Genomic DNA, 56,381 nt, shown 5'->3' on the forward strand with positions numbered 1-56,381 from the left:
CGGCTACCTGCATCCGCTCGATCGCGGTCGCCCGCGAGCCATTCAAATCAATGGCCCGGCACGCATCCAGCACTACAAAGGTGTTAAACCCCGCCGCCCGTGCATCCAGCGCAGAGAACATCACGCAGAAATCCAGCGCCAGGCCGACCATGTACACCGTGTCGATGCCGCGCTCCTTCAGATAACCGGCCAGACCCGTGGTCGTTACGCGATCCGCTTCCAGAAACGCCGAATAGCTGTCGATGTCCGGGTTGCAACCCTTGCGGATGATCAACTGCGCGTGGGGCAGGTCGAGTCCCGAATGAAACTCGGCACCGCGTGAGCCCTGAATGCAGTGATCCGGCCACAGCGTCTGCTCGCCATACGGCAGTTGAATCAGGTCATAGGGTTGGCGGCCGGGATGACTGGAGGCAAACGAAGCATGTCCGGCCGGGTGCCAGTCCTGGGAAATGACCACTTGCTTGAACTGCCCGGCCAGCCGGTTGATCAGCGGCACGATCAAATCACCTTCGGGCACGGCCAACTGGCCACCGGGAATGAAGTCGTTCTGCACGTCGATGACCAGCAGGGCTGTGCGTGGCGAAATCGGCATAAATCCATCCTTCTTGGAAACTCACCCGGGCAGCATAGTGAAAAAAATCTTTAACCGTTGAGCCGGGTCTTAAACATTTTCGCCATGTCTTCCAGTTCGGAAGCCGGGTGATGGCCGATCAGCATCCAGGCGTGTTCGCGTTCGGTCCAGTACACCACGTTCATTGCGTGCCGACGTTCATGGGCCAGCGGCTGGCTGCCGCTGTTGGTGCGCGTGACGCACAGCGCCAGCGGGCCGTGGGTGGCGTCGAGCCAGGTCATCTGGGCGATGGGCACGCCGTCGTATTCAAGGAGCTGCGCGCGTTTGAACTGCGCGCCGGGCAGTTTCAGTTTCGCCGGCGACAGGCTTACGCCCAGCCGCGCATCGACGGTTCGCAACTGTGCCAGTTGCGAGGCTTCATCAGTGGGCAGATGTTCGAGGGTCTGCGGCACATACAGCGCCATGTAATCACCCACCAGCTCGCGCCAGTTGTGCGATTGCTGTGTCTGCCAGGCCAGAAACAAGCGGTCCGCCGCGATACCTGCGAGCGCTACGCCCGCTGCCGCTGCGCCGATGAACCAGCGGCGGCTGAAACCGGGTTTTTGCGGTGACGGCGCGGCGTCGAGTCGGGCCTGCAAGCGATCAAGCGGCGCCTGTTGCGCCAGTTCGTCGTAGGCAGCCTTGAATGGCAGGCTGCTGCGGCTCAGCCATTGCACCCGCAAACTCAGCAACGGATCGTCGGCAATGAGGCTGTCGAGGTGGCTGCGCTGTTCTCGGTCCAGTTCATCGTCCAGATACGCCACCAGTTGCTCGTCGGAAGGCGTATTCATTGCCGGTCTCCTGCGGGGCTGTTCGGTACCGCTTGCAACGGCGGGTATTCGGCCAGTTTCAGGCGCGCGGTGGCCAGGCGACTCATGACCGTGCCGATCGGCACTTGCAGGATCTCGGCGACTTCGCGGTAGGACAGGCCTTCAACGTAGGCCAGATATACCGTTTCGCGCTGGGTTTCCGGCAGCGCATCGACCCGGCGGATTATCTGCGCTGCCATGACGTGGGTCTGCGCGGCGTATTCGCCGTCGAATGCCAGCTGGCTGTCGGCGTCCACTACGCCCTGACCCTGGCGCACCCGGCGGGCGCGCACTTCGTTAAGCCAGATCGAATGCAGAATGCTTAGCAGCCAGCGGTCCATGCGCGTGCCGGCTACGTACTGGCCCGAACGCTCGAGCGCCCGCACGCAGGTGGCTTGCACCAGATCCTCGGCCACGTGCCGGTTGCGCGACAGCAGCAAGCCGTAACGCCACAGGCGTGCCAAGTGTTGCCCGAGTTCGGCTCTGAAGGCCTGATCGCTGAAAATGTTCGCCTCCGCGTGTCGTGTCAGGTTTTCGATGAGTCGTTGATGGCTTCGGCCAGGTCCCGGTATTCCTCGCAGCTCGTGCCGCAAATCTTCCGGATGTGCTGCAACTGCTCCTGCGCCAGATCGACGCGGCCCTTGATCACATAGGCTTCGCCCAGGTACTCGCGGACTTGCGCGTACTGCGGATCAAGCTTGACCGATTGCAGGTAATAACCGATGCCTTCGTCGGTGCGCCCCAGTTTTCGCGTGGCATAACCGCGATAGTTGAGGGCCTTGGCGGTATTCGGTTGTTCCAGCGTGTCGAGCAGGGCCAGGGCTTCTTCATAACGTCCGGCCTTGGCCAGACGGTAGGCGTAATCGGTCCGGTCGGCGTCGGGCACCAGACGGCTGGTCTGCATCACGCACTTCTGGGTTTTGGTATCGAACACTTGGCCTTTGGGGCAGTTGGGTTTCTGCACCGGCGCCTCTTCATCGCCATTGGCGAAGGCGAGGGGGCTCGCGAAAACGGCGGCCACCAGCAACGGGGCGGCGAACATAACGGAACGGATAGTCATGGGCAAGGCTCCACAGAGAGGCATGTTTTACTTTGAACACCGCAAGGTGAAAATTTATTCATTGCTTTGTCAGGCTTTGTTAAAGGAAAGCCCTTTTTCCGGCGTTACGCTCGTCAGCATTCGTTGTCGATCTGCAGTTCTACCATGGGAGTTTGGCCATGAAAGATCAGGTTCACCACTCGGCCGCCAGCGGCTACAAAACCGCCGCCGACACCTACGTCAAAGGCCGGCCCGACTATCCGCCGGCCGTCAGTGAATGGCTGATGGGCACACTGGGCCTTGATGGCCACAAGACCGTTATCGACCTCGGCGCCGGCACCGGCAAATTCACCGGACGGCTGGTGGCGACCGGTGCCCAGGTAATCGCCGTCGAACCGGTGGCGCAGATGCTGGAAAAACTGTCACTGGCGTGGCCGCAGGTGCTGGCTGTCAGCGGTACGGCAACGGATTTGCCGCTGCCCGATGCCTCGGTGGATGCGGTGGTCTGCGCGCAGGCCTTTCACTGGTTTGCCAGTACCGAGGCGCTGGATGAAATCGCCCGGGTCCTCAAACCGGGCGGCAAACTGGGTTTGATCTGGAACCTGCGCGACATCCGGGTCGACTGGGTGCCCAAGCTGGACGCCATCGTCAATGCGCTGGAGGGCGACACGCCGCGCTTTTACACCGGCGAATGGCGCAAGGCCTTTCCCCATACGGCGTTCGGGCCCTTGCAAGCCCAGCACTTTCAGCATGGCCATACCGGCTCGCCGGAAGATGTGATTTTCAACCGGGTGCGTTCCACCAGTTTCATTGCCGCACTGAGCGACCAGCAGCGCGCGAGGATTGACGAGCAGATTGCAGAGCTGATTGCCGGCGAGCCGCTGCTGCGGGGCAGGGACGTGGTAACAGTGCCCTATGAGACGGCGGCCTTCGTTGCAGTGAAGAACGGCTAGAGTCCCGCATTTGGCCGAACCGCCGTGCTGATGCCTTGTTATAGTTCGGGCCTCATTTCCAGCCCGGTAAAGGATTTCTGCCATGACTCAATACACCGCCTTCAGCGTCGAACTGGCCGACAACATCGCCCATGTGCAGATCAATCGTCCGGAAAAGATCAACTCGATGAACGCCGCGTTCTGGAGCGAAATCGTCGAAGTGTTCCAGTGGATCGACGACACCGACGAAGTGCGGGTGGTGGTGCTCAGCGGCGCCGGCAAACACTTTTCCTCGGGCATCGACCTGATGATGCTGGCCGGCGTGGCCAATGAGCTGGGCAAGGATGTCGGGCGCAATGCACGCCTGTTGCGCAAGAAGATCCTGACCCTGCAGGCATCCTTCAATGCGGTCGACAATTGCCGCAAACCGGTGCTCGCGGCGATCCAGGGTTACTGCCTGGGCGGCGCCATCGACCTGATCGCCGCCTGCGACATGCGCTACGCCGCCGAGGACGCGCAATTCTCGATCAAGGAAATCGACATCGGCATGGCCGCGGACGTCGGCACCCTGCAACGGTTGCCACGGATCATTGGTGACGGCATGCTGCGTGAGCTGGCTTACACCGGTCGCACGTTTGGCGCCGAAGAAGCGCGCAGCATCGGTCTGGTCAATCGCGTCTACAGCGACAAGGACGGTCTGATCGAAGGCGTGATGGACATTGCCCGGGACATCGCCGGCAAGTCGCCGATCGCGGTCACCGGCACCAAGGAAATGATCAGCTACATGCGCGACCATCGCATCGACGACGGTCTCGAGTACGTTGCCACCTGGAACGCTGCCATGCTGCAATCCAACGATTTGCGCGTGGCCATGGCCGCCCATATGAGCAAACAGAAACCCGAATTTCTGGATTGAGAAACCATGACATCTCGCTGGACCACTGCAGTACTGGACACCGATCAACCCGGCGGCTGGGCCGTGGCGCGCAGCCCCGAGGGTTTCCTGTTCGACGACAACGGCGCGCTGTTCCCTCGGGAATGGCTCAAGCGTCAGGAATTGTCGATCCTGGCCGAGCACGGTATCGGTCATCTCGATGGCGAACCGGTGTATCTGCTGGAACTGCGCAGCACCAGCGAGGTGCCGGGTTGCAACTGGAAAGGCCTGCGGGCGTTCATGCTCGACGGCGATCACACGATCTACAAGGTGCTGGGCTACGCCGCGCAAATCGGGACATGGGCGCGCGAACACCGTTTCTGCGGCAATTGCGGTCAGGCCATGATCCAGGTGCCACGGGAGCGGGCGATGTATTGCCAACCGTGCGATCTGCGCAGCTATCCGCGAATTTCGCCGAGCATGATCGTGCTGGTGACCCGTGGCGATGAAGTGCTGCTGGCGCGTTCACCGCGTTTCGTCACCGGGGTCTACAGCACGCTGGCGGGGTTTGCCGAGCCTGGGGAATCGGCTGAGGATTGCCTGATCCGCGAGGTGCGCGAAGAAGTCAGCATCGAAGTGAAGAACATCCAGTACATGGGCAGCCAGTGCTGGCCGTTTCCGCATTCGATGATGCTCGGCTTCCATGCCGAATACGCCGGTGGCGAGATTGTCTGCCAGGAAGACGAGATCGAGGACGCCCAGTGGTTCAACGTGCACGATCTGCCGCCGTTGCCGGCGTCCAAATCGATTGCACGTTACCTGATCGACGTCTATGTGGCGCGGCGCTTAGGCCACGCTGAACCAGTGCTGCCAGGCTAGACGCACGGTCAACCCCAGCACCACGGTGATGAACACCGGACGAATGAACTTGGCGCCGCCGCTGATCGCGGTGCGCGCCCCGAAGAATGCGCCGACCATCACCGACAGGCCCATGCTCAGGCCGATGATCCAGTCCACCTGCCCGGAAAACATGAACACCGACAGCGCCGCAATGTTGCTGACGAAGTTCATGCTGCGCGCCACGCCGCTGGCCTTGACCAGATCGATCGGGTACAGCAGCAGACTGCTGACGGTCCAGAACGCGCCCGTGCCGGGGCCGGCCACGCCGTCGTAGAAACCGAGGCTGAAGCCTTGGGTCGATTGCCATTTCTTCTTGATCGGTGCGTCGCTGTCCAGCGGCGCTTTCGGCGTACCGCCAAACAACAGGTACAGGCCGCAGGCGAAGACGATCACCGGCAGCATCTTGTTCAACCATTCGGCGGGCAGGTAATGGGCGACGATGGCGCCGGTCAGCGCACCGACCAGCGTGCCGACAATCGCGTGCATCCATTGTTTGGGGTGGAACAGCTTGCGGCGGTAGAAGGTGAAACTGGCGGTGGCCGAACCGAAGGTCGAACTCAGCTTGTTGGTACCCAGCACCAGATGCGGCGGCAAACCGGCGGTAAGCAACGCGGGCGTGGTCAACAGACCGCCGCCGCCAGCGATGGCATCGATGAATCCGGCAATGAAAGCGACAAGGGCCAGAATGGCCAGAGTGGTGAGGTCAACGCTGAGTTCGAAAGGCATGGAATCGGCTTATTCGGCAGGGCAGGGACGGGCGGTCATCATAGCTGTAACACTGGTTCATCGCGAATGGGATCCTCAATCATCCAGCGGCGCCTGAAGGGAGTTGTTACACCACCGAGAGCCAGACATTGCCGATGAAGAACGGCCCTTTGTTGCCAAAGGGATTGCTGGGAATGGCGAAGACAATGTCCAACCATTCGAAGCCCGGTCGAATCATGCCATTGAGCGTAATCGTTCTTGTTTTTGGATCGACATATTCCGACCCTGACCAGATTTCTGCTTCACCAGTGCTGCGGTTGGTCGCCCAAAGCGTGTAGACGATAAATGCGTGAACCAGTGGATTGGAAGCTTTGCCGCTATCGGTGATGTGAAACCGTCGATCCTTGGTGTTTTGCAGCGGGACAGCCTCGGGCGCCTGAACATTGAATGTTAAAGCGAATGCACCGGGCTGAATGGGGAAGGGCCGGTTGCCAGATTCTGCCCCTGGTTTCTACCGCCGACCAAACGTGCGACATAGTTACCGTTGTGGTGTACGACAGACATAGGCGTGTCGTAATTTCGTGGAATCCAGTGACTAAAGTCACCGGTGCCGAAATCACCGTTTGGGATCAGATTATTTTGCGTCATATCAGTTGCTCATTGTCATGGGTAGAAGAGAGGGCGGTCGTCCAACCGGCCACGTTCGTTGCATGACAATGATTTGATGAATTTGCAGTTGTCACTACTGTCATTACTGACAGTCCACAAGTACCTTTTGCGATAAAAACAACGGGCTTTTGTTGTTTTGGGGAAAGCACGAAATGGAAGCATCCTTGCTTCCATCTTGAGTGGCGGGCTCCGTGATTACAGACCCAGTTCAGACAACCCCGGATGATCATCCGGACGCCGGCCCAGTGGCCAGTGGAACTTGCGTTCGCTTTCCTTGATCGGCATGTCGTTGATGCAGGCGTAACGCTGGAACATCAGGCCGTGCTCGTCGAATTCCCAGTTTTCGTTGCCATAGGAGCGGAACCAGTTGCCCGAGTCGTCGCGCCACTCGTAGGCGTAGCGCACGGCGATGCGGGTGTCGGAGTAAGCCCAGAGTTCCTTGATCAGGCGGTAATCCAGTTCCTTGGCCCATTTGCGGGTCAGAAATGCCTTGGCTTCTTCGCGGTTGTTGGCGAATTCGGCGCGGTTGCGCCATTTGGTGTCCAGGGTATAGGCCAGCGACACGCGATGCGGGTCGCGGGAGTTCCAGCCATCCTCGGCCAGACGAACTTTTTCAATGGCCGATTCACGATTGAAGGGTGGCAATGGCGGACGAACTTCGGCTGCAGTAGACATGTTTGTCTCCGGATCTATTAAAAGTTAAACAACGTGTCAGGCTTATTAAGGCGTTACAGCTCCAATAACTTTCGCGCCATGCATTGCGCATTATCGGCGGCACTGTGATCACCCATCACAAGCGCTACGGTAATGGCGCCATCAATCAGGATCAGCAACTGCTTGGCCAACAGTTGCGGTTCCTCGGCACCATGTTCGGTACACAGCTCGCACAGGTAGTCGAGCAGCTTTTGTTTGTGGTCCTTGGCGACCAGGCGGACCGGATCCTCGGGATCGCCCGTCTCTCCGCTGGTGTTGATGAAGGCACAGCCTCGAAAGCCTTCCGAGGCGAACCAGGCCTTGAGCACGGTAAACAGGTTGAGCAGGCGATCCGCCGGGGTTTCAGCCTGATCGACGGCGCTTCTGTACCAGTGCATCCAGCGCACATCGCGGCGCTGCAGGGCGGCGACGGTCAACTCCTCCTTGTTGGCGAAGTAGCGGTAGATACTCTTTCTGGAAACACCGGCGGTTTTCACCAGTAGATCCATGCCGGTGGCGGCGATGCCACTTTTGTAGATCAACTTTTCGGTGACATCCAGAATGATGTCTCGGGTCGTGTTGTTGCTTGTGATTTCGTTCATGTGGTGGACAGTAGAACGATTGTTCTCCTTGGTCAAGCAGTTATTTCTATTGTTCTTGCTTTGATCGTTCCCACGCTCCGCGTGGGAATGCAGCCCGGGACGCTCCGCGTCCCTTCCAGAGCTGGAACGCGGAGCGTCCTTGAGGCATTCCCACGCAGAGCGTGGGAACGATCAACGATCAGTCAAGTCATTACAGACACTCACAAGACCCGAAGGAGTTGATGGTGTAAGCTCTCGGGTTCTTCGGATTCGACCCATTGCGAGCCCTATGCCGTTGCTTTTCAAACGCTCTCTGCTGCCCAAACTGCGCAGCTTTCCGCTGACCGCCGAGGCCGTGACGATCCTGCCCGGCGCCGCCGATTTCCGCCGTTGCCTGCTGGAGAAAATCGCCCAGGCGACCCAGCGCATCTACCTCGTCGCGCTCTATCTGCAAAACGACGAAGCCGGCCAGGAAATCCTTGATGCCTTGCACGCCGCCAAACTCAAGCGCCCAGAGCTCGAGATCGCGGTGGTCGTCGACTGGCTGCGGGCCCAACGCGGCTTGATCGGCGCCGGCAAACAGCCGGGCAACTCGGCGTGGTATCAGGAAATGACCCGCACCCACCAGAGCGAGGTGCCGATCTATGGCGTGCCGGTGCAGACCCGCGAGCTGTTCGGCGTGCTGCACCTCAAAGGCTTCGTGATCGACGATTGCGTGGTCTACAGCGGTGCGAGCCTGAACAACGTTTACCTGCACAAATTCGACAAGTACCGGTTCGACCGTTATCACGTGCTGCAAAGCCGCGAACTGGCGGACTCGATGCACCATCTGGTCAAGCATGGCCTGATCGAATCGAAAGCGGTGCACCGCCTCGACCTGCCGAACCTGCCGACCACTCGCAGCTTGCGCAACGACATCGGCGATCTGCGCAGCCGTCTCAAATATGCGGCGTACGACACCAGTGCCGGCAGCACGGCGCATACCGGCCTGTCGGTCAGCCCGTTGCTGGGTGTGGGCAAGAACAACCCGCTGAACCGGGTGATTCTGGAGCTGATCGCCAGCGCGCAGAAGCAACTGACCATCTGCACGCCGTACTTCAACCTGCCGCTGGGGGTGATCCGCGAGATCAACCGGGCGCTGGCGCGCGGCGTGAAGATCGACATCGTGGTCGGCGACAAGACCGCCAACGACTTCTACATCCCGCCGAGCGAGCCGTTCAAGGTGATTGCCGCGCTGCCGTATTTGTACGAGATCAGCCTGCGCCGTTTCGCCAAGCGGCATCAGCGCAACATCGACAGCGGCCAGTTGAACCTGCACCTGTGGCGTGAAGGCGACAACAGCTATCACCTCAAGGGCATGTGGATCGACCAGCGCTACACATTGCTGACCGGCAATAACCTCAACCCGCGGGCGTTCCGTCTCGATCTGGAAAACGCCTTGCTGATCGATGACCCGAAAGGCGAGTGGTTGGAACCGCGCCGGCTGGAGCTGGAAAACATCTTCGAACACACCACGCGGATCGCACGTTTTCAGGACTTGGAAGCCTTGCCGGATTACCCGGCCGGGGTCGCCAAGTTCCTCAAGCGCGTGAGCCGGGTGCGGGTGGAGCGGTTGCTCTATCGCATTCTGTAAGGCACAGAATTTTCAGCGCCGCTAGAAATGCCTTCGCGAGCAAGCTCGCTCCCACATTGGATCTTCGCTGAGCACAATTTCTGTGTTCAACAAAGACTTGGTGTGGGAGCGAGCTTGCTCGCGAAAGGGGTAGAACAGGCGCTACAAGTCTCAGTTCAGACCGAGCTTGCCACGCAAGGTCGACAGGTCTTCGGCCAGGGTATTGACCGGGCCCACCAGCGCCTTGCGATCGTTGTCCTTCACTTTGTCATAGGTCTCGAAACCACCGTCCCTGGTCCTGTACTTGGCCAGGATCTTGTCCACGGTGGCGAAGTTCTTGTCGACTTTGGCGACGAAGGCCTTGTCCTGCTTCTCGATCTGCGGACGGAACAGGTCGACGATTTTCTTCGCGCCGTCGATGTTGCCCTGGAAGTCGTACAAGTCGGTGTGGCTGTAACGGTCTTCTTCACCGGAAATCTTGGTCGCAGCGACTTCTTCGAGCAGCGCAGCGGCGCCACCGACGACTTTTTCCGGCGGGAAGGTCAGACTGGCGACGCGGGTTTGCAGGTCCTTCACGTCCTTGTTCAGGCCATCGGCCAGAGCGTCCAGATCCTTGGTGCTCTTTTCCGAGAACAACGAGTATTCGATGCGGTGGAAACCGGTGAAGTCTTCGGCTTTCACGCCTTTCTCGTGGTCGTCGACGCGGGAGTCGATGGAGGCGTCGAGGTCACTGAACAACTCGGCAATCGGCTCGATCGACTCGTAGTAGACGCGGGTTGGCGCGTAGAGCTTTTGCGCGGTGGTCAGGTCGCCTTTCTTCACGGCGTCGGTGAACTGCTGGGTGTGGCTGGCCAGTTCATCCAGTTGTTCGGTGACATAGATTTTGTAGTCCGACACCGGCCCCACCAGGTCCAGTGGCGCGGTCGCGGCGAACGCCGACAGCGGGATGTTGAGCAAACCAAGGGTCAGCAATAACGCGAGTGGTGTCTTTTTCATGGGGCGGCTCCTGTTGAATGCTATGCAGTTGTTTTTGGTTGAGTAGCGTTGAGCAGCGAGCGACCGATGAAGTCCTTGTCGCCCGTGACACCCGGCAGAGTGAAGAAGTAACCGCCTCCGGCAGGCTTGAGGTATTCCTCCAGCGGCTCGCCATTGAGGCGGGTCTGCACGGTGATGAAGCCTTTTTCCAGGTCGGCCTGGTAACAGATGAACAGCAGGCCCATGTCGAGCTGGCCGTTCTTGTTCACGCCGTTGGAGTAGTTGAACGGCCGGCGCAGGATCAGGTTGGCCTGGCTCGCGGCGGTGCGCGGGTTGGCCAGGCGGATGTGCGCGTCTAGCTTGGTCAGCTTGCCTTGCGGGTCCTTGCTGTAATCCGGCACTTCGGTTTCATGGCTGGCGCCCATCGGCGCGCCGGTGGTTTTCACTCGGCCGATGATGCTTTCCTGTTCCTGCAACGGCGTGCGGTCCCAGCGTTCGACGAAGTTGCGGATGATCCGCACCGCCTGATAACTGCCGTGGGCCGCCCAGGCTGGTTCGTCACTGCCCGGTTGCACCCAGACGATGCGGTCCATGGCTTTGCCGTCGTTGGAATCCGGGTTGGCCGAACCGTCGCGGAAACCGAGGAAGTTACGCGCCGATTGCGCCGGCACACCGGGCTTGGCCGGTGCTTGCGGCGGCACGCTGCCTTCCTGTTTCCAGCGCACCAGCAGCAGATCCGGCAGGTTCTTCACGATGTCGCGCAGGGCGTGGATATTGGTGTCGGCGGTGTTGGAACAGAACTGCAGGCTCAGGTCGCCGTGGCAGCAATCGGCTTCCAGCGCGTCGTTGGGGAAACCGACCATGCGCACCAGGCGCTTGGGTTTGGCGGACGCAAGACCAAAGCGCTCATCGAACAATGATTCGCCGACAGACACGGTGATGGTCAGGTTGTCCGGCGTCACCACCGGGCCGAGGATGCCGGAATCCGGCGGTGGCAACTTCGGATCGATCTGCGCCACCGGGCCGCCCTTCATCAGGAACGATGCGCTCGTTGAGGGTACGGAACAGCCGCTCCAGGTCTTCACGGTCGCTGGCCAGCACATCGAACGACACCAGCATGCCGGACGCCGGGCGCGGGGTGACGATGCCGCTCTGGTGTACGCCATGAAAGTCGTGGTGATCCTGGGTCTTGTCGCTGCTCGGCGCTTCGGTGACTTGCGCAGGCGCGGCGGCCATTGCCGGGCAGCTCAACGCCGTGCCGGCCAGTGCGACACCGGCGGCGCCCATCCCCATCAATACGCGGCGACGTTGCAGGTTGAAATGTTCGGAGTCGTTCATCGGTATTCGTCTTCTGCTTACAGGCCGGAGAGGCCGAGGGCGGGATCAATGGCGTCGAGGGCGTCGGCCAGGGCCTTGGCCTTGTCGGCGATCTGCTTGCGTTGCTCACCGTTGACGGTGTCGTAACTGGCGTAGCCGTCCTTGACCTTGAAACCGTTCAGCGTGGTATCGAAATCAGCCATCGCGCTGTCGATTTTCGGCAGCAGGTCAGCGGCGGATTTGCTCAGCAGCGGGCGCAACAGTTCGACGACTTTGTGCGCGGTTTCCTGATTGGCCGTGAAGCCGTTGAGATCGCTGTGGCTGTAGCGTTCCTCTTCGCCGCTGGCGGCGCGCACGTCGGCGAGGGTGTTGAGGTTGCGCACGACGATTTCCACCAGTTGCTCCGGCGGCAGCGACTGGGCCAGCAGCTGTTGTTTCAACGTGGTGACGTTGTCGAGCAGGCCTTGGGCAATGGGCGTCAGGCCGTCGAGTTTGCGTTGCTGGAACAGCGCGTATTCAAGGCGATGGAAACCGACGAAGGCTGGATCCTGCTCGCGTTTCTCGAAGTAATCGGCGCGGGCGTTGATGCTGTTGTCCAGTTCGGCCAGGCGTTTAGCGGCGGGGGCCAGACGCTGATAGGCGACGCGGGCCGGCAAATACAGCGCCTGAGCCTGGGCCAGATCGCCGCTGTCGATGGCTTGATTCAGCGCCGTCACCGCTTTGATCAACGCGCTGCCCTGGCTAGCCAGGTACACGCGGAACTCCGACAACGGCCCGACGAAGGCAACCATCGGCGGCTTGGCCTTGGCGGCGGCATCCGACGCGGCGGTCGGTGTCACGTGCAGGGTGCCGCGCGGGTTGCTCAACAGACCGCAAGTGATGGCGTAGTCGCCGGGTTGCAGGTTGGCGTTGATCACCTGGCTCAGGCCCGGCGCAATGTTCTCGCGCTCTTCGATCACCAGCACGCCGTCGAGGATTTCCCATTCCACCGCCCGGTCGGAGCGGTTGACGATGCGGAAACTGGCGCGGCCGGCCGGCACCGTCAGGGCGTTCGGTTCGCAACTGTGGGGATGAATATTGACCACCACCTCGTCACGGTTGTGCTGACGTTTGGCGGCGGCCATTTTCGAGGCGTAGTAGAACAGGCCACCGGCGGCGATCATCACGACCACCGAACCGGCCACCGCCCAGCGCAAGGCGCGGGGAGGCGAGTTCTGAGGAATATCAGGCTTTGACATGAAGGCCCTTATTGGCTGGAAACGGAAGACGATTGGGCGGCAGGCTTGGGCGCCGGCATGAAAAACATCACCAGCGCCACCACCAGGTAAATCAGGTATGCGCCGAGGGTGCTGACGGTCGGCGCATCCTGATAACCGAACATGCCGGCCAGCACCGAGCCCAGCGGGCCGTCCATCGGCAGCGTCGCGCTGAAGTCGAAAAGCACGGTTTGCAGGTGATTCCAGACCCCGGCTTCATGCAGCGCCTGCACCGAGTTGGCGAGAATCCCGGCGGCGACCACGAGGATGAACAGCCCGGTCCAGCGGAAGAATGCCGAGAGGTTCAGGCGCATGCTGCCGCTGTAGATCAGGAAGCCGACAATGATTGCGAGGATCAGGCCGAGCAGGGCACCGATCGGCGCGGCCGGTCCTTCGCTTTGCTGGAACACGGCCAGCAGGAAGAACACGGTTTCCAGACCTTCCCGGGCCACGGCAAAGAACACCATGGCGATCAGGGCGATGACCTGATGTTTCGAAGCAGTCAGTGCGTGATCGAGAGAGGCTTGCAGCGAATGCTTGATCGAACGCGCCACCTTGCGCATCCAGAACACCATCGAACTGAGAATGCCCACGGCCACCAGCCCGACCACGCCTTCGAACAGTTCCTGCTGTTTTTGCGGGAATTCGGCACTGACCAGTTCCAGGCCGCCACCGACCAGCAACGCTAGTGCAGCAGCGAGAAACACCCCGATCCACACCGCCGGCATCCACTGTCCACGGCCGGTCTGTTGCAGGTAGCTGGCGATGATGCCAACGATCAGCGCGGCTTCGATGCCTTCGCGCAACATGATCAAAAAGGGAACGAGCATTCGACGATCACTGTGTAACGAAATGAGGTTACAAGTTGTAACATAATGAAAGTCATTCTCACATGGCATTCATTGACATTTACCTGAACCTCAGCTGAACGAGTCTGAACATCCACGACGTCCGGCCAGCTGCGCTAAGATGCCCGCCACTCGAACAACAACCAGGATTCAGCGCGTTCCATGTCGGAAAAAGACACCATCGCCATTCAACTGGTGCGCGAAGCACTGCTGCAAAGTTGTGCCCCGGGCGTGGCCACGGAAGAAGTCTTGAACAAGGTCGGGATCGATCCGGCGCTGCTGCCCACCGACGCGCGTGTGCCGGCCAGCCAGTACGCGCGGTTATGGCGCCTGTTGGCGCGGCGCGGCGATGATGAGTTTTTTGGCATGGACCCGCGCAAGCTGAAATCCGGCAGCCTGGAATTTCTTTGCCGCAGCGCCATGGCCCAGCCGAATCTGGCCGCAGGGCTTGGCGCGGGTTTGAATTTCCTGTCGCTGATGCTCGAACGCATGCCGGCGCAACTGGTGCGCCAGCAGAGCCTGGCGGAAATCGTGCTGCTGGAAGACGACCCACAACCGCGCCGCGCCTTCACCTATTTCACTTACTGGATGATCGTCCACGGCGTGGCGTGCTGGCTGGCGGGGCGGCGGATTCCGATCCTGGCTATCGAACTGCGCTGCCCGGCGCCGGATTTCTGCGATGACTATCGGGTGATGTTCTCGGAAAACCTGCGCTTCGACCGGCCACGCACGCGGATGATCTTCGCCGCCGAGGTGCTGGATCTGCCGATCAAGCGCAGTCCTGAGGAGTTGAAGCGCTTCCTGGCCCACGCCCCGGCCAACATTCTGGTCAAGTACCGCGACCCGGAAAGCCTTGCGAGCCGGATCAAGCAGGATCTGCGGCAGCTGGCCGCCGAACACTGGCCGGAAACCGATGCGCTCGCCCAGCAACTGTGCATGTCGGCCTCGACCCTGCGCCGGCGATTGGCGGAAGAAGGGCAGACCTATCAGGGCCTCAAGGACAGCGTGCGCAAGGAGCTGGCGATCACCTGGCTGGCGGAGCCTTCGATCAGTTTTGCCGAGATCGCCACGCGGTTGGGGTTTGCCGATGCCAGTTCGTTCTACAAGGCGTTTCGCAAGTGGTCGGGGACCAATCCTGGGCACTATCGCAGCTTGATTCTCAACGAGGCGGTCTGACCCACACCTCCCACCGTTGATTCTCGTTCCCACGCTCTGCGTGGGAATGCCTCAAGGGACGCTCCGCGTTCCAGCTCTGGAGGGGACGCGGAGCGTCCTGGGCTGCATTCCCACGCAGAGCGTGGGAACGATCAGTTGCAACCGGATTCTTGGCCAAACCAGTCATCCACTTTGAGGGCTTTGACCATTGCCGCAGCCGGCGTGCGGCGCGAGTATTCCTCTGTTGTTTACGGTTCCCCAACCTAATAAGAACAGAGGGATTCTGGCAATGCGCGATTACTTGTCTGCCACCGCACAGTTTGATTATCAGCACACCGTGGACGCCGCGCTCAGCGGCACGCTCGAGGCGCTCAACGCCTGCGTCGAATGTTGTGACCGGCACGCACTGCCGGGGCGCATCGCGCTGTTCTGGGAAGGCCGCGATGGCGCCAGTGCAACGTACACGTTCAGCGATCTGCAGGACAAAGCCGCGCGGTTCGCCAATTTCCTTCTGGCTCAGGGCGTGCAGAAGGGTGACAAGGTCGCCGGCCTGCTGCCGCGCAATATCGAATTGCTGATCACCGTGTTCGCCACCTGGCGCATCGGCGCGGTGTATCAACCGCTGTTCACTGCGTTCGGCCCTAAAGCCCTTGAGCATCGCCTGAACAGTTCCGGTGCCAAAGTCGTGGTCACCGATGCGGTCAACCGGCCGAAACTCGCCGAAGTCGCCGACTGCCCGACGCTGGTCACCGTCGGCGGTCCGAAAGGCCAGGGCATCGTCCGTGGCGATTTCAGTTTCTGGGCCGAGCTGGCCAACCATTCCAATATCTGCGAACCGGTCATGCTGACCGGCGAAGACCCGTTCCTGCTGATGTTCACCTCGGGCACCACTGGCCCGTCGAAAGCGCTGTCGGTGCCGCTCAAGGCGATCGTCGCGTTCCAGAGCTACACCCGCGATGCCGTGGATCTGCGCCCGGAAGATGCGTTCTGGAACGTCGCCGATCCGGGTTGGGCCTACGGCATCTATTTCGGCGTCACCGGCCCGTTGTCGATGGGCCATCCGATCACGTTCTACGATGGCCCGTTCACCCTCGAAAGCACTTGCCGGGTGATCAACAAGTACGGCATCACCAACCTCACCGGTTCGCCCACCGCGTATCGTCTGCTGATTGCCGGCGGCGACGAGTTCGCCAAATCGATCAAGGGCAAGCTGCGCATCGTCAGCAGCGCCGGCGAGCCGCTGAACCCGGAAGTGATTCGCTGGTTCGCCGACAATCTCGGCGTGGTCATTCACGATCACTACGGCCAGACCGAGCTGGGCATGGTGCTGTGCAACCACCACGGCCTCGAACACCCGATCCACCTTGGCGCCGCCGGTTTCGCCTCGCCGGGCCATCGCATCGTGGTGCTCGACGAACAGAACAACGAACTCGGCGTCGGCCAGCCCGGCATTCTCGCCATCGACCGCACACAGTCGCCGATGTGCTGGTTCGCCGGTTACGAAGGCGTACCGACCAAGGCCTTCGTCGGCGATTACTACCTGAGCGGCGACACCGTCGAGTGGAACCCGGACGGCAGCATCAGCTTCGTCGGTCGCAGCGATGATGTGATTACCACGTCCGGCTACCGGGTCGGCCCGTTCGACGTGGAAAGCGCACTGATCGAACACCCGGCCGTGGTGGAAGCCGCAGTGGTCGGCAAACCCGATCCGGAGCGCACTGAGCTGGTCAAAGCCTTTGTCGTGCTCAACCCGCAATATCGGGCCGAACCGGCGTTGGCCGAAGAACTGCGCCAACACGTGCGCAAACGTCTGGCCGCGCATTCGTACCCCCGTGAAATCGAATTTGTCAGCGAGTTGCCGAAAACCCCGAGCGGCAAATTGCAGCGCTTTATCTTGCGCAATCAGGAAATCGCCAAGGCTCAAGAGGCTGCGGCGCACAACGTTTCAGCTTGAATCCAAGGAAACTGTCATGCAGATCGAGAACAAGGTTTTTATCGTCACCGGCGGCGCATCCGGCCTGGGTGCCGCCACCGCTGAATTGCTGGTCAACGCCGGCGCCAAAGTGATGCTGGTGGACATGAACGCCGACGCCGTTGCCGCCCAGGCCCAGCGCCTCGGCGCGCAAAGCGTGGTGGCAGACATCAGCAACGAAGCTGCCGCCGAAGCCGCCGTGCAGGCGACCGTTAAAGCCTTCGGCAGCCTGCACGGTCTGGTGAACTGCGCCGGCATCGTTCGTGGCGAAAAGATCCTCGGCAAGAACGGCCCGCATGCCTTGTCCAGCTTCGCTCAGGTGATCAACGTCAACCTGATCGGCAGCTTCAATATGCTGCGCCTGGCGGCGGCAGCGATTGCCGAAAGCGAAGCCAACGCCGATGGTGAGCGCGGTGTGATCATCAACACCGCCTCCGTTGCGGCGTTCGATGGCCAGATCGGTCAGGCCGCGTATTCCGCGTCCAAAGGCGCCATCGCCAGCCTGACCCTGCCTGCCGCCCGCGAGCTGGCGCGCTTCGGTATCCGCGTGATGACCATCGCTCCGGGCATTTTCGAGACCCCGATGATGGCCGGCATGACCCCGGAAGTGCGCGACTCGCTGGCCGCCGGCGTGCCGTTCCCGCCGCGCTTGGGCAAACCTGCCGAGTACGCTGCGCTGGTGCGGCATATCATTGAAAACAGCATGCTCAACGGCGAGGTGATCCGTCTCGACGGTGCCTTGCGCATGGCCGCCAAGTAAGGAGGATTTTCCATGACCATTTCCAACGATCCGATTGTCATCGTCAGCGCTGTCCGCACCCCGATGGGCGGTTTCCAGGGCGAACTGAAAAGCCTGACCGCGCCGCAACTGGGCGCCGCTGCAATCAAGGCTGCGGTTGAGCGCGCGGGTATTGCCGCCGACGCGGTCGATGAAGTGCTGTTCGGCTGCGTACTGCCGGCCGGTCTCGGTCAGGCGCCTGCGCGTCAGGCTGCACTGGGCGCCGGGCTGGATAAATCCACCCGTTGCACCACCGTCAACAAAATGTGCGGCTCGGGCATGGAAACCGCCATTCTGGCCCACGACATGCTGCTGGCCGGCAGCGCCGATGTGGTGATCGCCGGCGGCATGGAAAGCATGTCCAACGCGCCATACCTGCTGGACCGGGCCCGTGCCGGTTACCGCATGGGTCACGGCCGGGTGCTCGATTCGATGTTCCTCGACGGCCTCGAAGACGCCTACGACAAGGGCCGCCTGATGGGCACCTTCGCCGAGGACTGCGCCGAAACCAACGACTTCAGCCGTGAGGCTCAGGACGCCTTCGCCATCGCCTCGACCACCCGCGCCCAGCAAGCGATCAAGGACGGCAGCTTCAAGGCCGAGATCGTCCCGCTGACTGTCACCGTCGGCAAGGAACAAGTGGTGATCAGCAATGACGAGCAGCCACCGAAAGCCAAACTGGACAAGATTGCCTCGCTGAAACCGGCGTTCCGTGAGGGCGGCACCGTGACCGCGGCCAACTCCAGCTCGATCTCTGACGGCGCCGCCGCACTGGTGCTGATGCGTCAGTCGCAAGCGCAGAAACAGGGGCTGAAACCGCTGGCGGTGATTCACGGCCACGCAGCTTTCGCTGACACCCCGGGCCTGTTCCCGGTGGCACCGATTGGCGCGATCAAGAAGCTGATGAAGAAAACCGGCTGGTCGCTGGATCAGGTCGATCTGTTCGAAGTCAACGAAGCCTTCGCCGTGGTCGGCATGGCGGCGATGACCCATCTGGAAATCCCCCACGACAAACTCAACATCCACGGCGGCGCCTGCGCCCTGGGCCATCCGATCGGTGCCTCCGGCGCGCGGATTCTGGTGACCTTGCTCTCGGCCCTGCGCCAGAAAGGCCTGAAACGCGGCGTCGCGGCGATCTGCATCGGCGGCGGCGAAGCCACGGCGATGGCCGTCGAGTGCGTCTGAACCCGAGTTAAGGATTTGCCATGATTCCCAACGATGACCAACAACAAATCCGCGACATGGCCCGGCAGTTTGCCGAGGAACGGCTGAAACCGTTTGCTGCCGAGTGGGACCGCGAGCATCGCTTCCCGAAAGAAGCCATCGGCGAAATGGCCGAACTGGGCTTCTTCGGCATGCTGGTGCCGGAGCAGTGGGGCGGTTGCGACACCGGTTACCTGGCCTACGCCATGGCCCTGGAAGAAATCGCCGCCGGCGACGGTGCCTGCTCGACCATCATGAGCGTGCACAACTCGGTGGGTTGCGTGCCGATCCTAAAGTTCGGCAACGACGACCAGCGCGAGCGCTTCCTCAAACCGCTGGCCAGCGGCGAGATGCTCGGTGCTTTCGCGTTGACCGAACCCCAGGCCGGTTCCGATGCCAGCAGCCTGAAAACCCGGGCACGCCTTGAAGGCGATCACTACGTGCTCAACGGTTGCAAACAGTTCATTACCTCCGGGCAGAACGCCGGGGTCGTGATCGTGTTTGCGGTCACCGACCCGAGTGCCGGCAAGCGCGGGATCAGCGCCTTCATCGTTCCGACCGACTCGCCGGGCTACAAAGTCGCCCGGGTTGAAGACAAGCTCGGCCAGCATGCCTCGGACACCTGCCAGATCCTGTTCGAAGACGTGAAAGTGCCGGTGGCCAACCGTTTGGGCGAGGAGGGCGAGGGCTACAAGATCGCCCTGGCCAACCTCGAAGGCGGCCGCGTCGGCATCGCTTCGCAAGCGGTGGGCATGGCCCGCGCCGCGTTCGAAGCTGCCCGTGATTACGCCCGCGAGCGCGATAGCTTCGGCAAGCCGATCATCGAGCATCAGGCTGTGGCGTTCCGCCTGGCGGACATGGCGACCCAGGTCGCCGTGGCGCGGCAGATGGTGCTCTACGCCGCCGCCCTGCGTGACAGCGGTCAGCCGGCGCTGGTCGAAGCATCGATGGCCAAACTGTTCGCCTCGGAAATGGCCGAGAAGGTCTGCTCCATGGCCTTGCAAACCCTCGGCGGTTACGGTTACCTCAACGACTTCCCGCTGGAGCGCATCTACCGCGACGTGCGGGTCTGCCAGATCTACGAAGGCACCAGCGACATTCAGCGCATGGTCATTTCGCGCAATCTTTGAGAAGGAATCTGCACATGAGTTACGAAACGATCTTGCTGGAAACCCATGGCCGCGTCGGCCTGATCACCCTCAATCGCCCGCAGGCGCTGAATGCCCTCAACGCGCAACTGGTCAGCGAAGTGAACCGCGCGCTCGATGGTTTCGAAGCTGACGCAAACATTGGTTGCATCGTCATCACCGGCTCGACCAAAGCCTTTGCCGCCGGCGCCGACATCAAGGAAATGGCTGATCTGACCTACCCACAGATCTACATGGACGACCTGTTCAGCGACAGCGACCGCGTGGCTAATCGCCGCAAACCAATCATCGCTGCGGTCAACGGTTTTGCTCTCGGCGGCGGCTGTGAACTGGCGCTGATGTGCGACTTCATCCTGGCTGGCGACAACGCCAGGTTTGGCCAGCCGGAAATCAACCTCGGCGTGCTGCCGGGCATGGGCGGCACCCAGCGCCTGACCCGCGCTGTAGGCAAGGCCAAAGCGATGGAGATGTGCCTGAGCGGACGTTTGATCGACGCGGTGGAAGCCGAGCGTTGCGGCATCGTCGCGCGCATCGTGCCGAGTGCCGAGTTGCTGGATGAAGCGCTGAAAGTCGCAGCGGTGATCGCCAGCAAATCGTTGCCGATTGCGATGATGGTCAAGGAAAGCGTCAACCGCGCGTTCGAAGTGAACCTGACTGAAGGCGTGCGTTTCGAGCGTCGGGTGTTCCATGCGGCATTTGCGACGCAGGATCAGAAGGAAGGCATGGCGGCGTTTGTGGCCAAGCGGTCGCCGGAGTTCCAGGGCAAGTAACGCGGCGTATTCACTGACGCCATCGCTGGCAAGCCAGCTCCCACATTGGATCTGAGGTTTACACCAATCCCTGTGGGAGCAGAGCTTGCTCGCGAAGCTTTTAGAGCTGGTAGTTCTTCAACTCTCGCGCAATCACCATCCGCTGTATTTCGCTGGACCCTTCATAAATCTGGGTAATCCGCGCATCCCGGTAATACTTCTCCACCGGGTAATCCTCCAGATACCCGTACCCGCCATGAATCTGAATCGCTGACGAGCACACCTTCTCAGCCATTTCCGAAGCAAACAGCTTGGCCTGCGAAGCCTCCGACAGACACGGCTTACCCGCTGTTCTCAGTCGCGCGGCGTGCAGAATCATCAAGCGTGCCGCGTTGATCTGCATCTGCATGTCCGCCAGCAGATTGGCGATGCTCTGATGTTCGACAATGGCCTTGCCGAACTGCACCCGATCACGGGCGTAACCCAGCGCCGCTTCGAATGCCGCACGGGCGATGCCCAATGCTTGCGCGGCAATGCCGATGCGTCCGCCTTCCAGGTTGGAGAGGGCAATCGCCAAACCTTTACCGCGTTCACCCAACAGATTTGCTTCAGGAATGCTGCAATTGTTCAGCGTCACCGCGCAGGTGTCGGAGGCGCGGATACCCATCTTGTGTTCGGTGCGGTCGACGATGAAACCCGGCGTATCGGTCGGCACCAGAAACGCCGAGATGCCGCGCTTGCCGAGATCCGGATCGGTCACCGCAAACACGATTGCCAGTTTCGCCCGCTTGCCGTTGCTGACAAATTGCTTGGCGCCGTTGATCACCCATTGCCCGTCGCGCAGTTCGGCGCGGGTGCGCAAGTTGTGCGCTTCGGAGCCGGCCTGGGGTTCGGTCAGGCAGAAGCAGCCGATCACTGCGCCGCTGGCCAAATCGGCCAGCCAGGTCTGTTTCTGTTCTTCGCTGCCGTAATTGAGCACCGGCCCACAACCCACCGAGTTGTGAATGCTCATGAACGCGCCGGTCGCGCCGTCACCGGCGGAAATTTCTTCCACCGCCAGCGCATAAGCCACGTAGTCGACGTAAGTGCCGCCCCATTCTTCCGGCACTACCATGCCCAGCAGGCCGAGTTCACCCATCTTCGCCACCAGACCGTCATCGATCCAGCCGGCCTTTTCCCAGGCTTGCGCGTGTGGCGCGATTTCGCCACGGGCAAAGTCCCGGGCCATGTCGCGGATCATTACCTGGTCTTCAGTCAATTCGAGATCGTGCATGGCTCAGCTCCCGCTCTCTTCAAAACCGTGGAAGAAACTCGCGATGTGCTCGGCGTGCAGCGCAGCAAGCGTCGGCGGGTTCCAGCGCGGTGACTTGTCTTTGTCGATCAGCAAGGCACGCACGCCTTCGATCAGGTCGCCGCGCTCGAACCACTGGCGATCCAGATGCAGTTCGAGGGCGAAGCAGTGTTCCAGGCTCAGGTGCCGGCCGCGACGGAGCATTTCCAGGGTCACGCCCATCGCCAGCGGCGAACGGGTTTCCATCAGGTCGGCGGTGGTGGTCGCCCATTCGTGGCTGTCGGCGACGGTCACGGCGCGCAGTTGCTCAACGATGCTCGGCACGTCAGGCAAGGCAAAGAAGTGATCGATGGCCGGGCGCAAGGCTTCAAGCGGCGCATCCGGCAAGGTTTGCACCGCGTGGCGGGCCAGCAGGTTTTGCAGGTCTTTCAGCGGCGTGTCGTGCCACTGCAACTGGTCGAGCTGTTCGTCGAGGGTGCCGAGTTTGCTGCTGTCCAGATACCAGTCGGCGAGGCCGCAATACAGCGCATCCGCCGCCCGGATCTGCACGCCGCTGACACCCAGGTAAATCCCCAGCTCACCGGGAATGCGCGGCAGGAAATGACTGCCACCGACATCCGGGAAATACCCGATCGCCACTTCCGGCATCGCCAGACGGCTTTTCTCGGTGACTACCCGCAGATCAGCGCCTTGCACCAGACCCATGCCGCCGCCGAGAACGAAACCGTCCATCAGCGCCAGCACCGGTTTGCGGTAGTGGTGGATCGTCAGGTCGAGGGCGTATTCCTCGACGAAGAAATCTTCGTGCAGCGTGTCGCCGCTTTTATGGCTGTCGTACAGGGAGCGAATGTCGCCCCCGGCACAGAAGGCTTTCTCGCCGGCACCGCGCAGCGTGACCGCGTGGATATCGGCATCAGCGGCCCAGGCGTCCAGGTGTTGCTGGAGCTGGCGCACCATGTCGAGGGTCAGGGCATTGAGACCGGCGGGGCGGTTGAGGGTCAGATGACCGATGTGATTGCGAACCTCGGCCAACACTTCGTGTGGCGTGGCATCCATGGACGAAGTCCGCGGGGATGAAGCCTGAGCAGTCATCACTAACTCCCTGCTTTTATTGTCTTTATTCGAGAAGCTCGCGCGCGAGCGTTACCGGATCGTAACAGTGCAAATTTGCCGTGTACAACGGGGATATGTGCATGGGCTGTCTGCATTTTTGCCTTAGCCAAAATGCACGGGATCGCCGCTTCTTTTCAATCGACAACGCTGACAGGCGCGGGCTCCTGGTTCAGCTGAACACCTGGCCAATGCTCCGCCGCCTGGCATGCAACTCACTGGCATGAATCAGCTGCTCCAGATCCTCCGGTGTGACATCGATGAACGCCTCCATGTCCGCCAGCGCCCGTTTCAGATCCTCGGCCGTGATGGACTGAATATCCACCGGCGCTACGGCTGGCGCCGGTTCGGCGGGGCGTTTCGGGTAGCGGATGCGGGTGAGGTTGTTGTAGGCCAGTGCGGCCAGCAGCAGGCATGCGGCGCTGAGCATCACCGGTTCCAGGGCTTTCCAGTCCATGGCGATGGTCATCGGGTCGGCCAGCACCATGGTCAACGCGACGGCGCCGGCCGGTGGATGCAGGCAGCGCAGCCAGCACATCAGGATCAGCGCCACGCCCGCCGCGAGGCAGGCGCTGCCCAGGGTTCGGCCGAGGACGTGGGCCACCAGCAACGCGACGACACCCGCGCACAGGTAGCCACCGATGATCGACCAAGGCTGGGCGAGTGCGCCGGACGATACCGCGAACAGCAGCACCGCCGAAGCGCCCAGCGGGCCGATCAGGTGGTAGGCCACTTCAATGCCGAACACCTGACTGCATGCCCACACGCTGAACAACGTGCCCAGCGCCATACCGATGGCGGCGCGGCTCCATTCGGTGGGGCGGGTGTTGATGGCGGCGGGCAACCAGCGAGCGAGCATGCAGATTCGATCCTTTGTGAAATTCAGGGCAAAAAAAAGGACTGTCCGTAAACGCGGAAAGTCCTTCGAAGAGTTCCAACTATTGGGGGAGGAACGCGCACAGTGTGCCAAGCAATCACGATGCTGACAAATTCATATAAATGCAGTTTCAGTGCATTATTTATGCAGTAAAGCCACGCGCCGCCCGCTCATGAAACACAGAAAACCACCCAGCGCGGTCAGTGCGCTGAGGGCGTAGAACATCGTCGGCGCCGGCGTATGCATCAGCAGGAAACCGCAAATCACCGGGCTCAATGCGCCGCCCAGCGCCGCCAGATTCTGCGCGCCGTAATAGCTGCCGCGCAGTTCCTCCGGGGCCAGGGTGTCGACGAACAGGAATTCCGACGGGTAAATGATCATCTCGCCAAGGGTGAAGATGAACATGGCGATGCACCAGGTCACCAGGCTGTCGGCCAGGCTGAAGCCGATCAGACCGAGGATGAACAGGCTGGTGCCGGCGGCGATCCAGTAGCGCAGTTTTTCCCGGTTGAGAAAGCGGCCGATCTGGTACTGCAACAGGATCACCGCGATGGCGTTGCAGGCGAGCAGGGCGGCCATGGTTTGCAGGGCTCGCTGCGAGTCTTCGACCACCAGCAGGTATTGCGACAGGTACAACGTGAAACGCCCGTGAACCACGGTGCTGAGCAGGCAACCGCAAGTGAACATGATGAGCGTGCGGTCGTTTTTCAGGGTAATCAGGGTTTTCAGGAAGCTCTGCGGCTGGCCGATGGCGGCGACCGGACTGGCGTCTTTCGGGATGCCGATCATCAGGAAGATGCTGCCGAAAGCGATGCCGGTAGCAATCAGGAACGGCGCAATCGGATACACCCCGGCGATCACCACACCGAGCATCGGGCCGGTGGCGTAGCCGATGTTGGTCAGGGTGTAGCGCAGCGAGAACGCCTTGGCCCGCTGGCCCATGGGCAGGTTTTCACTGAGGATCGCCTTGGAGCCGATCAGGAACAGCGCCGAGGCGGTTTCAGTAATGACCAGCGTCAGGGTGGTCAGGTACAGATCTTTGGCGAAGGTCAGCAGCACGAAGCCGATGGCACTGGAGAGCATCGCCAGAATCAGCAACCGACGCTTCTCGAGCCGGTCGATGATGTAACCGCCGTACAGCGCAAGCAGGGTGGCGATAAACACCGCGATGCCCAGCAACAATCCGACGTCCTGTTGGTTGAGGCCGAGCTTGTTGCTCAAGAACAGTGTGAGCAACGGACTGGTGATGGCGCGGCTGACGACGATGGTCAGCGAGACGATCATCAGGCGGCGGATAACGAGCGAGTAGGTGGCCACGGAAAAATCAAATGTCCTTATTCGGTTAACAGGTGCTCGAGATCGCGCACGGAGTCCAGCGTTTGCAGTTGCCGCAGCTGCGCCAGTAACGGCTCGGCCTTGACCGGTGAAATCACCCGCAACGCCAGACTGAAAAACTTTTCCTCCAGCGCCGCCTCACTCAGCGGATTACCCGGCGCGCCCAGCGGCACCTCGACACACAGGCTTGCTTCGCGCCCGTCGCGGGTTCGAACGACGACTACCGGCTCGCCATCCTCCGACAGTCGCTCATCCACTTCAAGGCGAATGCGCGTCAGCCAGTGGGCAATGCGCGGATCGTTGCGTGGCTGTTCGTCATAAGCCTCCAATCGGCAATGACCGTGTACCAGTCGCGCGGCGAGGGCGTAGGGCAGGCTCATCTGCGCAGCGGCCAGACTTCGGGTGTCGCGACCGCCGCACATGTCGAGCAGAAACCCGCACAAACTCACCTGGACGTCTTCCACCTGATCCGCGCCGACCTGTAATTGCTCCAGCAACAAACCGAGCGCATCGATGGCCGAATGAGTGCCACGACACGCGGCATAGGGTTTGATCGAACAGCGCGCGAGTTTCCAGACCCGTCGCAAATCAGCATTCAGCGCATCCGGCTGCGCACTGCCCGGCGCGAGGGTTTTAAGAAAACCACCCCAGACATCCTCGAACAACATCGACGGCCCACTGACACCTTCGCGAGCAAAACGCGCCGCGAGCAAACCGCCCTCGGCCGCACGGCCGCTGTGCAGTTTTTTGCTTTGCGAACCGTCATGGATGAACGCCCACAACCCACCGCTGAAACTGCCGGCGATGCCGAGCGCCGACACGGTTTGCCCGACATCTAGCGCAAAGATCCGCGCACAGGCCGCCGCCGCGCCGAACACGCCGCAGGTGGCGGTGGAATGCCAGCCGGCGCCGTTGTGCGCCGAATAACTGCCGCAGGCTTCCAGCACCCGCCGGCCGATTTCGTAGCCGATCACCACGGCGGTGATGAACTCGCGACCGTCTACCGGCCGATCCACCAGCGATAGCGCCGCCATCACTGCCGGCAACACCACCGCGCCGGAGTGGTCGCAACCGCCGGTGTCGTCCAGTTCCAGCGCGTGGGCAGCGATGCCATTGAGCAACGCCGCATGCCCCGCGCCGACGCGCAGTGACGAACCCCAGACCCGTGCGGTGCCCGGCTCTGCAGCGAACACCTGCCGTGCCTGAAGCGCTACCGCGTTGTCGGCCCCGGCCAGTGCTGCGCCGAAGGTGTCGAGAATGTGCCGCTTGGCCTGTTCCACCAACGCCGGCGGCAGGTCTTCAAACCGGGTCTCGACGCAAAACTGCGCCAGCCGCTGCATGCGTTCCGTCATACGAGGTAGTCCCGATAATGGCGTTCATACACCGACGCCGGATGATCCTGCGCGACCGGCGCCGCCGTTTGTGCCCACCACTGCGCGACTTCGGCGCCGGTGGCGATCCACACGTCATCATGCTGCTGAATGCCTTGCAGCAATTCGCGCAGCACGCCGATGCGCCCTGGCGTGGCAATGATTTCCGGATGCAGGCGCAGCACGTAGCACAGGCCGAAGCGGTGAAATCCGGCGAAGTCCATTTGCAGGTTGCCCAGGGTGTGGCTGTAGGAGGCGATCCGCGATTGCGCCGGCGGCACGGCCGGGCTCAGGTTGAAGGCGAAATAGGGTTCGTCTTCCAGTTCGTAATGCAACGGCAACTCGACGACTTCAGGCGCGGTTGGATGAAGGAACGGCAGGTCATCGCCGCGCCATGATGACGACCAGTGAATGCCGTGATCTTTCAAGGCTTCGATGAAGCCCGGCGCGCCGTTGCCCGCAGGGATCCGGAAACCGCTGGGATGCACGCCGGTCAAGGCTTCCAGCGCAGCACAACCCTTGGCGACCTCTGCGCTTTGTGTCGCCAGATCCAGCGTGTCGTAATCCTGATGGCGGTAGCCGGCGCAGGCGACTTCATGGCCGTCAGCCTGGATCGCGGCGATGTGCTGCGGATTTTCCTCGGCGACGATGCCGGGCACGAACCAGCTGCTGCGCACCCCGAGTTCCCTGAACAGGCCGAGCAAACGCTCGACGCCGCGTTGGGTGCCGTAGCGCCACACCGACAGCGTCTTGTCGCGCCCGGCGACTTCCGGGGCCTGGGTGAGAATGCCGTGGATGTCGTTGTAATCGACGGTCAGCACCACCGCGCAGCGTTTACCGGCAGGCCAGAGATTATTTGCGTCAGCCATGGTGATGCTCCTTCAGCCACCAGCGTGCGACGTCGCGGCAGGTGGCGAACCACACGTCATCGCGTTGGCGCATGTGTTCGAAGAGTTTCTCCAGCAACAGGATGCGTCCCGGTTTGCCAGTGATTTTCGGGTGGAACAGGGTGGTCAGGCACAGGCCTTCGTCCATCGCGCCGTCGTACTCGCGCTGCCAGTTGTCGAGGGTCAGCTCGTAGCTGGCGGTGCGGTCGAGCCCGGACGGAAAGTTCGGTGCGCGGGTGTAGGCGAGGGAGGCGTAGTCGTCCATTTCCCAGCGGCCGGGGATTTCCACCAGCGGCGTGTCGTGGCCGGGGACGTTGACCAGATACGGGCGATCGTCGCCGCGCATGCTGCTGGAATAGATCACGCCGTTGTCGGCCAGCATCGCCGGGGTTTCGGCGCGCCAGTCGCCGGACGGCGTGCGAAAGCCCTCGGCGCGGATGTGCAGGTATTGCCAGAAGACTTCGCGGGATTTGTTCATCACGGCCTGCTGCTGATCCAGCGTCAGGGCGTAGAAGGATTCGTGCTTGTAGCCGTGGTAGGCGACTTCATGGCCGCGTTCGACGATGGCCTGGCATTGTTTCGGCCAGTTTTCCACGACCCACGCGGGGACGAAGAAGGTGGTCGGGATCTTGAAGGTGTCGAGCAGATCCAGCAGGCGCGGCAGGGCGCGGTAAGGGCCGTAGCCGCCGAAGCCGAAATACTCGGGTTTGTGCCAGATCGAGTTGTCGAGCATGGCATCGCCGGTCGGGCCGTCGAGGTCGAAGGCCAGGGCCAGGCAGGCTTTGTGCTGGGCGGGCCAGGCGGGTTGGGGTGAACTGAGCATTGGGCGCTCCACACATGTAGGGACGTACGCTGTACCTGTGGGAGCGAGCTTGCTCGCGATGAGGCCATGTCAGTCGACATCTCTGGTGAATGACACACTGACTTCGTCGGAATGCCGCCCAGAGCAAGCTCGCTCCCACAATGGAAAGGTGGCGCTGACCGGATTACTTGCCCGCGTTAATGGTCACTTCCTTGATCGCACCCAATTCCAGATCCCACTTCTTCAGAATCGCGCCATAGCTGCCGTCATCCACCATGCTCTGCAGCGCCACTTTCACGGCTTCACTCAGCTCAGGCTTCTTCTTGCTCACACCCAGCCCGGTGAACTGCACGGAGATCGGTTGGCCGACCGTTTTGTACATGTCCTTTTCCTGGGTCTTGAGGTACGACAGGGTTTCGCTGCCCTGCATCGCCGCATCAATGCGGCTCTGGCGCAGTTGGGCGCGGGCGTCGGCCGAGCCTTCGGTGCCGACCACGTTGATCGCAGGCTTGCCGGCCGCTTCACAGTTGGCCTTGCTCCACTCGGCAATTTCCGACGGGAAGGTGGTGCGGCGGCTGGTGCCGACTTTCTTGCCGCACAGGTCGATGATCTCGTTGGTCGCGGTGTTTTTCTGCAAGGTGTAGAACTGCGGGCCGCTGGTGAAGTAGTCGACGAAGGTCACGCTGGCCTGACGCTCGGCGGTGTCGGTCATGCCCGACAGGACCATGTCCACGCGTTCGGTGGTCAGGGCGTTGATCATTTGCTCGAAGCCGGTCTCCTGCCACTTGATCTTGACCCCGAGGCGTTCGGCCAGGGCGTTGCCCAGGTCGTAGTCAAGGCCGGTGAGCTTGTTGGTGGCCGGATCCTTGAAATCCATCGGCGGATAGTTGGGCATGATCGCGACGACGATCTCGCCTTTCTCCTTGATGCTGGCCGGCAAGTCGGCGGCCACGGCGAAACCGCAAGACATGAGGGAGGTGAGTACTGCTGGAATGACGAAGTTCTTCATGGACGTTCTCTTATGAGTGTTGTGAAGGCCAAAGGGGCCTCAGGTTCGAACGGCAGAAATGAAGCTTTGGGTGCGCGGGTTTTGCGGACTTATTAGTATTTCTTCGGGGCTTCCAGCCTCCACGATCTGCCCGCCGTCCATGAACACCATGCGGTTGGAAACCTCCCGGGCGAAGCCCAGTTCATGGGTGACGACGATCATGGTCATGCCGGTCTGCGCCAGATCGCGCATTACCGACAGCACCTCACCGACCAGTTCCGGGTCGAGTGCCGAAGTGGGTTCATCGAACAGCATCAGCTTGGGTCGCATGGCCAGGGCGCGGGCAATCGCCACCCGTTGCTGCTGACCGCCCGAGAGTTCAATCGGGTAGCTGTTGCGTTTGTCGGCCAGGCCGACCCGGGCCAGCAGTTCCAGGGCTTCTTCGTGCGCCTCCTTGGGCGAACGCTTGAGCACCTGACACGGGCCTTCGATGATGTTTTGCAGCACAGTCATGTGCGGAAACAGATTGAAGCGCTGGAACACCATGCCGGTGGCCAGGCGCTGGCGAGCGATCTGCGACTCGTTGAGTTCGTGCAGCTTGTGCCCGACGACGCGGTAGCCGACCAGTTCGCCGTCGACCCAGAGGCCGCCCTTGTCGATCTTTTCCAGCTGATTGACGCAGCGCAGCAGGGTGCTCTTGCCCGAGCCGGACGGGCCGATGATGCACAGCACTTCGCCTTGCTCGACCTCGATGTTGATGTCCTTGAGCGCGTGGTACTGGTCGTAATATTTGTTCAGGCTCACGGCCTTGACGATGCTTCTCATGACGGATTCCTCAAGAACGCTTGCCGGCGCCGCGAGCGAAACGACGCTCCAGACGGCTTTGACCAAAGGACAGGACGGTGACGGTGGCCAGGTACCAGATACCGGCGACGATCAGCAGCTCCATGACCCGGGCGTTGGCGTAGTAGATGTTCTGGGCGTTGTAGAGCAGTTCCGAGTACTGGATCACGCTCGCCAGCGAGGTCATTTTCACCATGCCGATAAATTCGTTGCCGACCGGCGGAATGATGATTCGCATGGCCTGGGGCAGGATGATCCGGCGCAGCGCTTGCAGGCGTGGCATGCCGATCGACTTGGCCGCTTCGTACTGGCCGGTGTCCACCGACAGCAGGCCGGCGCGTACCACTTCAGCGGTGTAGGCGCCCTGGTTGATGCTCAAGCCGAGCAGGGCGGCCACGAACGGCGTCATCAGGCTCACGGTGTCGAGCTGGAACAGGCCGGGAATGCCGATGGTGGGGAAGATCAGCGCCAGGTTGAACCACAACAGCAGTTGCAGAATCAGCGGCGTACCGCGAAACAGCCAGGTGTAGGTCACTGCCACGTAGCGCAGGATCGGGTTGGCCGACATGCGCATGATGGCGGTGATGACCCCGAACACGATGCCCAGCGCCATGGCCAGCACGGCCATGATGATCGTGTTGAACAGGCCCCACATGATCGCTTCGGAAGTGAGGAACTGGCCGATGTACGACCATTCGATCTTGCCTTCGGCGAAGGCCCGCACCAGACCGATGATCGCGATGACGATCACGGTGGCGAAGAAGATCCGCCCGTAATAACGCCGTGGCACGTGTTGGTACTGGGTAATGTCGAACTGGTTTTCCGCCAGTTTGCGCTCCGCCTGGAGTCGTTCTGCCTGAGTCTGGCTCATGGTGTTTCTCCGTACACTGTACTTTTCGATCAACCCCCTCCCGGTGGGAGGGGGACCCGGCTCAGAGGCGGAAGCCCTGGTAGTTTTCGGTCCACTGTTGCTGCGCGGCGAGGGCGGTTTTCAAGCGGCCGATCTGCTCGCGCACCTGTTGTGGCGCGGTGCCGCCCAAACCGCTGCGGGCAGCGATGGCGGCTTCCAGGGTCAGGCTGTCACGCACGTCTGCCGTGAGACGCGGGTCGATCTCGGCCAGCAATGCCGGCGAGGCTTCCCACAATTCGAGGTCGTGTTTTTCGCAGGCTTGCACCAGCGCTCCGGTGATTTCGTGGGCTTCCTTGAACGGCACACCGCGCACCGCCAGCCAGTCGGCGACTTCGGTGGCGAGGGTGAAACCCAGCGGCGCCTGACGCCGCAGTTCCTCGACGTTGACGGTCATGGTCGCAACCATTCCGGCCATGGCCGGCAGCACCAGCAGCAAGGTGTCGACACTGTCGAGCACGCCGTTCTTGTCTTCGCTCAGGTCGCGGTTGTACGACAGCGGCAGGGATTTGAGCGTCGAGAGCAGGCCGGTCAGGTTGCCGATCAGGCGACCAGCCTTGCCCCGGGCCAGTTCGGCGATGTCGGGGTTTTTCTTCTGCGGCATGATCGAGCTGCCGGTGGCGTAGGCGTCATCCAGATCGACCCAGCGGAACTGGCGCGACGACCACAGGCAGAACTCTTCGGCCAGACGCGAGATATTGATCCCGAGCATGCTGGCGATGAACAGGAATTCGGCGACGTGATCGCGGCTGGCCACGGCGTCGATGGAGTTTTCGCAAACCCCGGCGTAGCCCATTTCCTTGGCCGATTGCTGCGGCTGGCGAGCGATGGCGGAACCGGCCATGGCCGCAGCACCGAGGGGCGACAGCGAAGTGCGCGCGTCCCAGTCCACCAGGCGCTGCACGTCACGCAACATCGATTGGGCGTGGGCCAGCAGGTGATGGGCGAACACGATCGGTTGCGCTTGCTGCAAGTGGGTGAAACCGGGGCAGATGCTTTCGACGTGCTGCTCGGCCTGATCCACCAGCGCCGTTTGCAGGGCCAGCACTTCCACGGCCAGGGTGCGCACGTGATCGCGCAGGAACAGGCGCAGATCGTTGGCGGTCTGGTCGTTGCGCGAGCGGCCGGCGCGCAGCTTGCCGCCCAGCGCGCCGAGGCGCTCGGTCAGCAGGCGTTCGATGAAGGTGTGAACGTCTTCGTCGTCCAGCGTCGGGGCGATGCACCCGGCAGCGAAATCGGCACCGATGCCGTCCAGGGCTTCAATCATCGTGCGGGTTTCCTGCTCGTCCAGCAGGCCGGCACGTTGCAGTTCCCCGGCGTGGGCCTTGGAGCCGGCCAGATCGTACGGCGTCAGGCGGAAATAGCGCTCGGGGCAACGGGACAGGGCCGCCAGGGCTGCGGACGGGCCGCTTTTGAAACGGGCGCCCCAGAGACGGTCGGTGGTTTGAGACATTTGTTGTTTTCCTCGTCGGTAAAGCGAACTGAAATCGGTGTGCATGGCCCTGAAAGTCGCGCTGGCTATTTAGCGAACAGCCGCGGACGGAATCAGGCCAAAGCAGTTTTCAAGAGGGCAGTTGCAAAGAGACAAGAGCTGATCGAAGTGTCAGCTTTTTATGTTTGTCGATCAGTGAGTTGGCACTGATGTTCGGGATTTTTTGGCGGTTGCCAAGGCTTGTTTTCTGTGGTCATTATTATTAGCCGGCGATGTTTTTGTTGTTGGACACAGATTGTTGAACATTGCGCCAGAGGTAAATCAGCATTATGGAAACCCCACTTTCCAATTCCGGAAACCCACCGGTCAAAACCGCTCACCGGGCACCTTTGGCCCTCAGCGGACTGGATTTCAAACTGCTCAAGGTGTTCAAGGCAGTAGTCGAGGCCGGCGGCTTCAGCGCGGCGCAAAACGAGCTGAACGTGGGCCTGGCCGCGATCAGCAAGCAGATCTCCGACCTGGAAATCCGCATCGGCATGCGCCTGTGTACCCGGGGTCGCGAAGGGTTTCACCTGACCGAAGAGGGGCGTCTGGTGTATCAGGCGTCGATTGACTTGTTTGCCTCGGTCGACAACTTTCGTGACCGTCTTAGTTCGGCGCAGAATGAACTTATCGGTGATCTGGGAGTGGGGGTGATCGACAATACGATCAGCGACGATAATTCGCCGTTAGTTGCCGCGCTTAGAAAAATAAATGAGCACTCGCCGAAAGTAAGGTTTCAACTTCAGGCGACCCAGTTGGATGAAGTTGAAAGAGGCGTAGTGGAAGGTCGCTTAGTGGCCGGAATCGTTCCGGTTTATCAAAAGCGCGAAGAATTCGATTATTACCCGCTCTATGAAGAACGCTCGCAGGCTTACTGCGCCGTCGGCCACCCGTTGTTCGACCTGCCGGCAGACCAGATAGGCGGCAACGTGCTGCAGGATTACGAGTGCATCAACCACCGCTATGCGATCCATCGCGACAAGCTCAACTTTGCCCGCTACGACAGTTATTCCGCCTCGGCGACCCAGGTCGAAGCGGTGGCGTTGTTGATCAAGACCGGGCGTTTCGTGGGCTTTCTGCCCCAGCATTACGCCGCCACGCTGGTGGCCGCCGGGCAGTTTCGCGCGGTGTGCCCGGAGCTGATCCACTTCGACACGCCGTTCAATCTGATCCTGCGACACAACACCGTGCGCAGCCCGTTGGTCAAGGCGTTTGCCCAGGCGTTGGGGGTTGATCTCAAGGCGACGGCGTGAGCACCAGGCGCATGGCGCAACGTCGCTCGCCGGGCAATCCGTGAGCGATTTCATTGCGCAATACTTGGTTCAGGCGCGCGTCGCAGTCTTCGGCGTTCAATAGCGCAAAACCCATGCGCTGATAGAACGGCGCATTCCATGCAAGGTCGCGAAACGTCGTCAGCGTCACCGCCCGAAGTTGCCACAGACGCGCTTGTTCAATCGCCGACAACAGCAACTTGCGACCGACGCCCCGACCTTGAAAGTGTTGGCTGACGGACAGTTCCTCAATGTGCAACTGTTGATCGACAGTCACCGCCCTTAAAAAACCTGCAAGTTGCCCGTCGTTGTTTTCCGCCACCCACAGTTCGTCCCGTTCAATGGCCGCTAAATGCGCCGAGGCCTGCGGCACAGCGGCATCTGCCAGCCAGGCCAGTGACGGGTCGAGGCGAAACAGCGCGGCGGCCGAACGCTCGATGGCGGGGAGGGCGATGGCATCGGCTGCCAGGGCCAGTCGCACGGTAAAGGTCATCAGTCAGCGGTCCCTGTCGAAATCAAGGCGCGCAGGTTAAGGCGTCAGCCATAGCAACACATAATCGTTTTTGTCGAATCGCCCGCTCAGCACCGGCTGCAACGCCCCGATCGGCGTGCCTTGCAGGGCCAGGTAGTCACTGCGATCCATCATCAGCCACGCCGGCCCCTTGAGTGCTTCGAGTGCCTGCGTGGTTTCGGTGAACAGCGGTTGCAGGTCCTGCTCGACGTTGACCATGAACTTGATCGCCTTGGCGTCCTTGCCCATGCCGTGCAGCACCAGCGGCGCGGGTTGCTCGTGGATCCGCTTTATTACCGCCTGACTGAAGGTTCGCGTGTCATAGAGCTGGCGCTCGACCGGTTCGAACACCAGCGCATAGGCCGACCAGACCGCCAGCACGGCACTGAACGCGAGGACTTCGGTTCGCCAGCGCGGCAGTCGCAACCGCGACATTGCGGCCAGCTGCAGCAATCCCAGCACGATCATTACCGGTGTCAGGTCGGTCAACGACTCGGGAAACCGTCGCTTCGCCACCCACAACAGGACGATCAACAATCCAGGAATCAATAACCACAATCCCTGCAGGCCGACACGCAGCCAGGCAAACACCCGGCCATGCAACACCTGAAACGGATACGCCGCAATGATCGCCGCCATGGGTAGCATCGGCAGCAGGTAGCGGGCTTTTTTCGCCTGCGGAATTGACAGCCCGACCATCACGATCAACCCCGCCGCCGCGCAATACTGCACCAGTCGCAAGGCCGGGCCGCGCTGCCGAGGTTGGCTCAGCCACGCGGCCGCCAGCGCCAGCAAGGCCAGCGGATACGCCAGCGCGTAGTTGCCCAGCGAGCTGGTGAAGTAATACAGCGAACCGCTGACGCCTTCGCTGCCGTCCATGCGCCCCATGAACTGCATGCGGATCACGTCCTGACGAAACGCCGACCCGCCGCTGAGATCCGCCAGCCACAACAACAGCCCGACGCACGCTGCCAGCAGCAGCGACGCCAGCACACCGAAGGTCAACAGACGCGACCATTGGCGACCCAGCAGGTAGTAACTGCACAGCATGCCGGTCGGCACCACCAGCCCGATCGGCCCGCGAATACCGAACCCCAGCAGCAATAGAAGGAACACCAGCGGCCAGCGTCGAGCGGCAGCGAAATGATCGTGGGCATAGCCGAGGTAGAACACCGAAAACGCCACGGCGGCGAGCATCAGATCCTGCGATACCGCGCGGGTCTCGGTGATGAAGGTGCCGGTGAGCATCAGCAGCGCGATGCTGACCACCGCCCAGCGCACGGATGAAGGCGCGAGCAAGCGATACATCAACGTCACGATCACCGCACCGGCAACCGCGCTCGGCAGCCACGCCGTCAGGCTGTTGACCGTGCCGAACGGTAACGACAACAGCCAGATGAACAGCGTCGACAGCGCCGAATAATCCGCGTACGGCTCACCATAAGTGGTGGGAAACACGCTGGGTCCGTGTCGCAGCATTTCCTGGGCAAACAGCACGAAGCGTGAGTCGAAACCGATCGGCGCTTGCCCGTACACGCCGGCAATGAACAACACGAACGCCAGCAGCCCTGCGATCAGGGACTGCCGGCGCAGGGTGGGGGATAACCCCATCAGGCCACGTCCGAAGCGTGCGGCCACTGCTGCAAGGGAATCGGCAGGGCGCGCGATTCGCCACGGCCCATCGGGAAGTAATGGAAGCCGTTGCGGGCCAGGCGTTCGGCGTCGTACAGGTTGCGGCCGTCGAAGATCACCGGGGCCTTGAGGCGTTGTTGTATCAGGTCGAAATCCGGCGCCTTGAACTGCTGCCATTCGGTGCAGATGATCAGCGCGTCGGAACCGGCGAGCACGGATTCCGGAGTGCCCATCAGCATCAGTTTCGATTCGTCCGGGTACAGATGCTGGGTTTCCTGCATCGCTTCCGGGTCGAACGCCCGCACATTGGCGCCAGCGGCCCACAATGACTCCAGCAGCACCCGGCTCGGCGCGTCGCGCATGTCGTCGGTGTTCGGCTTGAAGGCCAGGCCCCACAGGGCGAAAGTCTTGCCGCGCAGTTCGCCCTTGTAGAACGCGTTGATGCGTTCGAACAACTTGTGTTTCTGCCGCTGGTTGATCGCTTCCACCGCTTGCAGCAAATCACTGGAGCAGTGTGCCTCTTCGGCGCTGTGGATCAGTGCGCGCATGTCTTTTGGGAAGCACGAGCCGCCGTAACCGCAACCGGGGTAGATGAAGTGGTAGCCAATACGGCTGTCGGCGCCGATGCCCTGGCGCACCGATTCGATGTCCGCACCCAGGTGTTCGGCCAGCTCGGCGATCTGGTTGATGAAACTGATCTTGGTCGCCAGCATGCAGTTGGCGGCGTACTTGGTCAGTTCGGCGCTGCGCAGGTCCATGAACATGATGCGGTCATGATTGCGGTTGAACGGCGAGTACAGATCGCGCATCACGTCGCGCACTTCTTCGCGTTCGCAGCCGATGACGATCCGGTCCGGCCGACGGCAATCGGCGACCGCCGAGCCTTCCTTGAGAAATTCCGGGTTGGAGACGATATCGAACTGCAACAGGCGTCCGGCCTTGAGTAGCGCTTTGTCCAGATGGGTGCGCAAGGTGTCGCCGGTGCCGACGGGTACGGTGGATTTCTCCACCAGAATCAGCGGCTGTTCACGGTGGCGAGCCACGGCGTCGCCTACCGAGAGCACGTAACGCAGGTCGGCCGAACCGTCTTCTTTCGATGGGGTGCCGACGGCAATGAACGCGACCTTGCCATGCTGCACCGCGAGTTTTTCATCGCAGGTGAATTGCAGGCGCCCGGCGTCCAGGCCTTCGCGGACCAGGCTGGCCAGCCCCGGCTCGAAGATGCTGACGTGGCCCTGACGCAACAGTTCGACTTTTTTCTCGTCGATGTCCATGCACACCACGTCATGGCCGACTTCGGCCAGCACGGCGGCCTGCACCAGGCCGACATAACCGCTACCAAACACTGTGATTTTCATGGCGAACTCCTCAATTCGGGCGCACGGGCCGGACGAGTATTGATGGTGATGACCCCGAGCATGACCAGCGCCACGCCCAGTGATTTGGAGAAACTGAAGGATTCGTTGAACCACGGCAGGCTGGCCGCCAGCAGATACACCAGCGCATAGCTGATGCTCAGCAGCGAATAGGCCCGGCCCAGCGGCAGATCGCGCAGGGCGGCGAGCCAGCAGAGCATCGACAGCGCATAGGCGAAGATCGCCGCGAGCACCACGGCCAGCGCGACTGAATCGACACCGGGCACGGTCAGCCACTGATCCGGTCGGGGCAGGCGCGTCATGCTCCAGCGCATGCTCAGTTGCGCCACGCTCACCAGCAGCACGCTGGCCAGGGCGAAGAAAATTCCATGGCGCCGGTTCATGACTGTTGCCCCAACAGCACCACGCCGCCGATCACCAGCAACACGCCGAACCAGTGCTGAATGTCGACGGGCTCCTTGAACGCGAAACGGGCGATCAGGGTGATGATCACGAAATTCAGGCTGAGCATCGGGTAGGCGATGCCGACCGGCAGGCGCTGCAACACCAGCAACCACACCAGCAATCCGCCGCCGAGGGCAAACAGGGCCAGCCACAGCCACGGCGAGCGCACTTTTCGCGACCACGGCAGGCTCGCGACGCGCCAGCTCTCGACGGCGAATTTCTGCGCGACCTGGCCCAGGCAGGTCAGCAGGCAGGCGAGCAACAGCAACCACAGGCTCATGACGCCTCCTGCGGAAGCATCATGATCACCAGATTGCCTTGCTCATAACGAACGCCGTCCTTGGGCAGTCTGTCGAGTTCGTCCAGTTCGTCTTGCCCCTTGACCCGCATCACCACGCCGACCGAACCGGTCTTGCGGGCTTCGCGCATCCACTGTTGCACCTGATCGGGATCGACCCGTTGTTGAATGCCGTCAGGATAGGCAAGCCCATATTTCAATTCGCCTATCGTGTTGTATAGCGCGACCTGCGGACGTTTCAGGCGCCAGGACAGGGCCGACGCGGCGCCCAGGTCGTTGCTCAGCAGGTGCGTGGCGCTCGCCAGTTCCGTTTGATGGGCGAGGATGAACTGGTCTGGCATCTTGTTCGCCACCACCGATTTGGGCAGTGATGCCGGCAGCAATGCGATCAGCAGCAAACTGCCCACCGCCGGCGCCGCCCAGCATTGCAACGGACGAAACGCTTGCAGCAGGTTGCTGATGATCCAGCCGGTCAGGGCGATGAACACCAGCACCAGACTGTGCAATTCGTGGTCGTACAGCGGGCGCTTGAGCTGCACGTAAACCAGCCCGATCAGCGTGACGATGCCCAGCAACAGGTTCAGCAGGCCATTGAGGCCCAGTGCCCGGCCTTGCTCCAGGCGCAGGCGATCGGCCAGTGCATGGCCCAGCAGCAACGCCAGCGGCAGCAGGCACGGCAAAATGTAGGTCGGCAACTTGCCGTTGCTCAGACTGAAGAACAGCAGCGGCATCAGCAGCCACAGGCCGAGAAACGCAATGCTCGTATCACGACGGGTCTGCCACGCCTGTTTCAGCGCCACCGGCAGCATTCCCACCCACGGCAGACTGAACGCCACCAGCAGCGGCAGATAGAACCACCACGGCGCGTCATGCTGGGCATCGTCGCCGGCAAACCGGCGGATGTGCTCGTGCCAGAAGAAGAATCGCCAGTAATCCGGTTCCTGACCGTGCACCGCCAACACCCACGGCAGGCTGACGATGATCGCTACGGCAATCGCAATCGGGCCGTACAGCAGCAATTCCTTCCAGCGCTTTTGCCAGAGCATCCACGGCAAGGCGATCAGCACCGGCAGCAGCCAGGCGAGAAACCCCTTGGTCATGAACCCCATGCCGCACGCCAGGCCCAGCACCGCCCAACCGGCCATGCGCTGGCCGTTGGAACGGCTGTCGAGGGCAAACCACAGCGCCACCAGACTCAGGTTGACCCAGAAGGTGAATTGCGGGTCAAGGTTGGCGTAACCGGCCTGGCCGGCAACGATGACGAAGCTCATGTAGAGCAGGGCGCAGACGAAGCTTTTGCGCGGGTCATTCCACAAACGGCGGGCGATGAGAAAGCACAGCAGCACGCTCAGCCCGGTGCTCAGGGCCGAGGCAAACCGCACGCCGAACAGGTTCTGCCCAAACACGGCCTGCCCGAGGGCGATCATCCAGTACCCGGCCGCCGGTTTTTCGAAGTAGCGCAGGTTCAGGAAATGCGGCGACACCCAGTTGCCGCTCAGCAGCATGTCCTGGCTGATCTGCGCATAACGGGTTTCATCGGGAATCCACAGACCATGACTGCCCAGCGGCAGTAAATAGGCCAGCAGAAAAATCCCCAGCAACAGCGGTAATGCCCAGCGTTTGCTCATGCGCCTTGCACTCCCAGCCAGCCTTCGCGGCCTTCGAGGGCGCCGCGTTGCACACGACCGACGGGCAGGGTGTTGAGAAACTCGGGCAGCAAGTCGCCCAGCGGCTGAAAGTGGATATGTCGCTGGCGTGCGTCGGCCAGCAGTCGACGAAAATCTTCGGCCATCAGAATCCCTTCTACTTCGGCATGAATGGTGTAGACGTTGAGGTTGTCCGGGCGGAACCGGTCGAGGATGAAAGCGTTGAAATCCTTCGCCGCCACACTCGGCCCGACCACTTCATCGAAGGTCGGCAGGTCCACCGGAATCTGCGGCGCGCCGACCGAGCCGTCAGACAGCAATGGGCGGAACAGCCGCTGCCCACGGCAATCGCTGTTGTAGCGAAAGCCGAAGGCTTGTTTGGCTTCGATCACACGCTCGTCCGCACGCCAACCGGCGGCGGCTGAACACATGACCTTTTCGCCGAGGATGTCGCTCAAGGTGTCGACGCCCTGACGGATCTGCTCGACCAGTTGCGCATCGCTCCAGCGCCCGGCATTGGCCTGCCAGCCGTGGTGATCCCAGGCGTGCAGGCCGACCTCGTGGCCGGCGGCCCGGGCCTGACGCATCAGGTGCCCGAGGTCGCGGCCGATCGGTTTGCCCGGCCACGCCGTGCCTGCGAGCAGGATGTCCCAGCCGTACAGACCGGCGGCGTTGGAGCGCAGCATTTTCCAGAGGAACTGCGGACGGATCAGGCGCCACAGATGCCGGCCCATGTTGTCCGGACCGACACTGAAGAAAAACGTCGCCTTGATCTGCGCTTCATCGAGAATTTCCAGCAAGCGCGGCACGCCTTCGCGGGTGCCGCGATAGGTGTCGACATCGATGCGCAATCCGGCCTGCATCAGCATGCCTCTTTATGAGGGCGCTTCTCGATTTCCAGCATCGCTTCACGCAGGAAGAAATCCAGCGTGTTGCCGATGGTCTCGCGCATTTCCACGGTCGGCGTCCAGTCCAGCAGGCGCTTGGCGTTGGCGATGCTCGGTTTGCGGTGCTCGACGTCCTGGTAGCCGGCGCCGTAGAACGCCTTGCTTTCGACGTCGCGGAAACCGGCGAACGGCGGGAAGTTGGAACGCAGCGGATGCGCTTCGAACTGGCGCAACAGTTCTTCGCCCAACTGACGAATGCTCGCCTCGTTGTCCGGATTGCCGATGTTGATGATCTGGCCGTTGCAGACGTCGTTGTCGTTATCGATGATCCGCGCCAGCGCCTCGACGCCATCGGCGATGTCGGTGAAGCAGCGTTTCTGCTCGCCACCGTCGAACAGGCGGATCGGCGTGCCTTCCACCAGATTGAGGATCAACTGGGTGATGGCGCGGGAGCTGCCGATGCGCGCCGAATCAAGGCGATCCAGTCGTGGCCCCATCCAGTTGAAGGGACGGAACAGTGTGAAGTTCAACCCTTTGGCGCCATACGCCCAGATCACCCGGTCCAGCAGTTGCTTGGACACCGAGTAGATCCAGCGTTGCTTGTTGATCGGGCCGACGATCAGGTTCGAGGTGTCTTCGTCGAAGTGCTTGTCCTGGCACATGCCATAGACTTCCGAGGTCGACGGGAAGATCACGCGCTTGTTGTATTTGACGCAGTAGCGCACCAGCTTGAGGTTTTCTTCGAAGTCGAGCTCGAACACCCGCAGCGGATTGCGCGTGTATTCGATTGGCGTGGCGATGGCCACCAGCGGCAGGACCACGTCGCATTTCTTGATGTGGTACTCGATCCATTCCGAGTGAATGCTGATGTCGCCTTCGACGAAGTGAAAACGCGGATGGCTGCGCAGTCGGTCGATGGCATCGGAACCGATGTCCAGGCCATAGACTTCGTAGCGCTCGTCACGCAGCAGGCGCTCGGACAAATGGTTGCCGATGAAACCGTTGACACCGAGGATCAGCACCCGTGTGCGGCGCGGGCCACGGCCGGATTCGGCACCGCGCAGCAGCGAACCGTCCACCAGACCCAGTTCATTGGCCAGTTGCGGGCCGCTCAGGTACAGGCCGTTGTCGTTGCGCTGACCGGCGTTGATCACCAGCGAGTCCTCACCGCAGGCGATGCGCAGCGGATCGACGCTGATGACCCGGCCCGGCGCCTGGCCTTCGTTGCCTTTGACGACTTCGGCGCTCCACACAATCAGCTTGTGCTCGCCCACGGCGCAGAAGGCGCCGGGGTAGGGCTGGGTCACGGCCCGCACCAGATTGAACAGTTTTTCCGCCGGTTGCGCCCAGACCAGTTTGCCGTCCGCCGGAGTGCGACGGCCGAACACCGTGGCTTTGGATTCGTCCTGCGGAGTTTCGGTGAGTTGGCCCTGAAGCATCGCCGGCAAAGCGTCGCGCAACAGGTCGCTGGCGGCGACGCGCAGTTTGCCGTGCAGGCTCAGCGCGCTGTCGCTGCGTTCGATGGCCACGCGCTGCTGGGCGACGATGGCGCCGGCGTCGGCACGTTTGACCATGCGGTGCAGGGTCACGCCGGTCTCGGTTTCGCCGTTGACCAGCACCCAGTTGGCCGGCGCGCGGCCACGGTAGCGCGGCAGCAACGAGCCGTGCAGGTTGAAGGCGCCTTTTTTGGCCAGCGCCAGCAGGGGCTCGCTCAGCAGGTGGCGATAGTAGAAGGAGAAGATGTAGTCCGGATCGAGCTTGGCAATCCGCTCGATCCACAACGGGTGGTTGGCGTCTTCCGGGGCATGAACCGCAATGCCTTTGTTGGCGCACAGTTGTGCAACCGAGGCGTAGAAGGTGTTCTCCTTCGGATCATCGGCATGGGTAAACACCGCCGCAATGTCATAGCCACTGTCGAGCAGGGCTTGAATGCCGGCGCAGCCAATATCGTGGTAAGCGAAGACAACGGTTTTTGCGCTCATGAGAGAACCTGATCAGACGTGGAGTTGGAATTGAGGCCGTCAACGGTGATGGCTGGAACCGGCTTGGCGGGGTGCCCGCGCAGGACCTTTTCGATGAAGAAACGCGGGCGGGCGCGCACATCGCTGTACATGCGGCCCAGGTATTCGCCCAGCAGGCCCATGCCGATGAACTGGCCACCGGTGAACACGAACAGCACGGCGAACAGCACGAACAGGCCATCGCCGGCCCAGCCGGCGCCAAACGCCAGGCGCATGACAATCAGCGCCGCCGCGAACAGCACGCCGAGCCCGGCCATGGCGAAGCCGACGATGCTCAGCAGGCGCAGGGGCGTGGTGGTCATGCAGGTGATCAAGTCGAACATCAGGTTGATCAGGCGCATCGGGCTGTATTTCGAATCGCCGTGTTCGCGCTCGGCGTGGGCCACGGGGATTTCGGTGGTGTGGCGGGCGAAGCTGTTGGCGAGGATCGGAATGAATGTGCTGCGTTCGCGGCAGGCGAGCATCGCGTCGATGATGGTGCGGCGGTAGGCGCGGAGCATGCAGCCGTAGTCGCTCATGGCGACACCGGTTGAGCGTTGCACGGCGAGGTTGATCAGTTTCGACGGATAGCGGCGCAACGCCGAGTCCTGACGATTGCCGCGCACGGTGCCGACCACGTCGTAGCCCTTTTCGGCCTCGGCCACCAGACGCGGGATTTCTTCCGGCGGGTTCTGCAGGTCGGCGTCGAGGGTGATCACCACGTCGCCCTTGCACTGTTCGAAGCCGGCCATGATCGCGGCGTGCTGACCGTAGTTGCGGTTGAGGATGACCGCCACGAATGGGCTGTCCTCGACTAACGCGGCGTCTTCGAGCAATTGCGCAGAGGCGTCGCGACTGCCGTCATCGACCAGCACAATTTCGTAGTCATGGCGCAATTGCTGGCAGGCGGCGCGGGTGCGGCGCAGCAGTTCCGGCAGGCTGTCTTCTTCGTTGTAGACCGGGATGACGATCGACACGCAATGAATCGGATAAGGTCTCACGGGCGTTTCCCCATCAGGTGTTGAATGGCCCCGACGACCCGGTCCAGATCCTGGTCGGTCATGTCGGGGAACAAGGGAATCGAGCACAGCCGCGCCGAGTTCCACTCGGTGTCAGGCAGGGACAAGTGCGGGTCACGCTGGCGATACCAGGTGTGCAGGTGGGTGGCGATGAAGTGGATGCCGGTGCCGATGCCTTGCTCCTGCAAACCCTTCATGAAGGCTTCGCGATCGATCCCGCAGCGCTCGCTGTCGATGCGCAGGATGAACAGGTGCCAGGCGTGCTGTTGCGCGTAATGCGGAACGGCCAGCGGTTGCACCGGCAGGCCTTCGAGTTTTTGCAGGTATTGCGTGGCCAGTTCGGTGCGGCGGGCATTGATTGCGTCCAGACGTTCCAGTTGCACCAGCGCAATCGCGGCGTTGATGTCGGCCAGGTTGTATTTGAAACCGGGCTCGATCACCTGGGCCTGGGGTTTGCGGCCATGGGTCAGGCGATCGTAGGCATCGACGCCCAGGCCATGGAACTTGAGCATGCGCACGCGGTTGGCCAGGGCTTGGTCGTCGGTGACGAACATCGCGCCTTCGGCGCAGGTCATGTTCTTGATCGCGTGGAACGAGAAGATCGCGGTGCCATGCGAACCGACGTGGCGGCCCTTATAGCGGGTGCCGGCGGCATGGGCGGCGTCTTCGATCACGGCGATGCCGTGCTTGTCTGCCAGCGCGTACAGCGGATCAAGGTCGAACGCGGCGCCGGCGTAATGCACGGGAATGATCGCTTTGGTACGCGGGGTAATGGCGGCTTCGATGCGCGCGGCGTCGGTCATCAGGGTGTCGCGGTCGACATCGACGAACACCGGCGTGGCGCCGAGCAGGGAAATCATGTTGGCGGTGGACACCCAGGTCTGCGACGGGGTGATGACTTCATCGCCGGGGCCGATGCCCAGCGCCAGCAACGTTACATGCATGGCACCGGTGGCCGAGGAAAGTGCCACGGCATGCCGGCAACCGACGTACTGCGCAAACTGTTCTTCAAGTGCCTGGTTTTTCGGCCCGGTGGTGATCCAGCCGGACCGCAGTACTTGCTCTACGGCGGCAATTTCTTCGTCGCCGATACTGGGGCGAGAGAAGGGGAGAAACGCCTGACTCATGCACACCTCATTGCAAAGAAAAAAGAAATAGATCCAATAGGAAATCGGATCCAATCAAAGCGTAGACGCGAAAAAATCCTTTGCATCAATAAGTTGCCAAGACGACATAACGTCGGGTTCGGTTGACATTTCAGGCGTTGCCCGGCAGGTTGGGCAGCGCCGGCACAGGACTCAGTGGAATTAAGGTTATGCCCGTTTTTGTGAAAGGAACATGAAAAACCGGTCGGCGAATCGTTTATCTGAAACCCATACAGCCACTGTTCAGACTTCTACCGCTTATCGCGGTTTTTAGTAGAAAAGTCCTACGGAAGTGTTCCCCTTATATTAAAAATGTTGCAGTTGTTAGTTGCTGTGTTGAACTGTTTTTACTCAAGGCCCGACGTTTGATTGACTTACCCGTTGCATCCCCCGACACCCTGAAAACCAACCCGATGACCGTGTATCTGGCGCGTCTGGCTCCCTCCAGCCAACTGACCATGCGTTACGTTCTGCAAGATGCCGCCGACCGTCTCGGCTTCGAAGACATGAACGTCGAAGACATTCCCTGGCATGCACTGCAACCGGAAGATGTGGTTGCGTTAGTCGCCGCATTGCGCGCCGACAATTACGCGCCGAATACGTCTTCGCTGTATGTAAACGCCATTCGCGGTGTGATGAATGAAGCCTGGCGCATGAGTCTTATCAGCCAGGAACATTTATTGAAGATGCGCTCGGTCAAAGGCATTGCCGGTACCCGACTGTCTCAGGGGCGCAACTTGAAGCGCACGCTGATACATGAATTGATGGAAGTCTGCGCGGCCGATCCGCGACCGCAAGGTTTGCGTGATGCGGCGGTGATTGCGCTGTTGTACGGCACCGGCATGCGCAAGTCGGAGTCGGTGGATCTGGACCTCAATCAGGTGGACTTCAACGAGCGCAGTCTGTGCGTCACCGCCAAGGGCAATAAACAACTGATCAAGTACGCGCCAGCCTGGGCGTTCGCCAAACTGAATGCCTGGCTGGAGTTTCGTCGCTCGGAACTCAAGGAAGGCGAGAGCGACGACACGTTTCTGTTCAACCGCATCCGCCGTGGCAGCCACATCACCCGTGAGCGCATTACCAAGCACGCGATCTATTACATTGCCCGCCAGCGCGGGACCCAGGTCGGTGTGAAAATCATGCCCCATGATTTCCGTCGTTCGTTCATCACTCGGGTGATCGAAGAACACGACCTGTCGATCGCCCAGAAGCTGGCCCACCACAGCAACATCCAGACGACCGCCAGCTACGACGTGCGCGACGACAACGAGCGGCGCCGCGCGGTGGATCGCTTCGACCTGTAGTCAGGGCACCGCAAAGACGTGGGCTGTCCCCAGAATGGACAACTGCACGGTGCTGCCGGCCGGTGGCGCGTGCATGCCGGAGCTGCGTACCAGCAATGAGCGGCCGGGGCTGGCCCGGGAGCGAAGTTCCACGGTCAGGGTGCAGACGTTGCCGCCGAAGTCTCGATCAGTGACCACTGCGTGGCAGCCGTCCGGGTCGGGCGGGATGTCCGAGAGTTGAAGTTGTTCCGGCCGCAGCATGATCTGCGCGGCGCCGGAAAAACCGTTGGTGTTGACCGCCACCCGACCCAGGTCGCAATGGGCCCAGCCGGCTTCGATCCGGGCGGGCATGACCACGGCTTCGCCGAGAAAATGCGCGGTCTGTTCGTCGCAGGGATAGCGGTAGAGGTCCATCGGATGCCCCGACTGCACCAGACGACCGTCGCGCATGACGGCCAACTGGTCGGCGAACGACAGCGCTTCGCCCTGATCGTGGGTCACCAGAATCGTGGTCACGCCGGCATCCTCCAGCAGGCGCGCGACCATTTTGCGCATGGCGCCGCGCAAGCCGGTGTCGAGGGCGGAAAAGGGCTCGTCGAGCAGCATCAGGCGTGGCCGCTGGGCCAGTGCGCGAGCGAGTGACACCCGTTGTTGCTGGCCGCCGGACAGTTCGTGGGGCCAACGCGCCGCCATGTCGGCGTTCAGGGCGACGCTGTCCATCAGTGCCTGAATGCGTTCGGTTCGGCGGCCGCCGGTTTCCGCCAGTCCGAATCCGATGTTGTCGGCCACGGTCATGTGCGGGAACAGCGCACCGTCCTGCGGCACGTAACCAATCTGCCGTTGATACGCGGGTACGGCGTGGTTGCTGTCGACCAGGGTCTGGCCGTTGAGCGTGAGGCTGCCGGCGTCGGGGAATTCGAACCCGGCGATCATCCGCAACAGGGTGGTCTTGCCGGAGCCGGAGGGGCCGACGATCACTGTGCGGCTGCCGGTCGGGACGGACAGGTTGACGGAGTCCAGCGCCGTTTGTGCGCCGAAGGCTTTGCTTAATGAGTTGATTTCGAGAGCGTTCATCGGCCGGCACTGCGCCTGGATTGGTGATAGAGGATGGCCGTGAGCGGCAGCGACAACAGCACCATCAGCAGCGCGTAAGGCGCTGCGGCGGCGTAGTCGATTTCGCTGGTCATGGCCCAGAAACCGGTGGCCAGGGTGCGCGTGCCGTTGGGCGCGAGCAGCAGGGTCGCGGTCAGTTCATTGGTGATCGCCAGAAACACCAGCGCCGCGCCCGCCGCCGCACCGGGCGCCGCCAGACGCAAGGTGATCTGCCACAGGGCGCGCAACGGTGAGCGCCCGAGGCTTTGCGCGATGTTTTCCAGCTCGACAGGCGCTTGCGCAAACCCGGCGCGCAGGCTGACCAGTGCCCGGGGCAGAAACATCAGCAGATAGGCCAGCAGCACGGTGATCGTGGTCTGGTAGATCGGTCGGGCGAAATGGATGGTCACGGTCACCAGTGCCAGCGCCACGACGATTCCCGGCAGCGCGCTGGTGATGTAATTGCAGCCTTCGAGCAGGCGCTGCAGCTTGCCGGGGGCACGAATTGACAGCCAGGCAATCGGGATCGCCGCGAGGCTGGTCAACAGCGCACCGGCCACCCCGAACGACAGCGTTTGCAGCAACGCCGGCAGCCATTCGTTGCCTTGCCAGACCTCGGCGCCGCCGGCGATCAGCCATTTGCCGAGGGTCAGCAACGGCACGCCGAGCGCCAGCAGGCAGGTCAGGCCTTGCAGGCACAAGCCCAGCGCGGCGGTGCGCCGATGCAGGCGCACGGTGCGTTGTTCGCGAGCGCTGCCGGAGCCGACGCGGGCGTATCGCGCATGACCACGGGCGCCGGATTCCACCATCAGCATCGCCAGGCAACACAGCGCCAATACACTGGCGAGCATGTTGGCGGCCGGGCCGTTAAAGGTTGATTTGAACTGGTCGAAAATCGCCGTGGTGAAAGTGTCGAAGCGGATCATCGCGTACAGGCCGTATTCCGCCAGCAAGTGCAGACCGACCAGCAACGCACCGCCGCAGATCGCCAGGCGCAGTTGCGGCAACACCACCCGGAAAAACACTGCCCACGGCTTGAGGCCGAGGGATTCGGCGACGTCTTCAATCGCCGGATCGAGACGACGCAACGTCGCCGCAATCGGCAGGTACAGAAACGGAAAATAGGCGATCACCGACACCAGCACCCCGGCCGGCAATCCATTGATCGACGGAATCAGGCTGACCCACGCGTAGCTGTGCACGAACGCCGGCACCGCCAGCGGGGCGACCGCCAGCAATGACCACAGCCGTCGCCCCGGGAGGTCGGTACGTTCGGTCAGCCACGCCAGAGTGGTGCCGAGCACGATGCAGATCGGCAGCGTGATCAGTACCAGCAGCACGGTGTTGATCAGCAGCTCGGCCACCCGAGGGCGGAAGACCAAAGCTTCGATGGTTGCCCAGCCGGTGTACCACGACACGCCGATCACAAAGCCGATCGGCACCAACGACAACAGCGACACCGCGATGGCCAGCACGACCACCCACGGACTCCCGCGTCCGTTGAGGGCGCGGGTCCTGCGTGACAAATGGGCGGAGGGCGTCGCAACGATCTCCGCGGGCAGCGATTCAGGCATCAATTACAGCAGTCCTGCCTGGGTCATCAGTTCGACGGCTTTCTTGCTGTCGAGCTTCGATGCATCGACTTTCGGCGCGTCCAGGTCCTTCAACGGCACCAGTTTCGGATTGGAACCGGCGTCCTTGCCAACGGCGTATTCAAAAGAGTTGCCGGTACGCAACACATCCTGGCCTTGCTTGCCGGTGATGTATTGGAGGAATTTCTGCGCGTCTTCCTGGTGTTTGCTGGAAGCCAGCACGCCGCCACCGGAAATGCTCACGAATGCGCCCGGATCCTGATGCTTGAAGTAGTGCAGGGCGGTGTTCTTGCTGTTTTCGCCGGTCTTGGCCTGATCGACGAAGGCGTAATAGTGATAGATCACGCCGCTGTCGACTTGTCCGGCGTTCACCGCTTTGAGCACCGAGCTGTTGCCTCGGTAGGCGGTGAAGTTGGCTTTCATGCCCTTGAGCCATTCGAGGGTGGCGGCTTCGCCTTTCTGTTGCAGCACGGCGGCGACGATCGCCTGGAAATCCGCACCGGCAGGCGACGCGGCCCAGCGACCTTTCCAGGCCGGGCTTGCGAGGTCCATCAGCGATTTGGGCAGGTCTTTTTCCGACAGCTTGGCCGGGTTGTAGACGAACACCGTGGAGCGCGCGGCGATACCGACCCAATGGCCGTGGGCCGGGCGATACGCCGCATCGACTTGTTCGAGGGTCGCCGGAGCCACGGGCGCGAACAGCTTGGCGTTGTCCACCAGCACCATGGCCGGGGAGTTTTCCGTCAGGAACACATCCGCTGGCGACGCCGCACCTTCCTGCACGATCTGATTGCCCATTTCCGTATCGTCGCCGTTGCGCACCGTGACCGGAATCCCGGTTTCTTCGGTGAACCCGGCCACCCAGGCCTTGGTCAGGGTTTCGTGCTGGGCGTTGTAGACCAGAAGGCCGACTGAATCGGCGGCAAAGGCCTGCCCGGCAGCAAGCAGCGCAGTCGCCAGCGCGGCCTGTTTCAGGAAGGACGGAAGGGATGGACTCATGGCGGGGCAGCTCCTGTTTTTTAGACGTTCATGGGCAAGCGTTCGCGTGAGTTTCAATGCGAATGATTTGCATATGTTGGCTGGCAATGTAGAGAAGCAAATGAGAAAAAATCGTCAAACCAACCGTTAATACATGTCATTGCCATTCAGGTTAGCAGTCACTTGGCGGGGACGCCGGGCGAACCCGGCGCTGTCTTTCAGAAACGTTGGGGGAGGTAGGCCACGCTTTGATCTTCCCGGCCGTGGAACAGCTGTTCGCCGCGCGTGGGCGTGGTGGTGATGACTTGATGGTCGCGGCTGAGGTGATTCAGCGGAATGGGATCGCCGGTGCGGTACTGGGCGACAAAGAGGGTTCGTTGCGGATCCCAATGCTGACCGCTGGTGCGTTCCAGCCAGGCGAACATGGCGGCGGTATCGCCGTCGCGGGGGAAATCCCGGTTTTCCGGTACGTAGTAGAACGGCGCGCCGCCCGTCTGCAGGTACAAGGGGACTTTGTTGTCGACGTCGACCATGACCAGGCGCCATTGGCTCAACGGTGCGCGTTGGCTGGCTTGCAGAAGGACGGTTTCGCCGAAACGGATTACACCGCCTCCGCTGTTGGTCCACGGGTAAAGCACACCGAGTATGCCGAGCAGCAGGGCAGTAGCCACGCCGAAAGCGATTTTCAGGCCACGCCCGTCGAACGGGCCTGCGCCATTTCGAACCGCCGCGCGCCGGGTGATCCACCACGCCCCGAGCAGTTGCGCGAACGGCACCAGTGGCAGCACGTAATAACTGCGTCGGCTGCCGCTGGCCGTGAAGAACAGCATTAATAATCCCAGGCCCTGAATCAGCCAGCGTGTGTCCGGTTCGATGTGTTTCCAGTTCCGCGCCGCGACCCACAAGGCAACGATCCAGCACGGCGCCCAGGGCAGGGTATAAATCGGCAGGTACAGTAAATAGGTGTAGATCGGGCCGATATTGTCGAATGGCTGGAAAAACCGCACGACGTTTTCCCGCAATACCAGCCCGAGGCCGCTTTGCCCGTAATTCGGCGCGCCGTAGAGGTGGGACAGCAGGAACGGCGTCATGTAGAACACCCCGGCAATCAACAGCGCGGCGAGCAGTCTCAGATTGAGATGACGCTTCCAGCGGCGGTCATTCAACAGGTGCGGCAGCAGCACCAGCCCCGGCAGGATAAAGCCGATCAGCCCCTTGAACAGTGAGGTCAGGGCCAGCAAACAGCAGAACACCACGTAACGCGAAAAACGGGTGTCCTCCGGCCCGCGCCAATACCACCAGACCGCTGCCAGCACCCCGCACACGGTCAGAATGTCGGCCGTGGCGACCCGTGCCCAGAACACGAAGTAGAAGGTGGTTGCCAGCATCCACCCGGCGATCAGCCCCGTGCCCTTGCGAAACAACTGCTCGCCCAGCCGATACACCAGCCACACGCTCAACCACGCGGACAGCACCGAAGGCAGACGCAGCGACCAGTGATCCAGGCCACCGGTCAACCCTGCGGTTGCGGTGATCAGCCAGTACGACAGCAACGGCTTGTCGTAATAGGGATCGCCCTTGAGGTACGGATCGAAGTAATCGCCGCTTTGCAGCATCTGCAACGCGATGTTGGCCCAGCGGGTTTCCGCGCCCCACAGTTCGCGGCTGCCCAGGCCCAACAGCAACATCAGGGCGCTGGCGGCCAGCAGGAGCAGCAGGGCGGTGCGGTCATTGTTGCGCACCGTCATGGTTGACCCTGCGCAAAGATGAAAATGTGCAGATTGCCGCGCCGATAATGCTTGCCGTCCACCGGCAGCCGTTCTACTTCCTGCTCTTCCTGAGTGCTGTTGACGCGCAACACCACACCGACGGCGCCTTTTTTCCGCGCGTCGGTCATCCACTGGTCGACGCTGTCCAGGGTGACTTTGCGTGCCGACATGGCCGGGTCTTCGAGGCCGTATTTCAATTCGCCGATGGTGTTGAACAGGTCCACTTGCGGGCGTTTCAGGCGCCACGCCAGCGCCGAGGCCGCGCCCAGATCGTTGCTCAGCAGGGACGCGGTTTCACTCAGTTCCCGTTGATGCTCGGCAATGAACTGATCGGGCATCTTGCTGTTGACGATCTGCGCCGGCATGGCCGCAGGCAGCAACGCTACGAGCAGTCCGATACCCAATGCCGGCATTGCCCACAACGTCAGTGGCCGCAGCACTTGCAAGGCGTTGGCGATGATCCAGCCCATCACCACGATGTAAGCCAGCGACAGGCTGAACATCTCGGTGTTTTCGTAGATTTCTTTCCTGGCCTGAAGATAGAGCAGGGCCACCAACGCAACACTGGCGAGCACCGTGTTGATCACACCGTTCAGGCGCAGGATCCGGCCATTGCGTTGATCCTGCCACCTGACCACGGTTTGCCCCATCAACAGCGCGACGGGCAGCAGGCACGGCATGATGTACGTAGGAAGTTTGCCGCTGCTCAGACTGAAAAAGGCCAGTGGCAGCAGGAACCACAGTGCCAGGTACGCAATTTTTGCCTCACCCCTTTCGCGCCACATGCGCAGCAAGCTCGAAGGTAGCAGCAGCGCCCACGGCAGGGTTGAGGCAAACAGCAAAGGCAGGTAGAACCACCACGGACGGGCATGTTGCGCGTCGTCTCCGGCGGCAAAGCGACGGATGTGTTCGTGCCAGAAGAAGAACCGCCAGAAGTCCGGTTCCCGGTAATGGACTGCCAATACCCAAGGCAGGCTGACGAGGGCGCAGACCGCCATAGCGACCAGTCCGTAACGCACCAGCTCACCGAACCGTCGTTGCCAGACCATGTAGGGCAGTGCGATCAGCACCGGCAACAGCAGGGCGAGGAAGCCTTTGGTCATCAGACCCATGCCACATGCGACGCCGAGCAGGACCCAGCCACCCAGGCGAGCGCGGGGCGTGCGGCTGTCGATGGCAAACCACGCAGCCACCATGCTCAGGTTGACCCACAAGGTGAATTGCGGATCGAGATTGGCATAGCCCGCCTGACCGGCGATCAGCCCGAAACTCATGTACAGCAGGGCGCTCGCGAGGCTGATTCGAGGGTTGTTCCAGAGTCGACGGGCCAGCAGATAAGTCAGCCAGACACTGGCTCCGGTACTCAGCGCCGAAGCAATGCGTACGCCAAACAGGTTGTCACCGAAAATCGCCTGGCCGATGGCAATCAACCAGTAGCCGGCAATCGGTTTCTCGAAATAACGGATGCCCATGAAATGCGGGGCTACCCAATTGCCACTCAGCAGCATTTCCTGGCTGATCTGGCCGTAGCGGGTTTCATCGGGGATCCACAGGCCGTGGTTCATCAACGGCAGCAGGTAAAACACCACGAACGCCAGAATCAGGCCGGGGATGGCCCAGCGTTCGATAGTTGTTGCCGGGGACAAGAGGGCAGCGTGTCGCAGCGGGTTGTTCTCAGACGTCATGACAAAGCCTTGGTACCGTACGAAATTCTGATGTCGATGACCTGCCCGGCGTGTTCCTGAGCGAGCGTGTCATCGTGCTGAATGAATGCAGGTGTCGGGGCATTTCCTGTATCCAGAGAACTGCCGTACCTCCAGGCCGAAGTACTCGCGATACAGCAAAGCCTGAAAAAAACAGCTGTCCAGTAAATCGGGGGCAGGTACACCGCTTATTACAATTTAATGAAGTCTGCTTTGTTTGATTGAATACAACTCGGAACTGTCAATTAGCTGTCCAAGGCGTTAATCACTATTGAGTTGAGACCAGGCCTCGGCATCCAGAATACCCAGCACTTTAAGTTGCCCCTTGGCATCAAGGCGAACAAACAGCGTGCTTCCATAATCAGCGGCGATCGCGTGAGGGAAACCGGTCTGTTTTTCAAAGTCGCTGATACAGCCGCTGTGGGTGATCAGCACCAGATTGCGTTGCGCAACTTTGTGCGCCACCACCTCGTTACGCAGCGACGGACCGCAGGATTCAAGCCAGGTCTGGGCAGTAGCGTCCTGCCCGAACATGGCACGCGCCGTTTGCACGGTCCGGGTCAACGGGCTGGTCAACACCTGCGCCTGCTGCATGCCCAGCCTCGCAAAACCCTTGCCCACCCGCGCAGCCGAGTCATTGCCTACCTGAGTGATACCGTCTTCCGGGCCCAGACAAACATGGTCGGAGCGGTCGCAACGTTCAGCATGGCGCACCAGCGCCACGACTTCGCCCGCCTGCCAGGCGTTGGTCCAATCAGCTCTTGAGGCCTTCCCCGCATGGCCCAGATCAATGGGCGAGCGGGTTACCCAGACGAAGCCGCTGACCAGTGCAATCGCAACCCCTGCACCGATAACCGTCAGCAGTTTTCCAAGTCGCAATATTCGACGTTGTTTATAGACTGCTGTTAACAGCATCTGTCGCTCCACGCCATACCCCTTAACTTCGCAGGCGCGAGTGGCCTGCGATTTAATCAACTTTATGGTTGCGTACTTGAATGCTGGCTGAATGTTGGAGCTGTTCACGTTGGGCCGCAGTGAAGAACATGTGAAAAATTTGCGAGAGTAGAAAGTGTGCAATTAATCAAGTTTCTGATAACCAGACTCAAATACGCTTTTTTTACCGGGCTGGCTTAACAACTGTTGCTGTTTGAGGTGAAGCTGAATCTGTTCGGTCACATCTACTGAGTACACACCTGATGTTGACCGCTGAGTCTGACAACAGAGGTGGAGTCCTCCAGCCGAATGGATTTCAAGCAAAGCCTGACGAAACGGATCGTCATCGTATTCGCCTCGATGAGTGCGCTGGTGGCCGGCGTATTTGCGCTGGGAATCGTTGCCACCGTGCATGTGGTGGAACACAAGTTGACCGCCACGACCTTGATGGGCGGTCTGCATCGTTTGCTGGCTATGGATGACATCAGTCGCTGGAGCCATCGACCGGAAAAGAGCGAGCTGTTTTTCTTCGAAGGCGGGCCGGGTGCGATGGCGCTGGTTCCGTCACTGGCGTCTCTGTCACCGGGGTTTCAGGAGGTCATGTTCGAGGGTGACGGTTTTTTCGCCATGGTCGAGATGGTGGGTGGACGCAAATACGTGCTGTTGCGTGATCAGGAGAGTCTCGAGCAGCGTGAGCGTCTGTTGTTCATTGTGGTCGCGGTGGGATTCATTCTGAGCATTCTGCTTGCGATTGTGCTGGGCCGATTGCTGGCACGGCGCGTGATGGCCCCGGTCATTCGGCTGGCACGCCAGGTTCGTCACCGCGACCAGCTGCTGGTGCTGGCGCCGCCCCTGCATCCGGACTACGCGGCGGACGAGGTCGGGGAACTGGCGCTCTCGTTCGATCAGACACTGGGCCGGCTGCGCGAAACGCTGAGCCGTGAAAAGCTCTTTACCAGCGACGTGAGCCATGAGCTTCGCACACCGTTGATGGTGCTCGGCGGCGCCTGCGAATTACTGCTCGCCAATCCGTCGCTCGATGCGCGTTCGGCCGCGCAGGTCAACCGTATCGCCCGGGCCAGCCATGAAATGTGTCAGCTGGTGGACACCTTCCTCATGCTCGCCCGCTCGCAGGAGGATACCGGTGGTGACATTTGCGTCACGCTTGAGGAGGTAGCGCGGGTCCAAAGTGAAATCTGGGGTCGGCTGATCCGCGAAAAAGGGCTCGATTTTTTCTGCGACATCAACCCGGCCGGCGCGGCTCGCTACAACCAGACCTTCTTGCAGTCAGTAATGGGCAACCTGCTGCGAAATGCCTGGCATTACACCGATCAGGGTTTTGTCAGGCTGAGCGTCGGGGAAAACGGTTTTGTGGTCGAAGACAGCGGCATCGGTATTCCGGAGGAGCAGCGACAAGCGATGTTTCAGCCGTTCGTGCGCGGTGACGAGCGTCGAGGAGAGGGGCTAGGACTGGGATTGTCACTGGTGCAGCGGATCTGCAACCGGGAGCACTGGCAAGTCCGGCTCACCACGCGCGAGCCCCACGGTTGTCGTTTTGCCGTCTCGCTGAGCCCGGTTCCTCAAGAGGACGGTGGACAGCCGCGCGTAGTGCCCGCTGCCTGACTGATCAGCGCAGCCAGACGCTTGACGTTGTTCTGCTGGGCCACCACCAGATCGTCGATGGTCGGTCCGGACGGGGTTTGCAGCAGCGAACGGCAGGCGAGCAGGGCATCGTCCCCGGCGTTGGCCTGGCGCAGGCGCCATTTGACGTCGATCAGCCCGTATTGCCCGGGAATCGAATCGAAGCGTTGCACATCGATGCGCACGGACGTTTTGCGCGCGCCGCCGGCATTGCTCAGTTGATCCACCAGCGCGCTGCGCAATTCATCACTGAGGCTCGCGCCCCACCATTCGGTCTCAAGAATCGCCAGGCCGCTGTTGCCCTGGCGGATCACGATTTGCGGCCGGTCGACCTGCGGCGGCACGCTGATGCTTTCGATGGCGATCTCCGAATCAGCGCGGCCGGCCACCGGTTGCGTCGGCGTCAGTGTATGAAAGCTGATCGGGGCGCTGCTGCACGCGCCGAGCAACAA

General features: G+C 61.5%; 51 protein-coding genes and 1 pseudogene (2 of these 52 only partly in view). 13 read left to right on the top strand and 39 right to left on the bottom strand.

Annotation, left to right across the window (positions count from 1 at the left end):
- The 4 genes from pncA to CAF73_RS04090 all read right to left on the bottom strand — a co-directional run.
- Window positions 1–592 carry the 5' portion of a bifunctional nicotinamidase/pyrazinamidase gene (pncA, locus tag CAF73_RS04075; RefSeq protein WP_085702014.1) on the bottom strand. Its footprint begins 35 nt before the window's first position, so 592 of the gene's 627 nt are visible here — the first part of the coding sequence; it begins with the start codon at window positions 590–592; the stop codon falls past the left edge of the window.
- Between the two features lie 50 nt (window positions 593–642).
- Window positions 643–1,401, bottom strand: coding sequence for an anti-sigma factor (locus CAF73_RS04080; RefSeq protein ID WP_085702015.1), 759 nt, complete (start codon window positions 1,399–1,401; stop codon window positions 643–645).
- On the bottom strand, window positions 1,398–1,883 hold the full coding sequence (locus tag CAF73_RS04085; RefSeq protein ID WP_139834807.1) for a sigma-70 family RNA polymerase sigma factor: 486 nt from the start codon (window positions 1,881–1,883) through the stop codon (window positions 1,398–1,400). The genes CAF73_RS04080 and CAF73_RS04085 overlap by 4 nt, the downstream gene beginning before the upstream one ends.
- Before the next feature lie 62 nt (window positions 1,884–1,945).
- Entirely contained in the window at window positions 1,946–2,479 is a 534-nt protein-coding gene (locus tag CAF73_RS04090) for a tetratricopeptide repeat protein (RefSeq protein ID WP_085702016.1), read from the bottom strand.
- 158 nt (window positions 2,480–2,637) lie between these two features.
- On the opposite strand from CAF73_RS04090, the gene CAF73_RS04095 reads away from it, so the two are divergent.
- From CAF73_RS04095 to nudC, 3 genes are all read left to right on the top strand, one after another.
- Window positions 2,638–3,411 (top strand): class I SAM-dependent methyltransferase, encoded by a 774-nt coding sequence (locus CAF73_RS04095; RefSeq protein WP_085696054.1) that lies wholly within the window; start codon window positions 2,638–2,640, stop codon window positions 3,409–3,411.
- Between the two features lie 82 nt (window positions 3,412–3,493).
- Complete coding sequence (locus tag CAF73_RS04100; protein ID WP_011334292.1) at window positions 3,494–4,306, top strand: crotonase/enoyl-CoA hydratase family protein; 813 nt, start codon at window positions 3,494–3,496, stop codon at window positions 4,304–4,306.
- A gap of 6 nt (window positions 4,307–4,312) precedes the next feature.
- Complete coding sequence (gene nudC / locus CAF73_RS04105; RefSeq protein ID WP_085696056.1) at window positions 4,313–5,143, top strand: NAD(+) diphosphatase; 831 nt, start codon at window positions 4,313–4,315, stop codon at window positions 5,141–5,143.
- Here the strand turns inward: nudC and CAF73_RS04110 are convergent.
- The 3 genes from CAF73_RS04110 to CAF73_RS04120 all read right to left on the bottom strand — a co-directional run bounded on the left by CAF73_RS04110 (window position 5,111) and on the right by CAF73_RS04120 (window position 7,833).
- Window positions 5,111–5,890: a TSUP family transporter gene (locus CAF73_RS04110; protein WP_085696057.1), complete on the bottom strand. Its 780-nt coding sequence runs from the start codon at window positions 5,888–5,890 to the stop codon at window positions 5,111–5,113. The two genes, nudC and CAF73_RS04110, sit on opposite strands and share 33 nt — an antisense overlap.
- 843 nt (window positions 5,891–6,733) lie before the next feature.
- Window positions 6,734–7,213: a nuclear transport factor 2 family protein gene (locus CAF73_RS04115; RefSeq protein ID WP_085696059.1), complete on the bottom strand. Its 480-nt coding sequence runs from the start codon at window positions 7,211–7,213 to the stop codon at window positions 6,734–6,736.
- Between the two features lie 53 nt (window positions 7,214–7,266).
- On the bottom strand, window positions 7,267–7,833 hold the full coding sequence (locus CAF73_RS04120) for a TetR/AcrR family transcriptional regulator (protein ID WP_085696060.1): 567 nt from the start codon (window positions 7,831–7,833) through the stop codon (window positions 7,267–7,269).
- A 268-nt stretch (window positions 7,834–8,101) separates the two neighbouring features.
- On the opposite strand from CAF73_RS04120, the gene pssA reads away from it, so the two are divergent.
- The gene (pssA, locus tag CAF73_RS04125) at window positions 8,102–9,445 is read left to right on the top strand and encodes a CDP-diacylglycerol--serine O-phosphatidyltransferase (protein ID WP_085696061.1); all 1,344 of its coding nucleotides are present in this window, start codon (window positions 8,102–8,104) and stop codon (window positions 9,443–9,445) included.
- Window positions 9,446–9,595: 150 nt separating this feature from the next.
- Here the strand turns inward: pssA and efeO (CAF73_RS04130) are convergent, their stop codons facing one another.
- The 4 genes and pseudogenes from efeO (CAF73_RS04130) to efeU form a co-directional block, all read right to left on the bottom strand.
- The gene (efeO, locus tag CAF73_RS04130) at window positions 9,596–10,420 is read right to left on the bottom strand and encodes an iron uptake system protein EfeO (protein WP_085702017.1); all 825 of its coding nucleotides are present in this window, start codon (window positions 10,418–10,420) and stop codon (window positions 9,596–9,598) included.
- A 20-nt stretch (window positions 10,421–10,440) separates the two neighbouring features.
- Window positions 10,441–11,737, bottom strand: a pseudogene (gene efeB, locus CAF73_RS04135) (iron uptake transporter deferrochelatase/peroxidase subunit).
- Window positions 11,738–11,754: 17 nt separating this feature from the next.
- Window positions 11,755–12,954 (bottom strand): iron uptake system protein EfeO, encoded by a 1,200-nt coding sequence (gene efeO, locus CAF73_RS04140; protein ID WP_085702018.1) that lies wholly within the window; start codon window positions 12,952–12,954, stop codon window positions 11,755–11,757.
- Between the two features lie 8 nt (window positions 12,955–12,962).
- A complete protein-coding gene (efeU, locus tag CAF73_RS04145; protein ID WP_085696065.1) occupies window positions 12,963–13,802 on the bottom strand; it encodes an iron uptake transporter permease EfeU in 840 nt (279 codons plus the stop codon).
- Between the two features lie 180 nt (window positions 13,803–13,982).
- On the opposite strand from efeU, the gene CAF73_RS04150 reads away from it, so the two are divergent.
- The 6 genes from CAF73_RS04150 to CAF73_RS04175 all read left to right on the top strand — a co-directional run bounded on the left by CAF73_RS04150 (window position 13,983) and on the right by CAF73_RS04175 (window position 20,846).
- Window positions 13,983–14,996: an AraC family transcriptional regulator gene (locus tag CAF73_RS04150; RefSeq protein ID WP_085696066.1), complete on the top strand. Its 1,014-nt coding sequence runs from the start codon at window positions 13,983–13,985 to the stop codon at window positions 14,994–14,996.
- A 268-nt stretch (window positions 14,997–15,264) separates the two neighbouring features.
- Window positions 15,265–16,929 carry an AMP-binding protein gene (locus tag CAF73_RS04155; protein WP_085702019.1) on the top strand — a complete coding sequence of 555 codons (1,665 nt, stop codon included), beginning with the start codon at window positions 15,265–15,267 and terminating at the stop codon, window positions 16,927–16,929.
- 16 nt (window positions 16,930–16,945) lie between these two features.
- On the top strand, window positions 16,946–17,707 hold the full coding sequence (locus CAF73_RS04160; RefSeq protein ID WP_085702020.1) for an SDR family NAD(P)-dependent oxidoreductase: 762 nt from the start codon (window positions 16,946–16,948) through the stop codon (window positions 17,705–17,707).
- Window positions 17,708–17,719: 12 nt separating this feature from the next.
- Window positions 17,720–18,910: an acetyl-CoA C-acyltransferase gene (locus tag CAF73_RS04165; RefSeq protein WP_085702021.1), complete on the top strand. Its 1,191-nt coding sequence runs from the start codon at window positions 17,720–17,722 to the stop codon at window positions 18,908–18,910.
- A 20-nt stretch (window positions 18,911–18,930) separates the two neighbouring features.
- The gene (locus tag CAF73_RS04170) at window positions 18,931–20,058 is read left to right on the top strand and encodes an acyl-CoA dehydrogenase (protein ID WP_085702022.1); all 1,128 of its coding nucleotides are present in this window, start codon (window positions 18,931–18,933) and stop codon (window positions 20,056–20,058) included.
- Window positions 20,059–20,072: 14 nt separating this feature from the next.
- Window positions 20,073–20,846: an enoyl-CoA hydratase gene (locus CAF73_RS04175; RefSeq protein WP_085696071.1), complete on the top strand. Its 774-nt coding sequence runs from the start codon at window positions 20,073–20,075 to the stop codon at window positions 20,844–20,846.
- Window positions 20,847–20,946: 100 nt separating this feature from the next.
- Here CAF73_RS04175 and CAF73_RS04180 read toward each other — a convergent pair whose 3' ends face one another.
- The 11 genes from CAF73_RS04180 to argH all read right to left on the bottom strand — a co-directional run bounded on the left by CAF73_RS04180 (window position 20,947) and on the right by argH (window position 32,688).
- Entirely contained in the window at window positions 20,947–22,098 is a 1,152-nt protein-coding gene (locus CAF73_RS04180; protein WP_039768643.1) for an acyl-CoA dehydrogenase family protein, read from the bottom strand.
- A gap of 3 nt (window positions 22,099–22,101) precedes the next feature.
- The gene (locus CAF73_RS04185) at window positions 22,102–23,208 is read right to left on the bottom strand and encodes an enoyl-CoA hydratase/isomerase family protein (RefSeq protein WP_085702023.1); all 1,107 of its coding nucleotides are present in this window, start codon (window positions 23,206–23,208) and stop codon (window positions 22,102–22,104) included.
- A gap of 190 nt (window positions 23,209–23,398) precedes the next feature.
- Window positions 23,399–24,085, bottom strand: coding sequence for an HPP family protein (locus CAF73_RS04190; RefSeq protein ID WP_085702024.1), 687 nt, complete (start codon window positions 24,083–24,085; stop codon window positions 23,399–23,401).
- Window positions 24,086–24,241: 156 nt separating this feature from the next.
- Complete coding sequence (locus CAF73_RS04195; protein ID WP_085702025.1) at window positions 24,242–25,420, bottom strand: MFS transporter; 1,179 nt, start codon at window positions 25,418–25,420, stop codon at window positions 24,242–24,244.
- Window positions 25,421–25,437: 17 nt separating this feature from the next.
- Entirely contained in the window at window positions 25,438–26,790 is a 1,353-nt protein-coding gene (locus tag CAF73_RS04200; RefSeq protein ID WP_085702026.1) for an MmgE/PrpD family protein, read from the bottom strand.
- Entirely contained in the window at window positions 26,787–27,677 is an 891-nt protein-coding gene (locus CAF73_RS04205; RefSeq protein ID WP_085702027.1) for a polysaccharide deacetylase, read from the bottom strand. The genes CAF73_RS04200 and CAF73_RS04205 overlap by 4 nt, the downstream gene beginning before the upstream one ends.
- Window positions 27,670–28,518 carry a polysaccharide deacetylase gene (locus CAF73_RS04210; protein WP_085702028.1) on the bottom strand — a complete coding sequence of 283 codons (849 nt, stop codon included), beginning with the start codon at window positions 28,516–28,518 and terminating at the stop codon, window positions 27,670–27,672. Before CAF73_RS04210 ends, CAF73_RS04205 begins: the two co-directional genes overlap by 8 nt.
- A gap of 163 nt (window positions 28,519–28,681) precedes the next feature.
- Window positions 28,682–29,506, bottom strand: a complete 825-nt coding sequence (locus CAF73_RS04215; protein ID WP_085696078.1) for an ABC transporter substrate-binding protein — start codon at window positions 29,504–29,506, stop codon at window positions 28,682–28,684.
- A 39-nt stretch (window positions 29,507–29,545) separates the two neighbouring features.
- Complete coding sequence (locus tag CAF73_RS04220; protein ID WP_007951284.1) at window positions 29,546–30,310, bottom strand: amino acid ABC transporter ATP-binding protein; 765 nt, start codon at window positions 30,308–30,310, stop codon at window positions 29,546–29,548.
- A gap of 10 nt (window positions 30,311–30,320) precedes the next feature.
- Complete coding sequence (locus tag CAF73_RS04225) at window positions 30,321–31,199, bottom strand: amino acid ABC transporter permease (RefSeq protein ID WP_085687163.1); 879 nt, start codon at window positions 31,197–31,199, stop codon at window positions 30,321–30,323.
- Between the two features lie 61 nt (window positions 31,200–31,260).
- Window positions 31,261–32,688, bottom strand: coding sequence for an argininosuccinate lyase (argH, locus tag CAF73_RS04230; protein ID WP_085702029.1), 1,428 nt, complete (start codon window positions 32,686–32,688; stop codon window positions 31,261–31,263).
- Window positions 32,689–32,996: 308 nt separating this feature from the next.
- On the opposite strand from argH, the gene CAF73_RS04235 reads away from it, so the two are divergent.
- Entirely contained in the window at window positions 32,997–33,962 is a 966-nt protein-coding gene (locus CAF73_RS04235; protein ID WP_085696080.1) for a LysR family transcriptional regulator, read from the top strand.
- On the opposite strand, the gene CAF73_RS04240 is transcribed toward CAF73_RS04235, so the two are convergent.
- Genes CAF73_RS04240 through arnB form a run of 10 tightly spaced genes read right to left on the bottom strand, consistent with a single transcriptional unit; the run spans window position 33,946 to window position 44,920 of the window.
- Window positions 33,946–34,473 carry a GNAT family N-acetyltransferase gene (locus CAF73_RS04240; protein ID WP_085702030.1) on the bottom strand — a complete coding sequence of 176 codons (528 nt, stop codon included), beginning with the start codon at window positions 34,471–34,473 and terminating at the stop codon, window positions 33,946–33,948. The genes CAF73_RS04235 and CAF73_RS04240 overlap by 17 nt on opposite strands.
- A gap of 36 nt (window positions 34,474–34,509) precedes the next feature.
- Complete coding sequence (locus CAF73_RS04245) at window positions 34,510–36,102, bottom strand: glycosyltransferase family 39 protein (RefSeq protein ID WP_176247705.1); 1,593 nt, start codon at window positions 36,100–36,102, stop codon at window positions 34,510–34,512.
- The gene (locus CAF73_RS04250; protein WP_085696082.1) at window positions 36,102–37,481 is read right to left on the bottom strand and encodes a UDP-glucose/GDP-mannose dehydrogenase family protein; all 1,380 of its coding nucleotides are present in this window, start codon (window positions 37,479–37,481) and stop codon (window positions 36,102–36,104) included. Before CAF73_RS04250 ends, CAF73_RS04245 begins: the two co-directional genes overlap by 1 nt.
- On the bottom strand, window positions 37,478–37,882 hold the full coding sequence (gene arnF / locus CAF73_RS04255; protein WP_085696083.1) for a 4-amino-4-deoxy-L-arabinose-phosphoundecaprenol flippase subunit ArnF: 405 nt from the start codon (window positions 37,880–37,882) through the stop codon (window positions 37,478–37,480). Before arnF ends, CAF73_RS04250 begins: the two co-directional genes overlap by 4 nt.
- The gene (arnE, locus tag CAF73_RS04260) at window positions 37,879–38,223 is read right to left on the bottom strand and encodes a 4-amino-4-deoxy-L-arabinose-phosphoundecaprenol flippase subunit ArnE (protein ID WP_085702031.1); all 345 of its coding nucleotides are present in this window, start codon (window positions 38,221–38,223) and stop codon (window positions 37,879–37,881) included. The genes arnF and arnE overlap by 4 nt, the downstream gene beginning before the upstream one ends.
- The gene (arnT, locus tag CAF73_RS04265; RefSeq protein ID WP_085702032.1) at window positions 38,220–39,869 is read right to left on the bottom strand and encodes a lipid IV(A) 4-amino-4-deoxy-L-arabinosyltransferase; all 1,650 of its coding nucleotides are present in this window, start codon (window positions 39,867–39,869) and stop codon (window positions 38,220–38,222) included. The genes arnE and arnT (CAF73_RS04265) overlap by 4 nt, the downstream gene beginning before the upstream one ends.
- A complete protein-coding gene (gene arnD, locus CAF73_RS04270; RefSeq protein ID WP_085702033.1) occupies window positions 39,866–40,750 on the bottom strand; it encodes a 4-deoxy-4-formamido-L-arabinose-phosphoundecaprenol deformylase in 885 nt (294 codons plus the stop codon). The genes arnT (CAF73_RS04265) and arnD overlap by 4 nt, the downstream gene beginning before the upstream one ends.
- Window positions 40,750–42,756: a bifunctional UDP-4-amino-4-deoxy-L-arabinose formyltransferase/UDP-glucuronic acid oxidase ArnA gene (arnA, locus tag CAF73_RS04275; protein ID WP_085696087.1), complete on the bottom strand. Its 2,007-nt coding sequence runs from the start codon at window positions 42,754–42,756 to the stop codon at window positions 40,750–40,752. Before arnA ends, arnD begins: the two co-directional genes overlap by 1 nt.
- Window positions 42,753–43,775, bottom strand: a complete 1,023-nt coding sequence (gene arnC / locus CAF73_RS04280) for an undecaprenyl-phosphate 4-deoxy-4-formamido-L-arabinose transferase (RefSeq protein ID WP_085702034.1) — start codon at window positions 43,773–43,775, stop codon at window positions 42,753–42,755. Before arnC ends, arnA begins: the two co-directional genes overlap by 4 nt.
- Window positions 43,772–44,920, bottom strand: coding sequence for a UDP-4-amino-4-deoxy-L-arabinose aminotransferase (gene arnB, locus CAF73_RS04285; RefSeq protein ID WP_085696089.1), 1,149 nt, complete (start codon window positions 44,918–44,920; stop codon window positions 43,772–43,774). The genes arnC and arnB overlap by 4 nt, the downstream gene beginning before the upstream one ends.
- Window positions 44,921–45,351: 431 nt before the next feature.
- Between arnB and xerC the strand changes: the two genes are divergently transcribed.
- Entirely contained in the window at window positions 45,352–46,242 is an 891-nt protein-coding gene (gene xerC / locus CAF73_RS04290; RefSeq protein ID WP_085696090.1) for a tyrosine recombinase XerC, read from the top strand.
- Here the strand turns inward: xerC and CAF73_RS04295 are convergent, their stop codons facing one another.
- From CAF73_RS04295 to CAF73_RS04320, 6 genes are all read right to left on the bottom strand, one after another.
- Complete coding sequence (locus CAF73_RS04295; RefSeq protein WP_085702035.1) at window positions 46,243–47,295, bottom strand: ABC transporter ATP-binding protein; 1,053 nt, start codon at window positions 47,293–47,295, stop codon at window positions 46,243–46,245.
- Window positions 47,292–48,887, bottom strand: coding sequence for an iron ABC transporter permease (locus CAF73_RS04300; RefSeq protein WP_085702036.1), 1,596 nt, complete (start codon window positions 48,885–48,887; stop codon window positions 47,292–47,294). The genes CAF73_RS04295 and CAF73_RS04300 overlap by 4 nt, the downstream gene beginning before the upstream one ends.
- A 3-nt stretch (window positions 48,888–48,890) precedes the next feature.
- Window positions 48,891–49,904 (bottom strand): iron ABC transporter substrate-binding protein, encoded by a 1,014-nt coding sequence (locus CAF73_RS04305; RefSeq protein WP_085702037.1) that lies wholly within the window; start codon window positions 49,902–49,904, stop codon window positions 48,891–48,893.
- Window positions 49,905–50,101: 197 nt separating this feature from the next.
- A complete protein-coding gene (locus CAF73_RS04310; protein WP_085702038.1) occupies window positions 50,102–51,631 on the bottom strand; it encodes a glycosyltransferase family 39 protein in 1,530 nt (509 codons plus the stop codon).
- On the bottom strand, window positions 51,628–53,337 hold the full coding sequence (gene arnT / locus CAF73_RS04315; protein ID WP_085702039.1) for a lipid IV(A) 4-amino-4-deoxy-L-arabinosyltransferase: 1,710 nt from the start codon (window positions 53,335–53,337) through the stop codon (window positions 51,628–51,630). Before arnT (CAF73_RS04315) ends, CAF73_RS04310 begins: the two co-directional genes overlap by 4 nt.
- A 279-nt stretch (window positions 53,338–53,616) precedes the next feature.
- A complete protein-coding gene (locus CAF73_RS04320) occupies window positions 53,617–54,378 on the bottom strand; it encodes a histidine phosphatase family protein (protein WP_371918954.1) in 762 nt (253 codons plus the stop codon).
- Between the two features lie 219 nt (window positions 54,379–54,597).
- On the opposite strand from CAF73_RS04320, the gene CAF73_RS04325 reads away from it, so the two are divergent.
- Window positions 54,598–55,911 (top strand): HAMP domain-containing sensor histidine kinase, encoded by a 1,314-nt coding sequence (locus tag CAF73_RS04325; RefSeq protein ID WP_085702040.1) that lies wholly within the window; start codon window positions 54,598–54,600, stop codon window positions 55,909–55,911.
- Here the strand turns inward: CAF73_RS04325 and CAF73_RS04330 are convergent.
- On the bottom strand, window positions 55,869–56,381 hold the 3' portion of the coding sequence (locus CAF73_RS04330) for a membrane integrity-associated transporter subunit PqiC (protein WP_085702041.1). 39 nt of this gene lie beyond the right edge of the window; the window shows 513 of its 552 coding nt (coding positions 40–552); its start codon lies off the right edge, out of view; it ends in the stop codon at window positions 55,869–55,871. The genes CAF73_RS04325 and CAF73_RS04330 overlap by 43 nt on opposite strands.

This window comes from Pseudomonas sp. B15(2017), assembly GCF_002113215.1.
In the GTDB taxonomy this organism is placed as follows: Bacteria; Pseudomonadota; Gammaproteobacteria; order Pseudomonadales; family Pseudomonadaceae; genus Aquipseudomonas.

Excerpts from the sequence above, each read along its gene's own strand:
- CAF73_RS04180 (WP_039768643.1), bottom strand. The coding sequence starts at position 22,098 with ATGCACGATCTCGAATTGACTGAAGACCAGGTAATGATCCGCGACATG.
- CAF73_RS04210 (WP_085702028.1), bottom strand. The coding sequence starts at position 28,518 with ATGCTCAGTTCACCCCAACCCGCCTGGCCCGCCCAGCACAAAGCCTGC.
- CAF73_RS04115 (WP_085696059.1), bottom strand. The coding sequence starts at position 7,213 with ATGTCTACTGCAGCCGAAGTTCGTCCGCCATTGCCACCCTTCAATCGT.
- CAF73_RS04170 (WP_085702022.1), top strand. The coding sequence starts at position 18,931 with ATGATTCCCAACGATGACCAACAACAAATCCGCGACATGGCCCGGCAG.
- CAF73_RS04150 (WP_085696066.1), top strand. The coding sequence starts at position 13,983 with ATGTCGGAAAAAGACACCATCGCCATTCAACTGGTGCGCGAAGCACTG.
- arnE (WP_085702031.1), bottom strand. The coding sequence starts at position 38,223 with ATGAGCCTGTGGTTGCTGTTGCTCGCCTGCCTGCTGACCTGCCTGGGC.
- CAF73_RS04190 (WP_085702024.1), bottom strand. The coding sequence starts at position 24,085 with ATGCTCGCTCGCTGGTTGCCCGCCGCCATCAACACCCGCCCCACCGAA.
- argH (WP_085702029.1), bottom strand. The coding sequence starts at position 32,688 with ATGTCTCAAACCACCGACCGTCTCTGGGGCGCCCGTTTCAAAAGCGGC.
- CAF73_RS04090 (WP_085702016.1), bottom strand. The coding sequence starts at position 2,479 with ATGACTATCCGTTCCGTTATGTTCGCCGCCCCGTTGCTGGTGGCCGCC.
- arnF (WP_085696083.1), bottom strand. The coding sequence starts at position 37,882 with ATGAACCGGCGCCATGGAATTTTCTTCGCCCTGGCCAGCGTGCTGCTG.
- CAF73_RS04245 (WP_176247705.1), bottom strand. The coding sequence starts at position 36,102 with ATGGGGTTATCCCCCACCCTGCGCCGGCAGTCCCTGATCGCAGGGCTG.
- CAF73_RS04240 (WP_085702030.1), bottom strand. The coding sequence starts at position 34,473 with ATGACCTTTACCGTGCGACTGGCCCTGGCAGCCGATGCCATCGCCCTC.
- CAF73_RS04120 (WP_085696060.1), bottom strand. The coding sequence starts at position 7,833 with ATGAACGAAATCACAAGCAACAACACGACCCGAGACATCATTCTGGAT.
- CAF73_RS04100 (WP_011334292.1), top strand. The coding sequence starts at position 3,494 with ATGACTCAATACACCGCCTTCAGCGTCGAACTGGCCGACAACATCGCC.
- CAF73_RS04215 (WP_085696078.1), bottom strand. The coding sequence starts at position 29,506 with ATGAAGAACTTCGTCATTCCAGCAGTACTCACCTCCCTCATGTCTTGC.
- CAF73_RS04160 (WP_085702020.1), top strand. The coding sequence starts at position 16,946 with ATGCAGATCGAGAACAAGGTTTTTATCGTCACCGGCGGCGCATCCGGC.
- arnB (WP_085696089.1), bottom strand. The coding sequence starts at position 44,920 with ATGAGTCAGGCGTTTCTCCCCTTCTCTCGCCCCAGTATCGGCGACGAA.
- CAF73_RS04225 (WP_085687163.1), bottom strand. The coding sequence starts at position 31,199 with ATGAGCCAGACTCAGGCAGAACGACTCCAGGCGGAGCGCAAACTGGCG.
- CAF73_RS04080 (WP_085702015.1), bottom strand. The coding sequence starts at position 1,401 with ATGAATACGCCTTCCGACGAGCAACTGGTGGCGTATCTGGACGATGAA.
- CAF73_RS04300 (WP_085702036.1), bottom strand. The coding sequence starts at position 48,887 with ATGCCTGAATCGCTGCCCGCGGAGATCGTTGCGACGCCCTCCGCCCAT.
- CAF73_RS04235 (WP_085696080.1), top strand. The coding sequence starts at position 32,997 with ATGGAAACCCCACTTTCCAATTCCGGAAACCCACCGGTCAAAACCGCT.
- CAF73_RS04250 (WP_085696082.1), bottom strand. The coding sequence starts at position 37,481 with ATGAAAATCACAGTGTTTGGTAGCGGTTATGTCGGCCTGGTGCAGGCC.
- CAF73_RS04220 (WP_007951284.1), bottom strand. The coding sequence starts at position 30,310 with ATGAGAAGCATCGTCAAGGCCGTGAGCCTGAACAAATATTACGACCAG.
- CAF73_RS04310 (WP_085702038.1), bottom strand. The coding sequence starts at position 51,631 with ATGACGGTGCGCAACAATGACCGCACCGCCCTGCTGCTCCTGCTGGCC.
- pssA (WP_085696061.1), top strand. The coding sequence starts at position 8,102 with ATGCCGTTGCTTTTCAAACGCTCTCTGCTGCCCAAACTGCGCAGCTTT.
- CAF73_RS04165 (WP_085702021.1), top strand. The coding sequence starts at position 17,720 with ATGACCATTTCCAACGATCCGATTGTCATCGTCAGCGCTGTCCGCACC.
- efeO (WP_085702018.1), bottom strand. The coding sequence starts at position 12,954 with ATGTCAAAGCCTGATATTCCTCAGAACTCGCCTCCCCGCGCCTTGCGC.
- CAF73_RS04205 (WP_085702027.1), bottom strand. The coding sequence starts at position 27,677 with ATGGCTGACGCAAATAATCTCTGGCCTGCCGGTAAACGCTGCGCGGTG.
- CAF73_RS04175 (WP_085696071.1), top strand. The coding sequence starts at position 20,073 with ATGAGTTACGAAACGATCTTGCTGGAAACCCATGGCCGCGTCGGCCTG.
- CAF73_RS04305 (WP_085702037.1), bottom strand. The coding sequence starts at position 49,904 with ATGAGTCCATCCCTTCCGTCCTTCCTGAAACAGGCCGCGCTGGCGACT.
- CAF73_RS04110 (WP_085696057.1), bottom strand. The coding sequence starts at position 5,890 with ATGCCTTTCGAACTCAGCGTTGACCTCACCACTCTGGCCATTCTGGCC.
- CAF73_RS04155 (WP_085702019.1), top strand. The coding sequence starts at position 15,265 with ATGCGCGATTACTTGTCTGCCACCGCACAGTTTGATTATCAGCACACC.
- CAF73_RS04185 (WP_085702023.1), bottom strand. The coding sequence starts at position 23,208 with ATGACTGCTCAGGCTTCATCCCCGCGGACTTCGTCCATGGATGCCACG.
- xerC (WP_085696090.1), top strand. The coding sequence starts at position 45,352 with ATGACCGTGTATCTGGCGCGTCTGGCTCCCTCCAGCCAACTGACCATG.
- CAF73_RS04295 (WP_085702035.1), bottom strand. The coding sequence starts at position 47,295 with ATGAACGCTCTCGAAATCAACTCATTAAGCAAAGCCTTCGGCGCACAA.
- arnD (WP_085702033.1), bottom strand. The coding sequence starts at position 40,750 with ATGCAGGCCGGATTGCGCATCGATGTCGACACCTATCGCGGCACCCGC.
- arnT (WP_085702032.1), bottom strand. The coding sequence starts at position 39,869 with ATGAGCAAACGCTGGGCATTACCGCTGTTGCTGGGGATTTTTCTGCTG.
- efeO (WP_085702017.1), bottom strand. The coding sequence starts at position 10,420 with ATGAAAAAGACACCACTCGCGTTATTGCTGACCCTTGGTTTGCTCAAC.
- nudC (WP_085696056.1), top strand. The coding sequence starts at position 4,313 with ATGACATCTCGCTGGACCACTGCAGTACTGGACACCGATCAACCCGGC.
- CAF73_RS04325 (WP_085702040.1), top strand. The coding sequence starts at position 54,598 with ATGGATTTCAAGCAAAGCCTGACGAAACGGATCGTCATCGTATTCGCC.
- CAF73_RS04200 (WP_085702026.1), bottom strand. The coding sequence starts at position 26,790 with ATGACGGAACGCATGCAGCGGCTGGCGCAGTTTTGCGTCGAGACCCGG.
- arnA (WP_085696087.1), bottom strand. The coding sequence starts at position 42,756 with ATGAGCGCAAAAACCGTTGTCTTCGCTTACCACGATATTGGCTGCGCC.
- arnT (WP_085702039.1), bottom strand. The coding sequence starts at position 53,337 with ATGACGTCTGAGAACAACCCGCTGCGACACGCTGCCCTCTTGTCCCCG.
- CAF73_RS04095 (WP_085696054.1), top strand. The coding sequence starts at position 2,638 with ATGAAAGATCAGGTTCACCACTCGGCCGCCAGCGGCTACAAAACCGCC.
- efeU (WP_085696065.1), bottom strand. The coding sequence starts at position 13,802 with ATGCTCGTTCCCTTTTTGATCATGTTGCGCGAAGGCATCGAAGCCGCG.